The following is a 45393-nucleotide window of genomic DNA, read 5'->3' as shown; positions in this document are numbered from 1 at the left end:
GCGCGCGGCCGATGTTGGTTTGGCGCGCGGCCGCGCCGGCGGGGTGGAACAGGCCAAGAGCGCGATGAAGCTTGACTTCATCGCGCTCGGGCCGGCGTTCGCGTGGCGCGGCCGGGTTCGATCAGTCGGACGTGTCGGTCGGGCTGGACGTGTTCTCGGGGGATGCCGCGGTCGGTTTGGTCGATTTGCGCGGACGCGTGGTTGCGGCTTTTGCCGGGGCGGATGGTTTTTTCGCGGTTGGTTTCGGGGCGATCGGTTTGGCCGCGACGGCGGCTACGCGTGGGGACGGGGTTTTGCGCGCAGTGCTGGTGGCTTTGCCGTTGACCGTTTTGCGCGTTGTCGGCGCGGTTCGTTTGGCGGCAGGTTTTGGCGCCTGGGTTGGAGCGGCGGGTTTGGCTGCGGCTTTTTTTACCGCGGGTTTCGCCATTGGTTTCGCGGCGGCCGAGGGCTTGGCCGCTGACGCTTTGGGCGCGGCGGTTTTAGTTGAGGTTGTTTTGGCTGAGGATGGTTTGGACGCGGGCGCTTTCGCCGCGGGTGTTTTGGCCGCCGATGTCCGGCTTGTGACGGCTTTGCTCGCCGGCGCGGCCTTGGGTACTGATGCCTTGGCCGATGGGGCGGCGGGTTTGGCCGCCGGTTTCGAGGGCGCGGCTTTGGCCGTGGGTTTGGCGGGCGATTTCGCGGCGGCGGGTTTCGGTGTCGTGGCCGCCGATTTTTTTACAATCGCTTTTGGTGTCGTGATTTTCGCGGCGATCGTTTTGCCGGATGAATTCGCTGGCGCTGCCTTCGTCGTCTTTGTTTTGGGTTTTGCGGTTTTACGATTGGTGCGCATGGCCAGAGCCTGTGCGCGTGGTTCGCGGTCTGTGGTCACGAGAATACTCCTTCGCTCGGGGTTATGGGAGGTATGGGCGCTCGGCCCCAATGGCTGATGAATGCGACGCCAATAACAATCGTGCAGAACGGAGCGTTGCTGCGCGATCCCATGGTTTCGATGATCGGGATCATGCCGGCGGCATGAGTTTGCAATCATTGATGGTCATGGCTTCATTTGCCGGCACGATCGATCCTTCCCTTTCACGTGCGATACTCGTTCTGACCAATCTGCGCTTGACATGGTTGCGACGCGAATCGCGAGACGCACGCTAGAATCGCTATTCACTGTCTCTCGATGCGATGTCAACAAAAAGCAGCATGTTTGCAGACTATTCGTATGATTTTTTTTGATGGCGTGTTGTGCGTGACAGTGCAGACACGTGCTTGAGTGGGGTCTGTTAGAGCCGCAACATCGAACGGTCATTGTAAAACTACAAGTGTTAGTCTGTTCTTTTACAATTCTTAAGCAGGATGACGCGCGATTTTGTCACCGGGCGAGAGGATGGTCTGTGCTGCCGTCTTCGCACTTGCAACGGGGCGCGATCGGGCCGAACATGGATCGCAGTTTCGTCATCTCTCGTGAAAGAATCGTCACCGTGTCCGATCCCGCGTCAAACAATTGGCCTCCTGCGCGCCCAATGCGCAAACAACTCGTTGTCATGCCGGGATGGTCGACGGCGTTGCGGCGCGGGTTCGCGATGCGCTGCCCGTCCTGCGGCGAGGCGCCGGCCTTCATTGGCTATTTGACGGTGCAGCCGACCTGCCCGCATTGCGCCGCCCCGCTCGGTCGCGTGCCATGCGACGATGCGCCGCCCTACATCACGCTGCTGATCGCGCTGCATCTCATCATCGTGGCGATGGTTCTCGCGGATTTCGATGGCGGCATGAGCTGGGTCACCTCGATGATCATTTTCGTGCCGCTCAGTATCGTCGTTCTGCTCGGCATGCTGCGGCCGATCAAGGGAGCCACGCTCGCGGTGATGCTCAAGAACAACATGCTGAGGCCGCTTCCGGTGGTTCGCACGTCAGCGCCGATCGGCAATGGCTGAAGGCGGCACGCCAACCGGCGGCAAATTGATCCGTGTGGTGCTGGATGACGACGCGAACGGTCTCACCCCGATGCAGGAGGCTGACCGCAACCAGGCGATCGTTGATCTGGCGGCCGATAACAATTTTGCCCTCGCGAGCGACCCCGGCCGCCAGACCATCCTGCACCTGTCGGTCCAGGATGGTCGGCTGGTGTTCGACATCCGCAGTGAAGCGGATGAGACATTGCAGATTCTTGTGCTCGCACCGGGGCCGTTTCGTTCGATGATCCGCGACTACCAGATGCTGCTCGACAGCTACGCCGCCGCTGTTGCCGAAGGGCGCGAGGCGCGCATCCAGGCGATCGACATGGGGCGGCGCGGCCTGCACAACGAGGGGGCCGACCTTGTGATGGCGCGGCTCGAGGGGAAAATCCTGCTTGATTTCGATACCGCGCGGCGGATCTTCACCTTGGTCTGCGCGTTGCATCGGCGTATGTAGCGTGGATCATTTTTTACGCGGATCAGCATCATGAAAATCGATGGTACGGCTTTTCGCTCGCTCTGGCTCGACGAGACCGACCAGTGGTCGCTCCGCATCATCGATCAGACCAAATTGCCCTGGGCGCTCGAAATGCCGCGTCTTGCCTCGCTCGATGAGGTTGCGCACGCGATCAGCGCGATGCTGGTGCGCGGCGCGCCGCTGATCGGCGCTACTGCGGCCTATGGCGTCGCGATCGCGATGCGCGCGGATTCGTCAGACGCCGCCTTGCAACATGCGATCACCACCCTTGCCGCGACCCGCCCCACGGCGATCAATCTGCGCTGGGCGCTCGTGCGCATGCAGGGCGTGTTGCAGGACCATCCGAAAGCCGAGCGCGCTGAGATTGCCTATGCCGAAGCGGCGGCGATCTGCGATGAGGATGTCGCGACCAATCGGGCAATCGGTGAGCATGGGCTTGGTTTGATCCGGGCGCGGGCGGTCGCGGGGCGGCGGGTCAATATTCTGACGCATTGCAATGCCGGCTGGATCGCGACGGTGGATTGGGGCACGGCGCTTGCGCCGATCTACCGCGCGTATGACGAGGGGATTGATGTGCATGTGTTCGTCGATGAAACCAGGCCGCGCAATCAGGGGGCGTCGCTCACCGCGTGGGAACTCGGCAAGCACGGGGTCAGGCATACGGTGATCGTCGATAACGCCGGCGGGCACCTGATGCAGCGCGGCGAGATCGACATGGTGATCGTCGGTACCGATCGGGTCACACGAACCGGAGATGTGTGCAACAAGATTGGCACCTATCTCAAGGCGCTCGCCGCGCGCGACAATGGTATTCCGTTCTATGTGGCGCTGCCGTCCTCCACGATCGACTGGTCGATTGCCGATGGGCTCGCCGAGATTCCGATCGAGGAACGCGCGGCGACCGAGGTGACCACCATGACCGGGCGGGCGCTCGACGGCACGATCGCGACGATCAGGATCGTGCCCAAGGATAGTGCGGCGGCTAACCCGGCGTTCGATGTCACGCCGGCGCGGCTGGTTTCCGGGTTGATCACCGAGCGGGGCGTGTGCGCGGCGGATGCGGCGTCGCTGGCGGCGATGTTTCCGGAATGCCGCAAGCAGGAGGCCGCGTAAGTCGTTTTTTTTTGAAAAAAAGAACCAGGAAATTTTTGAGGGTCGGCAGCCTGCTCGTGGCGCTGTCGGGGTGCGCGGTGCGGCCCGATGCGCATGCGCCGCCGTTTGCCAATCAGCCTTACGAGGCGTTTTCGCGGAATGCGGCGATCAATATCGCGTTGGGCGAATGGCGTTACTGGGGCAGCCGCATTATCGATACGCCGCCTTCGGCTTATCATCCGGTCGATGCGCAGGCGAAGCAGGAGCGCGATGACGGGGATTGGCAGGAGGTTGGGCTTTACTGGTGGATCGGGATGAATGCGGGGCATTATTACGATCGCTGGACCGGCAAGCATAATGCGGCGGGGTGGAAATTTCCGCCGCAGGATGACGGGCATTTCGCGTGGTCGGCGGCGTTCATTTCCTATGTGATGCGCATGGCCGGGGCGGGGCCGGATTTTCCCTATTCGCCCGATCATGCCGACTACATCGATTATGCCTGGCTTGCGGCACATGGGAAGATTGCCGATCCGCTGCTGCTTGCGGAGAATCCCGCAACCTATGCGCCGGTACCCGGTGATGTGATCTGTGCGGGCCGCGATAGCGCCGGCAGCATGACCTATGCCGCTCTGCCCAGCCATGGTTTCTTTCCCGCGCATTGCGCCATCGTCGTCAAACAGATCCCATCGATGCTGTCGGTGATCGGCGGCAATGTCGATGATACGGTGGCGCTGACGCATGTGCCGACCACCGCGCGTAATACGCTGCAACATCGCGATGGCAGCATCGTCGATCCACGGTATGACTGGTTCGTCGCGTTGAAGGTGCTCTATCGGCGTAATTGACCTATAACGGGTCATGCCTCGTCAATTGCTGCCCGATGATGATCTGTTCGGCGCCGCGCCAGCCCCGGCGGCGCGGCGCGGCGCCACGCCGATGGCCGAGGCGTTGCGGCCGCATGAATTGGCCGCGGTGGTCGGGCAGGATCATCTGGTGGGGCCAGCGGGGAGTTTGACGCGGATGCTTGAGCGGGGCTCGCTCGCGTCGCTGGTTCTGTGGGGACCGCCGGGGGTGGGCAAGACCACGATCGCGCGGTTGCTGGCGGATCGGGCCGGGTTGGTTTTCGTGCAGATTTCGGCGGTGTTTTCGGGTGTGGCCGATCTGAAGCGGGTGTTCGAGGAAGCCGCCCGCCGCCGCCGCACCGGGGACCGGACGTTGTTGTTCGTTGATGAGATCCATCGCTTCAACCGCGCACAGCAGGACGGGTTTCTGCCGGTGGTGGAGGACGGGACGATCACTTTGGTGGGGGCGACGACGGAGAATCCGTCGTTCGAGCTGAACGGGGCGTTGCTGTCGCGCTGCCAGGTGCTGGTACTCAAGCGGCTGGATGACGCGGCGCTGGAGCTGCTGCTGGCGCGGGCCGAGGCTGCGGCCGGGGCGGCGCTGCCGTTGACCCTGCCTGCGCGGGCGGCGCTGCGGGCGATGGCGGATGGCGATGGCCGGGCGATTCTGAACATGGCCGAGCAGGTGTTCGCGGCGCGGGTGACCGGGCCGCTCGATGCGGCGGCGCTGACCGATCTGGTCGCGCGGCGGGCGGCGTTATACGATCGGGACCGCGAAGAGCATTACAATCTCATTTCGGCCCTGCATAAATCGATGCGCGGGTCGGACCCGGATGCGGCGCTGTACTGGCTGGCGCGGATGCTGGTGGGGGGAGAGGATGCGCGGTATATCGCCCGGCGGCTGACGCGGTTCGCGGTGGAGGATATCGGGCTGGCCGATCCGGCGGCGCTGACCCAGTCGATCGCGGCTTGGGAGGCGTATGAGCGGCTCGGCAGTCCGGAGGGCGATCTCGCGATCGCGCAGCTGGTGCTTTATCTGGCGACCGCGCCGAAATCGAATGCGGGGTATCGGGCGTTCGGGGCGGCGAAGCGCGCGGCGCAGGCGACCGGCAGCCTGCCGCCGCCGGCGCATATTCTGAACGCGCCGACGCGGTTGATGAAGGACCTCGGCTATGGCGCGGGGTATGCGTATGATCATGAAGCGCAGGACGCGTTTTCCGGCCAGAACTACTTTCCCGACGGGATTGCGCGCGAGAAATTCTACCGCCCCGATGGCCGTGGCCACGAGCATGAAATCAAGCGCCGGCTGGACCATTGGGCCAAGTTGCGCGAAGAGCGCGCATGATTATTGATTTTTTTCGCGACGAGCGCGCATGAGCGTTCAAACCATCACCGTCGAACCCGATCAGGCCGATATGCGGCTCGACCGGTTTCTCCGCCGCCATCACCCGCATCTGACCCAGGGGGCGATCCAGAAACTGTGCCGCACCGGGCAGATCCGCCTCGATGGCAAGCGGGTCGAAGCCTCGGTGCATGTGGCCGAAGGCCAGTCCGTGCGCATCCCGCCGCTGCCCGACCCCGCCACCGCGCCCAAGCAGCGCCAGATCGTCGCGATGGATGAGTACGACACCAAGGAATTGCTCGCCCGCGTGCTATACCGGGATGAAGACGTGCTGGTGATCGACAAGCCGGCCGGGCTTGCGACCCAGGGCGGCAAGGGTATCGCGCGGCATCTGGATGGCATGCTCGATGCGTTGCGCTTCGGCGCGGAAGACCGGCCGCGCCTGGTGCATCGGCTGGATCGTGACACGTCGGGCGTGCTGATCCTCGCGCGCAACGCCTTCGCTGCCGGCAAGCTCGCCGCCGCCTTCCGGGGGCGGGACATGGAAAAGACCTATTGGGCCATCGTGGTCGGGCTGCCCGTGCCGCTGGAAGGGCAGATCGACCTGCCGCTCGCGCGGATCGGTGGCTCGCAGGGCGCGCGGACCAAGCCGGTCGGGCGCGATGCCGAGGGGGCGGTGAAGGCGGTGACCGAATATCGCACGATCGACAATGCCGGGCGCAAATTCTCCTGGCTCGAACTCCAGCCGCTCACCGGGCGCACCCATCAGCTGCGCGCGCATTGCGCCGCGATCGGTAATCCGATCCTCGGTGATGCGCCGTATGGTGAGGATCGGGCTTTTGCCGAGGGGTTTGCGCGACAGTTGCATTTGCACGCCCGCCGGCTGGTGCTGCCGCATCCGCGCGGCGGCACGCTGAGCGTGGAGGCGGAATTGCCGCCGCATATGAAAGCGGGTTTCGCGACACTCGGCTTCACCGCCGACCCTGCCAAGGGGGCGAATAAACACGGTAAAGCCTGAAGATCACGACATCGTGAGCGGGTTGTTGCGGCTTCGGCGTATGCGGATCGGGATCGCTACCCCATTTCCCGCCGCATGAGGAGAGAAGCGCGGCGCAGGCTGTTTCTGCGGGGTCGGTATTTCGGCATGATCGGCGCCACCGCGCTCCTGGCCCTCTGGCCGATGCCGCCCGCCCGTGCCGCCGATCCGCAGCCCTATCGGGTGAGTTTCAGGCCCAGCGGCGACACGGCGCTCGACGCGGCGATCAAGGCGGCATCCAGCCTTGAAAATCTGCGCAATAAACTGAAAATCGGTCCGTTTGCGCTGATCGGGCGCGCCGCGGCCGACCAGAAGAAATTCGTCACCGTGCTGGAGAGCCAGGGGTATGATTCCGGCACCGACCGGATCACCATCGATGGTCACGCGCTCGATGATCCGGCGCTGCCGCGCCTGTTGCGGCGCGCGCCCGCCGCACCGCCGGCCCTGATCGTTGTGTCGATCGATCCTGGGCCGCTTTATCGCATCAGCAGAATCGACACGCCCGGCCTGACCGATCCGGACGCCGCGACCGCGCTTGGTCTCAAGCCGGGCGATCCGGCACGGGCCGCGCCGGTGATCGATGCCGCCGCCAAGCTCGAAACCAGGCTCCGTAACAGCGGCTATGCGTTTGCCCGGGTCGCCGAGCCGATCGCCATTGCTGATACAAGGCGTCACACGCTTGCGATCAAATACCCCGTTACCATGGGTGAGCGCGTGGTGATCGGCCGCATCACGTTCACCGGCATGCGGCATATGAATGGCGCGTTCATGTCCCGCCATGTCAAACTCCGCCCCGGTCAGCCCTATAGTGAAACGGTTCTGAATCAGGCGCGTGACAGCCTGCTTGGACTCGGCGTGTTTTCCTCGGTGACGAGCCATATCGCCGCCGCGCCGAACCCGCCCGGACAGGTGCCGGTGACGTTTCTGGTCCATGAACAGAAGCGTCACGCTGTCAGCATCGGTGCGGCCTATTCGACCGACCTCGGCGTTGATGGCGATATATCCTGGATGGATCGCGATTTGTTCGGCGAGGCACAGAATCTGACGATTTCGCTCGGCGCCACCGGCATCGGCAGCACCGGCACGACCCAGACCGCGACGTTTGGCAAGCATAATTACGTTATCGAACCAGGCTACAACGCCAAGGCGGTCTATCGGGTGCCGGATTTCATCAGCCGGACCCAATCGATTGCCGCGACGGTCGAGGCGTTGAAGGAGTTTCTGCCCGCCTATAGCCGCACCGCCGAACTTGGCAGCGCCGAAGTGACACGGATTTTATCCGATCATCTGTCGGCCGACTATGGCGCGGGATTCGTGTTCGAGAAGGTCGATCAGGAGGGGGTCAGCCGGACCTATCGGCTGGGCCAGATCCCGTTGATATTGCGTTATGATACCGCCAATTCGCTGCTCAACCCGACCAAGGGGGTCAAGCTCTCACTGCATATCACGCCGACGCTTTCGCTCGGCGCCGGTTCGCATCCGTTCGTGATCGCCGAGGCGATTGGCGACACCTACATCAATCTCGAGGCACCCGGCCGGGGGGTGCTGGCGTTGCGCGGCCTGATCGGGCGGATTTTTGGCGCGACGCAATTTCAGATCCCGCCCGATCAGCGCTTCTACGCCGGGGGTACCGGTACGGTGCGCGGGTTCACCTATCAGACGGTGGGGCCGTTGTTTCCTGACGGGATTCCTGAAGGTGGCATTGCGCTCGATGCGATCGAGACCGAATTCCGCCAGCGCATCGGGCAGCATTTCGGCATCGCGCCGTTCATCGATGCCGGGCAGGTGTCCGCCACCGGCACGCCGTTCACCGGTACGCTGCGCGTCGGCGTCGGGCTCGGGTTTCTTTATTACACCGGCATCGGCCCGATCCGCGTCGATATCGGCGTGCCGGTCAACCGCCCGCCCGGTGGCGCGTCGGTCGCGGTGTATATCGGCCTGGGGCAGGCGTTCTGATGCGCCGCACCCTGAAAATCATCGGCATCGTTGGGGTGATAGTGGTCGTGCTGCCGCTCATCGCGGTGGTGGCGCTCGACATCGCGCTGAACACCGGGGCCGGGCGGTCGTTCGCGGTGCGGGAAATCGACAGAATGACGGGCGGCGAGGTCAAAATCGCTGGTCTTGCCGGGCATTTCCCCAAATATATTGCGGCCCGCAGCATTCGCATCGCCGATGCCAAGGGGAGCTATCTCACCATCGATGGCGTGGTTCTCCGCTGGTCGCCCTTCGCCCTGCTGCGCCGCGCCGTCGATGTGCGGGAATTGACGGCACGGCGGATCGATCTGGCGCGGCTTCCGGGGACTTCGGCAAAAAAACCCAAGACCAAATCGTCCTTCAGCCTGCCGATCCGCTCGGCGATCATTGATCATTTGGAGATCGCGCGCATTGTGATCGGCAAGGACGTGATCGGGCACCCGATCGCGCTCAGCCTTGCCGGCCATGCCGTCGCGACCTCGTTCACGCATGTGGCCGTGGCACTCCGCGCCATCTCGCTCGACCAGCCGGGGCATTATACGATCGATGCCACCGTTGATCCTCGTCGCGTCGCCGCCAAAATCGCCCTGCATGAGCCGGCGGGTGGCTTGATCGAAACGCTCTCCGGCATCGCCGCCGACAAAGCTCTCGCCGGACCGCTCGATGTCACTCTCGATCTCGATGGCCCGCGGCATGACGCGGCGCTGCGACTCGCGGCCGCGCTCGGCGCGCTGCATGCCCATGCCGGCGGCATGGTCGATCTCTCCCGCCGTGCTCCGGGTGCCGATGTCACGCTCACGATCCCGGATATCACGCCCTATGCCGCGATCGGCCATCGCCAGCTCGGCGGTCGTAACATCCTGCATCTGGTCGCAAAAAAGTCGGGCAGCGCCACCAATATTCATTTGAACGACGCGCTCGAGATCACCCGCGGCGCGAAACCCATCCCCACGCTGGTCGGCAGGCGCGCGAGTATCGCGGGGGACATCACGCTCGATGACGGCACCACGACCATCCATAATCTTACGATCCATGCCGCCGCGATCACCGCGCGGCTCGCGGGCGTGGCCGATGCCGAGACCATCGCCCTGCACGGTGATCTCACGCAGCCGGATATCGCGCTGATCGACCCGCAACTCACCGGCCATGTCACCGAACATGTTGATCTCAGAGGCCCGCGCACCGATCTCGCGCTCCGCACGATCATCAGCGGTGTTGTCACCACGACATCGATCCCCTCCGGTCCGTTCAAGGTCGCGATCGCGATGACCGGTCTGCCCAAAGCACCCAGGGGCAGCATCACCGGCAGCGGCTCGCTCGACCACGCGCCGCTTGCCCTAAACGCCGATTTCGCGCTTAGCGCGGCGGGCGCCATCGATGTCGCTCTGCATGAGTTGACCTGGAAATCCCTCAGCGGCCACGGCACCGTGACCCGCGCCCCCGGCGCGAAATGGCCCGATGGGCATCTGCATATCGCGATCACCAAACTGGCGGATTTCGGCGCATTGCTGAATATTGCGCTCGCGGGTTCGATCGATGCCGATTTCGCCCACGCGTCTGGCCAGCCCGCCACGATCAAACTCACGGCGGCCAATATCGCGGAAGGTCGCTCGATCAGTCTGACCCGGGCGCTCATCGATGCGAGTCTCGATCCTATTGAAACCACGCCCGTGATCGATGCGCGCGCCACCATCAGTGGTCTGCGCGCCCCGCAGGTGGCCGGCGGTTTCACGATCACGGCGACGGGCACCGAAGCGGCGCTTGCCGTGGCGGCAAAGGGGCAGTTCACCGACCTTGCCGGTAAGCCCGCCTCTCTCGCACTCGGCGGTGTTGTCGATGGCACGGATCGCATCCTCCATCTGGCGCGGCTCACCGCCGCCGCGCGCGGGGTCACCGCCAATTTGTTGGGTCCAGCCACCATCATCGCCAAACCTGGGCTGGAGGTGCAGCACCTCGCACTCGGCCTCGGCGGGCTGGGCGGCACTGCCCGGATCACCGCCAACGGCAGACTCCGCCCGGCGCTCGACCTTGTGGCCACGATCCGGAATCTCCCGGCATCGCTCGCTCGCGCCGCCGATCCCAAACTCGCGGCCCATGGCGTGATCGACGCGCATGCCCATCTCACCGGCAGTTTGGTTGCACCGACCGGTACTGTCGAACTGACCGGGCGTGATCTCGGCGTCGTCACCGGACCCGGCGCCGGTCTGCCCGCCGCCAATTTCACCGCCAATGAAACCCTGCTCGGCCACGCCATGCGCGGCACCATCGCCGCCACGCTCGGCACTGCCCGACTTACGCTCGATGGTACGGCGCCGCTGTCGATGACCGGCCCGATGGCGCTCACCGCGCGCCTTTCCAACCTGTCCGCCGCGCTGGTTCATGCCATTGACCCGAAACTGTCCGCGCGTGGCATTCTCGATGCGCAGGCCAAGCTCTCCGGCACGCCGAAGACGCCACGCGGCACGATCGATCTCACCGCGCGCGGCATGCGCCTGCTCAACGGCACCGCCGCCGCGCTGCCGGCGGCCGATCTTGCGGCGCACGAAACATTGCTCGGCCGCTCCGCGCGCGGCCGGGTGCGCCTCACCCTCGGTGACCGCGCGGATCTCACCCTTGACGGCACGGTGCCGTTTGACCGAACCGGCGCGATCGACCTCGCCATCACCGGTCATACCGATTTGCGGCTGATCGACCCGATCACCGAGGCGCAAGGTACCCGCGTCACCGGCATGATCACGCCGGATCTGCGTGTTGGCGGCACCCTCGCGACGCCCCGCGCCAGCGGCAGGATCAGCCTCGCGGACGGTAGCGTCGAAAACGTCACCTCCGGCCTTGATCTGACCAAAATCGACGGGTTGGTCACCGCGGCCGGCCAGACCATCACGCTCGATCATCTTTCCGCGCGGGCTGGCCACGGCACCATCAGCGGGCGCGGCACGATCGGGTTGCGGGCGGCGATGCCGGTTGATCTGCGCATGGCGTTCAACAATGCCGGCCCGATTTCGAGCGACATCATCACTGAATCGCTCGGCGGCACGGTTTCGATCACCGGCGCGGTGAGACAATCCATGACGATCGGCGGCACGATCGATATCGATCGTGCCAATATCCAGATCCCCAAGGGTTTGCCGCCATCGGTTGTCAAGCTGCACATCATCCGCCCCGGCGTTGCAGTGCCACCACCGCCGCCGCCACCGCCGCCGATCGGGCTCGATCTGAACGTGGTTGCAAAAAATCAGGTATTCATTCGCGGGGATGGCATTTTCGCCAATCTTGGTGGTTCGCTCCATTTCGCCGGCACCGCCGCGCATCCGATTCCCTCCGGTGGGCTGTCGTTGATCCGGGGCTATTTCACGCTCGGCGGCAAGAATTTGAAATTTACCAAAGGCACGATCGATTTCAACGGCAACGGGTTGATGCCGACGATCGATTTGCAGGCGAGCAACAGCTCGTCGGATGGTACGGTTTCGACCCTGGCGGTAACTGGTACGCCGACGGCGCCGAAAATTACCCTGTCGAGCAACCCGACCCTGCCGTCCGACGAGGTGCTGGCGCATTTGCTCTATGGTACCGGAACGCAGAGCCTGTCGGCGTTCCAGGCGGTATCGCTCGCCGCCTCTTTGGCGCAGCTGGCGGGCGTTGGTGGCGGCGGCGCAGATGGGCCGCTCGGCAGCGTGCGCAAGGCGCTGGGACTCGATGAGCTTTCGCTGGGCGGTGGCTCCAACGGCAGCGGCGCGCCGAGTGTCAACGCCGGGCGCTATGTTGCGCCTGGTGTGTATGTCGGTGCCAGCCAATCCGCGAGCGGGCAGGGGTCGAGCGCCAAAGTCGAGATCAATTTGTACAAGGGGCTGAAGCTCGACACCAAAATCGGCACCGGCGCCGGGACGGATAATAGCCAGAGCATCGGGCTGAAATATCAGTTCAACTACTGAGGGCTCATGCTAATCGTGCCGGGTGAAACACGCATCGCCCGCCACGCTGAACCAACTGGCCGATCTGCTCGGAGAGTTGCGCGTGATCGCAGTACTGGTCGAGCGCAAGCCGGGCGTATTCTATCGGAAATCCCGGGCCTTCCTCCATTTTCATGAAGATCCGGCGGGGCTGTTCGGTGATCTGCGGCGTAGTGCGGCCTGGGAGCGCTTTCCGCTGGATACCCCGGCTGAGCGCGCGCGGTTTATGCAAGCGGTCCGTTCAGCGTCTTGAGCGCGGCGCCGGCGGCCTGAAACCCCGCGGCGATCAGCTTCCGGCGAATCGCGACGGTGATCGAGGTATCGAAGATCGGCACATCGATGCCCTCGACATAGGCCAAAGCCGTGCCGGGTTTTGCCACAGCATCGACCACATGGGCGGAATTGGCGAGAAACAGCGTTTCGATGTCACGCATCAGCAAGCCGATCACGCTCGGCGCGCCGACCATCGGCGTTGGTTTGCCGCCGACCACCACGCCGAGGCGCGAGGGTTGGGTGAGCAGATCGATCGGAATATCATTGAACAGGCCACCATCCTGCAGCCAGGCGTTACCCAGCCGGACCGGCGGAAACACCAGCGGAAAGGCCGATGAGGCCTGCGCCGCCTGCCAGAGCGGCATGGTCGGCGTGGTCGCACTCGTCCAGATTTCCGCGGCTTCGGTGGTCAGATTGGACGCGACGATGGTGCAGGGCAGTTTGGTCTGACCGAGCGTGATGTCACCCAGATTGGTATGCAGCCAGGTTTCGAAGGGTGCGGGGCTGATCAGCCCCTTGGTCAGCAGCAGCCGCACCGCGGCGACGGCGTACCAGTTCAGCGGCAGCAGGGTTTTGAAATCCGCTTCGAGATAGAGTTGCTCCAGTGCGGCGAGCGATAATCCGGCGGCATACGCCGCCGCGATGATCGCGCCACCGCTGGTGCCGGCGATCTCGGTAACGGTCAATCCCGCTTGGCTCACCGCCTGCAGGGCGCCGATATGCGCCCCCAGCAGCAGACCAGATCCTGATAATGCAACGCCGATCGATTGTGTTTTCATGCCCGAAATCTACCATGGAGCGACCGGGGGTGGGCAATCACAAGATGATCCCGAGCGGGGGATCATGAGGTTCCCGGCGCCGACAGCTCGGTAATCAAACGGAAGGAGGCGCTGATGTCGTCGAGCTGATAATGCGGTTGCAGGTGCATGGTGCAGCCAAACGAACCTGGCTTCGCGGCGAGTTCGCGCACTTCGACGCGGGCATCGAGCAGCGGGAAACGGGCGCGCATTTCGGGACCGGCATCCTTGTTGGCGTTGGCGTAGCGGCGCAGCCAGGTGGTCAGTTCACGCTCGATTTCGCTGGCGGTGCGGAAGGCGCCGGTCATGTCGCGCCCCATCACCTTGATGAAATGGGCGAAGCGCGCAACGCAGATCATGGTGTTGAACTGCGCCGATAGCCGGGCGTTGGCGTCGGCCGCTTCACCACGCGGTCCGGTGTGGCGGCGCGGCGTCTGCATGCTGCGGGCGGCGCCCAGAACCGTTTGGCCGCCGAATCCGAGCGATGACAGCGCCATCAGCCCGGCATCGACCAGGGCGCGTTCCTGACCGTCGGTGAGGGCGATTTCGGATTCGAAGCGGTCCTGGCCTTCGGCGGAATCGGTCGAGAACCGGGGGGCGGTGCCGATGGTGATCAGGCCGCTACCCGGCCAATCCTGGATGTAGCCGCGCATATCGGCTGGCCAATCGTAGGTCGCCATGGCGCGGGCGACATTGGCGGCGATGGCGTAGCCGGCGGCGAACCAGACGATATCGTCATCGGTGGCGATGGTTTCGCGATAGCGGAAGCCGCGATTCGCCTCCGGCTGTTCGTCCCAGCCCGGGCGGGCGCGCAGGCGGGGCAGGGCGAGGCCGATGAAGCGCATGTCGTCACGATTACCGAGGTTGCGGAAGCGCTGGTGTTCCGGCCCCGAGAACACCGCGGCCGGATTGGCGACGCCGGCAAGCTCCTCCATGCGATCGACACCGAATAACGCGGCGGCGGCACCGAAGATCATCGGTGAAAATGCGGCGGCGGCGATCGCCGAGAGACCGGCGATGGCGGAGACGTCATCGGTTGGCGCGCCGGGGCCGGGGCGGTGACGAATGTCGTAATCCATCACCAGAAGCCCGAAGGGTTCGCCGCCGGGGCTGCCGAATTCGTCCTCGTAGATGCGGCGGAACAACTGGCTCTGGTCGAATTCGGATGCGCGTTCGAGATCGCGGCAGATTTCGGGCCAGGCGGCCTGGAGGATGCGCAGCTTGACCGGGCCGCCGGTTTCGATGCGGCCGGCGAGCCAGAATAATCCGCGCCAGGCGCCTTCGAGCCGGACAACGCGCGGATGGTGCAAAATCGCATCGGTCGCGGCGGCGAGCATGGTGTCGATCATGGCGATGTCGTGGTCGATCATTGCCATCAGACGCCGTTTGTCGCGCAGGATGCCGACGGTATCGCCGCCGAACCAGAGGGTGAGGGCGATGGCGGCAGAGGCCGTGAGGAAGCGGGCGAGGTCGCCGGCTTCGACCTGATGCCGGTCGCCGAAGTAGCGACCGGCCAGGACATTGTCACGCAGCATGGTGGCCGATGGGATCAGCTCTTTTTCGGAATACTGGCGACCATGCGCATCGAGGTGGTCAGTTCTTCCATTTGCAGCCAGGGGCGCAGATAGGCGATGGCATTATAGGAGCCGGGTTTGCCGGGAATTTCCTTGACCTCGACCTTGGCCTCGCGCAGTGGATATTTGGCCTTCATATCTTGCCCGGCGTCGGGATTGCCGTTGACATAATTGGCGATCCAGCGGTTCAGCCAGGTTTCACAATCCTTGGCTTCCATGAAGGAGCCGATTTTGTCACGGGCCATGACTTTGAGGAAATGGGCAAAACGGCTCGATGCCATGATATAGGGCAGCCGCGCTGAGATGGCGGCGTTGGCGGTGGCTTCCGGCCGGTCGTATTTTTTGGCTTTCTGGGCCGACTGGGCACCGAAGAACACCGCGTAATCGGTATTTTTATAGTGGCAGAGCGGCAGGAACCCGAGGTTGGAGAGTTCGAATTCGCGGCGGTCGGTGATGCCGATCTCGGTCGGGCATTTTGCGTCCATATCGCCATCGTCGGATTGGAAGACGTGGAACGGCAGGTTATCGACCTTGCCTCCCCCTTCGGCACCACGGATTGCGACGCAGAAGCCTGACGCGGCGAAGCTGGCGGTGAGGCGCTCGCCCATCATGTAGGCGGCGTTCATCCAGCAATAGTCGTGATGACCCATCGCTTGTGCGGCGCCGGCGGCATTGAACGGGGCTTCCTCGTAATTGAAACTCTCGACCGGCGCCGTGCTTGCGCCATACGGCACACGGGCGAGGGTTCGGGGCATCACGAGGGAGACGAAGCGGGCATCCTCGGTATCGCGAAAGCCGCGCCATTTGGCATATTCGGCGGTTTCAAAAATTTTGGCGAGGTCGCGCGGTTTGGATAATTCGGTCCAATCCGAAAAGCCGAACATGCCGGCGCCGGCGGCGGAGATGAAGGGCGCGAAGGCGGCTGCGGCGACATTGGAGATCAGGCGCAGGCTTTCGATATCGTCGGGGTGGCTGGTCCATTCATAGTCGCCGATCAGGGCGCCGTAGGGTTCGCCGCCAGGGGTGCCGAATTCGTTTTCGTAGATTTTCTTGAACAATTGGCTCTGGTCGAACTCGACCGCCTTGGTCAGGTCGCGGTTGAGCTCGCGCTTGGTCATGTTGACCACTTTGATTTTGAGCGAAGTGCCGGTTTCCGAGTTCATGATCAGGTGATGCAGGCCGCGCCAGCTGCCTTCGAGTTGCAGAAAGCGCGGGTTGTGCATGATCTCGTTGAGTTGCGTCGAAAGGCGGCGATCGATCGCGGCGATCGCGCGGTCGATTGTGCGGGTGAGGTTTTTATCGAAGGTGACGGTGCCGGAGAGCGCCTCCTGCACCAGTGTTTTCACCAGATCCTGCGCGCGGTCGGGCTCGGTCTGCTTGGTGGCGCCCACTACCTGATCGAGCAGGCTGGTGGTTTCGGTCTCGGTTACGGCCGCGGTGGCGGCAGCGTCTGATTTGATGCCGGACATGTTCAGCCCTCCTTGCCGTCGGACAGGCCGAGTTCGCCGGACAGGGCTTTGAGCTCGCTATCGTTCTGCAGGACCTGTTCGAGCAGGGATTCGAGTTGCTCGGACCGATCGGCCTTGCTCATGAGGTCGCGCAGCTTGTTGCGGGTTTCCAGCAGGGCCTTGAGCGCGGGCACCTGATCGACCACGCGTTCGGGGTCGAAATCCTCGATGCTGTTGAATTTCAGATCGACCGCCATCTGGCTGCCGTCATCGGCGAGTTTGTTGTCGACCTTCAGCTTCAGCCCGGGGGTCATGCGGGCCATCACGTCGTTGAAATTGTCGCGATCGATCTGGATGAATTTGCGCTCTGCCAGCGGTTTCAGCGGCTGGGTCGGATCGCCGGAAAAATCACCCATGACGCCCATGACGAAGGGAAGCTCACGAACGACCTGGGCACCTTCGGTTTCGACCTCGTAGGTGATGTGAACGCGCGGTTTGCGCACGCGATTGAGTTTTTCATGGATGCTGCCGCTCATTGTCCGGATCCCCAAAAAATCGGTGAATTATCGTAAGGTGCAGTCTTGGCCAAGGTCAACCACAACCCGTATTTTGTTCGTGTGGCCCGAATTGAAATGATGTTAGCGGGTCCGACGCCGATCGTAAACAAACTCTTCGGTTGTCGGTTTGAATTGTCATGCGCCATTGCGTGGACTCCCGCGTTTCAATACTATTATGTTAATTAACCGCGTGTCGGGAGAGTGAACGATGTCGAGCGACCAGTCCAATGCCCCGCTCAAAGTCGGTGATGCGTTTCGCGCCGGTCGACTCGACGAGGCGGTGACGGCGGCGACGGCAATGGTCAAGGCCAAACCCACCGATATCGCCGCACGGGTCCTGCTCGTGGAGATGCTGGTGTTTGCGGGCAATTTCGAGCGTGCGGATGTTTTGCTCGATGCCGCCGGCCAGTTGGATCCCGCTGCCGCGCTGGTGGTGGCGGAGTTTCGCCAGTTGCTGCGTGGCGAGATGGCGCGGCGCCAATTGTATCGTGACGGGCGGGTGCCGGAGTTTCTGGGAGAACCGGGGGTGGTCGAACGAGCGCTGCTGGCGGCGCTGGTTGCGCTGCGCGCGGGTGATGACGCGGCCGCGCTGAGGGAAGCCGAAGCGGCCGAGGCGGCGCGCGCCACGCGGGCGGGAGAGGCGGATGGCGTCGCCTTCACGGATTTCCGTGATGCAAGCGATCTCACTGCCGGTGTGCTGGAAATATTGACCACCACCGGGAAATACTTCTGGGTGCCGATTTCGCGTGTGACCGAGATCACGTTCCATCCTCCGACCCGTCCGCGTGATCTGATCTGGCGGCGGGCTAGTCTTGCGGTTGAGGCGGGACCGGATGGCGATGTCTATATCCCGGTGACCTATGCGTCGTCGGATGACGGTCTGGCCGCGGCCTATCGGCTGGGCCGGGCGACCGACTGGCAGGATCGGGGCGGGGTGGTGACGGGGATCGGGCAGAGAGAGTTCCTGGTCGGCGATGCGGCGGTTCCGATCATGGAGCTTGGTCGGCTCGTCTTTGCCCAATGAGCCAAACCCCGTTCAACGACCGCGTGCGCGATGCCGGGGCGCGGGTGCAGCTTTCGCCGTTGGATCGCCTGTTCGATGATGCGCCCGACCGTGATCGGGATCGACCGCTGTCGCCGGGTGAGGCGTTGACCGTGTTGCGCCGCGCGGTGCGGCGGGATTTGGAGGCCTTGCTCAATGCCAAGCGCCGCTGGCGGTCGCTTCCGGCGAAGCTGACCGAATTGCCTGGCTCGGTGGCAGGTTACGGATTACCTGATTACACTTCGGGCGGCATGGCCGATCCGGGGGCGCGGGAAGCGTTCCGGGCCGAGGTGGAGCGGACGATCAAGCAGTTCGAGCCGCGGTTCGCGCGGGTCTCGGTCGTGTTGTTGAAGGCTGAAAACCCGCTCGACCCCACGCTGCATCTCCGGATCGACGGGTTGTTGCACGCCGAGCCGGCACCGGAGCCGATCAGTTTCAACACCATCGTTGATGCGACATCGGCGGAGATCGAAGTGAGGGGCGAGCGGTTTGTCTGACGGCCTGCTGCCCTATTTTAATCGTGAATTGCTGGCGATCCGCAAGCTTGCCGCCGAATTTGCCGATACTCATCCGAAAATCGCCGGGCGGTTGCGTCTCTCGCCCGATGCGGTCGATGACCCGCATGTGGCGCGGTTGCTCGATGGCGTCGCCTTTCTCTCGGCGCGGGTTCACAAGCGGCTCGATGATGAATTTCCCGAACTGACCGATGCGCTGCTGGGCGCGTTGTATCCGGGGTTTCTGGCGCCGATTCCGGCCTGCGCGATCGCGCAATTCGAGAGCAAGCCGGATCTGCAGGCGCATGTGCGGCTCGCGGCGGGGTTTGCGGTGGAGACCGAGCGGGTACGCGGCCAGGCGTGCCGGTTTCAGACCGCGTATCCGGTATCGTTATGGCCGATCCGGATCGAGCAGGTGAGGCTGGCGGGGCAGCCGTTCGTGGCCCCGGTTAATCCCCTGGCGCCGGGCGCGGCATCGGTATTGCGGATCGTACTGGGGACCGTGGCGCCGGAGATGAGTTTTGCGCGCCTCGGCGTTGATCGCGTGCGGTTTTATCTACGCGGTGGTCAGGCGATCGCGCCGCATCTCTATGAGTTGCTGGCGGCGCATACGCTGGGCGTGGCGCTGGCGGTTGGTCCTGGTGACGCCAATCCGGTTCTGCTGCCGCGCGAGGCGGTGATCCCGGTCGGGTTCGGCGAGGATGAGGCGTTGCTGCCCTGGCCATCGCGTGGCTTTACCGGGTTTCGGCTATTGGCCGAATATTTCGCGTTTCCTGAAAAATTCATGTTTCTCGATATTGACGGATTGGATCGCAAGACGTTGGCGCTTGCCGGCAATCATCTTGAAATTTTCATCTATTTTGATCGATCGGCGATCGAGTTGGAAAGGGCCGTGAATGCCGAGCATCTGGCGTTGGGCTGTACGCCGATGGTGAATGTGTTCGCGCAGCATTGCGAACCGATCCGTCTTGATCAGACCGAGACCGACTATCGCGTGGTGCCGGATGCACGGCGCGCGACCGGCATGGAAATCTGGGGCCTTACCGGGGTGCACGAGACCGATCGGGCCGGAACAGTGCGACCATGGCAGCCATTCTATCGGGCTGGCCACGACGGCGGGGAGACCCCGGGCGGATATTTCATCGAGGCCCGACGACCGGCGACGGTGGCGCTCGGCGGCACCGAGATGTTTCTGGCGCCGTTCGCGCCCGATTTCGACCCGCTGGCATCGGCGGATACCGTCCTGTCGGTCGATGCGCTCTGCACCAACCGGGATTTGCCGGCATCTCTGCCGTTTGGCGGCGGCCACCCCTATCTGACGCCGATTTCCCCGCATGACGGCGTCGCGCGCGTGGCGTGCCTGACACCGCCGGGGCCGACGTTGCGGCCACGTCTGGCTGAGCGGGGAGCGTGGCGCTTGATCTCGCATCTGTCGCTTGGACATTTGTCGGTCGTTGGTGGGGCCGAGGGGGCGGCGGCGCTGCGGGACGTGCTGCGACTGTATGATCGCGCCGAGACGGCGGAGACGCGCGCGGCGATCGAGGCGTTGATCGGTGTTTCGGCCAAACCCGGCACGGCGCGGGTTCCCGGCGCACGGTTGGGTAGTTTCTGCCGCGGGCTCGACGTGACGTTGGAATTCGATCCGAAGCCGTATCAGGAAAATGGCTTGTTTCTGCTCGGTGCGGTGCTGGAGCGGTTTCTGGCCCTCCATGGGACGATCAATTCCTTCGTGCGCACGACGCTGCGATTGCGCGGACGGGTTGATCCCGCGATGCGATTTCCGCCACGCGCTGGACATCGCTCGCTGTTATGAACGAAGGGCCGCTGGCACGTCTGATCCGCAGGCCGGCCCGGTTCCGGTTCGGGGCGGCGGTGCGCTTGCTGTGGTTGGCCTCAGGCCAGCGGGACGTGGGGGAGGCGATCGGTTTCAGTGCGCCGAATAGTTTGGCGCATCCGGCGGCGGAGGTCGATCATGTGGTGGCGCCGGCGGTTGCCCCGGTTGCCGAGCGCGCGCGTCTGGCGAGCCGGTTGATCGGGCTGGTTGGTGTGTCGAGCCCGCTGCCCCGCTGGTACACAGAGTTGGTGGCACAGGCGAGTCGGGCGCGGTCACCGGCGATGGCGGATTTTTTCACGATGCTGGCGCAGCGTTTGGTGGCCGGGTTTGCCGAGGCGGGGACGAAATATCACCCGCATCTGGCTGCCGAGATCGCGCGGCGAACCGGTTCCGGGGAGTCAGGGATCGCAACCGATCCGGCGGGACAGATCCTGTTGGCGCTGGCAGGGTTCAACACGCGCCATCTGATCGACCGGTTGGCAGTAGGGGCCGATCCGATCCAGCATTATGCGGGCTTCTTCGCAAGCCGACCCCGTTCGGCGGAGCGGCTGCGGGCGCTGCTGTCCGACTGGCTGGAACGCACGATCGAAATCGAGGAATTCGCCGGGGGCTGGTTGCGTCTGGATGCCGGCAGCCAGAGTCGGATGCCGCGCGGGCGGATGCCCGGCCAGTTCAACCGGCTTGGACTCGATTGCGCGGCCGGGGCACGGGCGTTCGATCAACAGGCACGGTTTTTGATTCGTATCGGGCCGCTGTCGCATGTCGAGTTCGAGGCCTTGTTGCCTGATCGGACCCGGCTGCATCATCTGGTTTCGCTGGTGCGAGCCTATGTTGGGATGGAGGTCGATTTTGCGGTGAACCTGATTCTGGACCCCGAGGATATTCCACCGCTGCGGCTGGGCGGTACGACGGCGCCTCGGCTGTCGTGGACCGGCTGGCTGCCGGTTGCCAATCCAGGTCTCTCAGGCCGGGCGCGGGCGGATCAGGCCCTGTTCAACGCCGGCACGATCGAAGCGTTGCCGATGCCGAGGGCCGCGTGAGCTGGGGTGCGGGATACGTGACCGATATTGCCTACGCGCCCGGTTATTATGCCGAGCAATCACCACGGCTGATGGCGATTACCGCGTTGGTGAATGGTTATGCCGCACACGTGCCGAGCCGGACGCAGGATTTTCATTTTGTTGATATCGGCTGCGGGAAGGGTTTCACCGCCCTGGTGCTGGCAGCCGCGAACCCCGGCTGGGCCGTTACCGGACTTGATTTCAACCCGGCACATATCGCGGTCGCGCGTAACCTCGCGGAATGTGCCGGGTTGACCAACTGCCGCTTCATCGAGGCCGATTTCACCCGGTTCAGCGGCGCTGATCTGGCCGATTTCGATGCCGCCAGTCTGCACGGCCTTTGGACCTGGGTCGGCGAACCAGTGCGCCAGGGGGTTGTCCGGCTGCTCGCTGACAAGCTGAAGCCCGGCGGGTATTGTCATGTCAGCTACAACGTGCTGCCGGCTTGGCGGGGCATGATCGGGTTGCAGCGACTGATGCGCGAGGCCGGCATACGTCTTGCGCATCGCGCCGATCGTCAGGCCGAGCGGGGTTTTGCGGTGATCCGCCGGCTGATGGATGCCGGGGGCGCCGCGATCGACCCGATGGCGCGGCGACTGATTGAACATTGTGCCGAGCAGCCGGCGTCCTACCTGGCGCATGAGTTCATGAACGCGGCCTGGGCACCATGTTTTCATCAGGACGTCGCGACGGCGATGGCGGGCGCTAAACTGCACTACGTCGGTTCACCGCGGTTGCTGGAAAATTTTCCATCGCTCACCCTCGATGACACGGCCCGCGCCATCGCCACCGAGTTCGAAGATCCTGCGATGGTGGAATTGCTGAAGGACGTGACCGGTAACCAGCCCTTACGCCACGATGTGTTCATTCGCGGTGCCGTCAGGCTCGATGCGGCGCGGCGGGATGCCGCCCTCGGTGCGATCAGCCTCGGTCTGTCGGTTCCTTATGCCCGGCGGCAACTTGAATTCGATGCGCCGACCGGGCGCGCGTCGATGAGTGAGGGCTTGTATCAGCCTGCGTTTGAGCGTTTGGCCAACGGACCGGCGACGGTGGCTGATCTGCTGGCACGGGCGCGGCGGACATCATCCGCAGCAGCGGTGGATAACCCGGCCGAACTGCTTGCCATGCTGATCGGCACCGGTCAGGCGTTGCCGATCGCCGATGCGACGGCGATCATGGACCCGGCCTGTGTGCGACTCAACGCGGCGATGTTCGCGGAAAAAATGCACGCCAGTAATGTGATGCAACGAGTGACTCTCGCGGTTCCAGCACTCGGCGGCGGCTACTCGCTGCCGGGGCTGGCGGCCTTCGCGGTGCTGCGCCAACATGATTGGTTGAGCGAGGCGACGAGCGGCCAGGCGTTGCCGCAACCCGATGGAACAAATTTTGCCGCCTGGGCGAATCTCGTGGCGCCGGGCGGGGATGAGGCCACGATCGCGCAGATTGTTTCGGTCTTCAGCACATTTTTTGAGCAGCAGGCGCCGATGCTCAACCGGCTTGGAATCGTCTGCTAACGCGTTATGCGATTAAGTTGACGCGGCAGAGGCAGCATAATCGCATGAAAACGTTCTAAAACACATAGAGTTAGAGCGTTACGCTGAAAGCATAATACTCAAGGATAACGGCCGGGGTATGACCCCGGCCGGTTCGGTTACGCCGCTCGTCGGGTCGTTGCGGCATAGGCGAGGGTGGCGCCGATGGTGACATCAAGTGTGCCGCCCTGCAGCAGACTGGCGGGCACCAGGGCACGGCCGGTTGTCCAACGACCGTCCGGTTCGGCATCGTGCCAACCTATGGTCAGTTCGGGATGATCGAGCGGGATGCTGCGTCCGTCGACGTGAAGCGCCGCGATTTTTATGCCCAGGCGACGGCGGTCCTTCGGATCGGCGGTGATGTAGCCGGGGATTGCGGCCCGACTTTCGATGATCGCGCCGCCTTCAACGGCAATTACCTGCACGGCGGCATCGGTTGTGGTTGAGATGAGGGCACGGGTCAAAATCCGCGCCCGCACAGCCTCGACGATGGGGCCGGTTTCAGCAAATGGCGCACACCCCTCGGTTTCGCGACGATTCTGGGCAAAATCGGGGTGCAGTTGCACAGGGACTCCACCGTTCTCGAATGCGCCGCGATTACCGGTTTCGAGATAGGATTCCGCCGGTGTTCCTTCGGCATAGAGCACGGCGTGGTTTGGAAGCTCGATATGATAATACGTGATCGAGTCGCGAGGTGACAGCCGAACGGTACGACCGTTGATCAGCGCCTTGGCCGGGATCAGATGGCCATCGAGATAGAGCGCGTGATCGGGCGAGACCAGAAGATCGCGGCTCGGCATGCCGGGTGCGAGCGCACCGGCTTCGATCAGCACCGGCTGGACCGTATCGGGACGTTTGTGGGATTTCAGATCAAGGCGGCGCGTGCCGATCCAGATGATCGGCGCGGTACCACCGTCGTGCAGAATGACTTCATCACCTTCGGTCAGGGCTTCAACCTCGACATCGCCCTTCGTGGTAAGAATGCGGGTGCCGGGCGTAAAGCAGGCAATGTCGAACCCGATCGCGTTGAGCAAGGTCAGGTCGGTGGCCGACATGGTCGCGAGGCCGGGGAACAGATAGCCCGACCAGGCATCATGCAGGAACGCGCCGTTCTGCATGTAGTTATTCCAGTCGGTGCGGGTTTGGGTCGCGGCATAGACGATCGGGGTTTTGCCACCATCGGTCGAGAAATAGGGGATTGGGCCGACGCCGTGGGTGGCGCTGTGCTGCAGGGTGCCGGGTGAGGTGAAGGCCGAGAGATCCATCGGGCCGGCCAGCGGATCACCCGCGTAGCGACCGGCGGCCGCGGTGACCTGATCGAACCGGACACGACCGAGCGCGTGCGAGAGCTCATGCAGAGCGAGGCCGACGAAATCGAGCGAATTGGTGTTGGCGGCTTGCAGCACGTTGTTGGTGCTGTAGTTGAACAGGCTCTGATAGGCCGTGTTGATCACGATTGAACCGCCGATTGAGTAGTATCCCTGGGTCGGCAGACCCCAGGCCTGCAATTCGGCTTTCGAGACCACGGCGGCGACACCGCCGGCGGCGGTATTGGTTTTCGGCAAGTAAGGGGCGAGCGACGGGTCGTGCTTGGCAACCTCGCCCTCGGCGATGAAATACGGCACGTAATAGGCTTCCGGTGAACCGTAAGCGAGAATGCCGGTTTGGCTGACACTGTTCAAATTGGCGATGTTGGCCTGGATGGTGACGGCCACCGGATCGGTGATGAGCGCGCCGAGATACTGCGCGGCGTAATTCAAGGCGTTCTGGGCGGCGGCGCTCAGGGTGACTCCCGGTGCGTCCTGAACCACGATGGTCATGTGATGGCCGACATTTGACGCATCGCTTGCCGCCAGGGCAGCGACGGAACCGGCGCTGCCCGTCGCAATCGCGGCGCTGCTGCCGACCGGATCGGTCGATTTGAATTCGCTGAACGGCGTGAAGGCGGAGGATTTGAGTTCATCGGCGACGGTCGCCGACAATTTATGCGCCTCGTGCAGATCTGATGGGTTGCTGATCATGCCGCTACGGCCAACACCCTCGAGAAACATTCCGGGGGTGATCATCCCAGGCTGTGACAATCCAAAGGAGTCGCTTCCCAGCGAGGCTGATGACGCTGATTGATCAAGCGAAATTGTTGAATTTAAGGTATGTTTTAGACTGTTCTGAGATTTTGGTTCGGCCAGGGCGATGAAAGACGTGTGAAGCTGAATGCCATCAGTCAATTCATTGTCCATCAAGGACTCCCGATTTTGAAAATTTATATGAAGTGAACATGTAACAAGAGTAACGAAATGAGACACAAAATGTAAAGAAATAAGAGGATTTGACGCATATCACGCTTACGTGATCGCTTTCGGGATGATGGGGCTAACCACCGGTCCGGCTATGCCGCATGGTCAATCATCACGCATCATCAATCATCAATTGTGTAACCAAGACGTTCGATGATCGGGGCCAGAATCGGCATTACCGGCTTGAGTTGCTCTCGATAATGACGATAGCGATAGCGTGAGCGGTCATAGAGTTTTTCGGTGACCTGAGCATAGCTCGCGGTTCGGGCGTAGCGCTGGTTCTTTTCGAATTGCAGGCAGGCCGGATCGAAATCCTCACCGATGAAGGCAAGAAGATTGCGGATTTCCCGTTCCTGATGGTCGACGACGTCTTCATAGCGGATTGCGCGGTAGTGCAGTGCCGGAATATTTTCGCGGTAGTGGACGATCAGATCGGCGATCAGGGCGTAGTGCTGCGCGGTGGTCTGTAATTCGGCGGCGCAAAACAGGCCGTGGGTGAGGTGGTTGGAATAGACCGATAGCACGACATCGAGCGGGTGACGGAGCAGATGGATGATCGGTGCCTGCGGAAACATCAGATGGATCAGGCCGATGTGGGTTTCGTTCAGCGGCATTTTGTCGGTGAACCAGGCGGCGCCTTCGCGCAGGATGCCGGCCTGGCGGACGCGGGCGAGATAATGGTCGCGCAGGAGGTCGAGGCCTTCGCGCTGATCGCCCATCCAGAGTTCGCAGAGTGCATCCGGGTAGGTCAGCGGGCTGGCAAACAGGCGTTGTACCAGATGCGTGGCATCGTTGATGAAGGGGAGTTCGTCGCCGGCGGCGATGCGCTTGTGGACCGAGAGGGTCTGTTCGATCAGCGTGGTGCCGGAGCGGGGAAAGCCGACGATGAAGATGGGCTGCGGCGTGTCGGCTCGGGTGCTGGCGCGTGGCAGCGTGGCAAGGCGGCGCTCGGTGAAGAATCCTCGCAAACGGGACACCATGTCGCGCGCCGTGTCTTCGAGGTAGCGGCGGGCGCCGAGTTCGAGGGCGCGGGATTTGCCGGCCTCATAGGCAGCGAAGGCTTCGGGATAGCGGCCGAGGCGGTCGAGCAGGCGACCTTGTTCGGAGAGTTCGGCCGGGCCGAGCGCACTGCCTTCGCTGAGGCGGGAGAGACGGGCGAGGGCGGTTTCGGTTTCGCCCTGGCGGGCCAGAACGGTTGCGCGGGTGAGGGCGACCGCGGGGTTGTCAGGCGCGAGGGCTTCGGCTTGTTCGACCAATTCGAGCGCGCGGGGGAATTTACGGTCGGCTTCCTCGGTGCGGGCCCAGCCGAGGACGGATTGCAGGACATTCGGGTTGATCTGGAGCGACTTCGCATAGAGACCGCGCGCTTCCTCGATTCGTCCCTGCGTTTTGAGGTTCCACGCCAGATTGGCCAGTGTGACGGCATCGTCACGGTCGAGCAGGCGCAGGACTTCGCGATAGTGATATTCTCCGATCAGGGCGCGGTTGGCCTCGGTCATCACCAGACCCATCAGATTATGAGCCTGTGCGCTGCGGGGCGCGATGCGGATTGCGTTGCGCGCGTGGGTCTCTGCCTCGGCGAGCGCGCCGCGGGCGAGAAGCATCAGGGTGAGTTCGTTGGTTGCGGCGAAGTTGTTCGGGTTTATCGCCACCATCCGGCGGAGCAGTGCTTCGGCGGCACCGATCTTGCCTTGCTGGCGCAGCAGCCGATGCAGGGCGAAGAGCGCCTCTTCACGCCCCGGCGCGAGTTCGAGAAGCGCGCGTAGGGCAGCTTCGGCGCGGGGAATATCTTTCTCGATCAGCGCGGCTTCCGCCTGTTCGAGCAGCGGTTTCAGCGGTGCCGTGGCTTCGGGCGGGCTGAGGCTGGCCAGATCAAGCGCGCAGCAGCGCAGCCGGCGCAATCCTGATCCGCAAGGGCAGGGCGTTGGATCCACGCGCTCTCAGTCGTTGCTGGGATACAGCGCCATCAGCGCCTTCTGATGCTGCCAGGCCCGATACAGGCGCCAGGCACCGTAGCGCTTCGCGCCGCGCGCACGCATCATCGCACCGATCCGGAATGCCGCGCCGTAGTGGAAAAATTGAGTACGATAGGCTTCGAGGATGTTGGTTTCGGGGTCCCAGATATGAGTCGCTTCCGATCCGGCACCGTTGACCTCGATGATGGTGAAGCCTTCGCCGCGTCGCAGTTCCTGTGTCGAGGCGTAGCGAAGGTCGAATCGACCGAAATGGAACTCCGGAATATCGCGCGCGATCGCATCGATCCGGGCCGAGAGGGCCGGTGTGATCAAGTGACTGCCATTTTTGAACGTCGAGCCACGGCAATGGTTGCCGACAAACACCAGCCGCACCCGCTCTCCCGCAGCCGGCACCCGCGCGGCTCCGACGCCTAGTTTTTCCAGCAGCAGGGTTGACACGGCGTTCAACCGCTCATCGGCCGCGATCAGGTCACGAATACGGGCCCGGCCATCACCCACGACCACGGGGGCATATTTCAGCGTGACCGAGGTGATCGTGCCATGGTTCTGGCCCGGTTCGCGAATGTAGAAAATGCCAGCTTCTCCCTCGTCGGTTGCGAGCATCTGTAATTGCAAGCGGGTGGCGCGAGGGAAGGCGGCGAGATAATCGGCCAATGCCGCGCTGTTCCCGATCAGCCGCACACCGGTGCCGTTGCAGCTCATATCGGGCTTGGCGACCACGGGATAGGAGAGTCCGATTTCAGCCATCGCCGCCTCGGCCATTGCCAGATCACCGGCTGGATGGGCCTGGGTGGTGATCCCAACGTAGGGTGCGATCCATCGGCGCGCCTCGGCTCCGGCAAGGTCGAGGATGTCGTTTTTCGACTCACCGCAGATACCGCCGGCCTCGATGCGCGGATTAGTCAGCGCCGGGAGCGTGAGGCTGCGATAGCGCAGCGCCTGCCAGATCCAGAACAGCACGACCGGTGCGTAGAACACGAAACCGGGCCAGAATTCGAAAAATGACACCGGCCTTGCCTTGGCGCCGCGCGTGGCAACGGCATCGAGCCGCGAGGCAGGCGTGATATTGCTCATCAAAAATCCTTTCCAGCCCGATCTGCCTGCCAATGGGCAGCCACGCGGCCGATCACGAGGAGAATAACAACGAACACGGCAAGCCCGGCCCAGCGATAGGGACCGAGGTATTGCAGCATCAGCGTTCCGAGTTTGAGACTGAAATAGAACAGCAGGCTGGTCCAGGCCAGGGTCGCCAGGATCGCGGCGGCGGCAAAGGTGAAGAATGGAGCCTTGAGAAAGCCGCAGGTTGTATAGGTCGGCAGCCGTAATCCCGGCACAAATCGACTGACCAGAACCAATGGGATCACGCGCTGGCTAACCCAGTCGCGCCCGATGTCCCGCCGGCGCTTCGGCACCAGGGCATGCGCCCATTGCACCGTGCCGGAGAGGCGACCCAACCCATATAAGCCAAGGTCGCCCAATACGATGCCAGCGTATAGCGAGCCGAGAGCCAGCGGCAACGACACCGCCCCGGCGGCCACCTGCATGGCGGCGAGTAAGGTCGCGGCATCTTCCAGAATGAAGGTGCCGAGTACGATGGTCGTGATCTCCAGTGGCGGACTGCCGGCGGCGGAGGCGAGGAGGGTGCTGAAATCGGTTAACCACATACCTTCATCACATAAGCGAACCCGCGTCATTTACCAATCCACTTCCGCACGGTGTCCGAAACCGGTGCGGGAACGCGTCGGCAGGGAGGTGATTTCCACAGCCGGGGAACGATCAGAACTGGCTCCGATGATCGGGACGCCGCGCTGAATGGCAATTTTGCCTGACCAGGGCGAGGTGAGCCGCCAAGGGAGGCAAGGCGTGATTCCGGTGTTGGATATATGGATGGCAAAGACGATAACACGATCAGGATATGGTGCGACCGAGATAGGCTTCCCGCATCTGGCCGGAGGCCAGGAGGGCGGCGGCGCTGTCTTGGTGGATGATGCGGCCGACCTCGAGCACGTAGCCGCGATCAGCCAGTTTGAGCGCGGCGCGGGCGTTCTGTTCGACGATCAGGATGGTGACGCCGGTATCGGCGATGCCGCGCAGGCTCCGAAAAATATTCTGAATGATGATTGGCGCGAGACCAAGACTCGGTTCGTCGAGCAGGAGGAGCTTCGGTTTAGCGACCAGGGCGCGACCGATCGCGAGCATCTGCTGTTCGCCGCCCGATAGCGTGCCGGCGAATTGGCTGCGTCGCTCGGCGAGGCGGGGAAACATGGCGTAGATCGCCTCGATGCTGGCCGGGATTTCGCGCGGCGGGCGGGTGAAGCCGCCGAGTTTCAGGTTCTCCGCGACGGTGAGGGTGCCGAACACGCGGCGACCTTCCGGCGATTGTGCAATCCCCAGCCGCACGATCCGGTCCGCCGAGGTGCGGGTAATATCTGTTCCCTCGAAGGTGATCCGCCCGCCGGACCTTGGCAGCAATCCGGAAATCGCGCGCATTAACGTGGTCTTGCCCGCACCGTTCGCCCCCAGAATCGCGACGACTTCACCCGCCTGAACCGTGAGCGAAACCCCTTTCAGCGCCTCGATCTGCCCATAGGCGACCCGCAGATCCTCGATCACCAGCAGGCTCACGCGGCGTCCTCGTTGTCATCGCACCCGAGATAGGCCTCGATCACTGCCGGATCGCTGCGGATCATCGCGGCATTACCCTCCGCGATCTTGCGACCGAAATTGATCACCACGATGTGGTCGCTCACCTGCATCACCACGTTCATGTCATGCTCGACCAGCAAGATGGTTACGCCCGAATCGCGAATCATGAAGATCGTCTCGTTCAGCGCCGCCGACTCAGCATCGTTCAACCCGGCGGCCGGTTCATCGAGAATGATCAGCTTCGGCTGCCCGGCCAGCGTGCGCGCGAGTTCGACGCGGCGCTGCACCCCGTAGGGCAGGGAGGTCGCCGGCGCGTCGGCCACACGGTCGAGGTCGAGCCGGCGCAGAATCTCATGGGTCCGCGCGGCAAGCTCGGCCTCCTCGCGCCGTTGCGCCGGCAGAGCGAGCAGCCCCTCCCACCAATGCTGCCGGGCGGCCAGATGACACCCCGCCCGCACGTTCTCGAACACGCTCATATCGGCAAACAGCCGGATCGTCTGAAACGTCCGCCGCAGCCCCAAAGCGGCAATCCGCGCCGGCTTGGCCCCGGTAATCTCGCTGCCCTGCCACAGCACCCGGCCCGATTTCGGCCGGTACACCCCGGTGATCATGTTGAACACGGTGGTCTTGCCTGCCCCGTTCGGCCCGATCAGCCCGACGATCTGCCCCTGGTTCACGGTGAAACTCAGATCATCCACCGCGCGCAACCCGCCGAAGCTGATGCCGATGCCCTGGAGTTCGAGCAGCGCGGTCACGTCACCACCCGGCGGCGTGGCAGCAGCCCCTGCGGGCGAAGCACCATCACCGCGACCATCGCGATGCCGAACACGAAATACCGATATTCCGCGAGCCCTCGAAAAATTTGCGGCACCACGAACATCAGCGCGGTACCCAGCAGCACACCCGGGATCGAGCCCTGGCCACCGACGATCACGATCGCGAATAACGTCACCGATTCAGTGAACACGAAGGATGACGGGCTGACCGTCGAAAGCTGCACCGCGAACAGCGTCCCGGCCAGCCCGGCCAGCGCCGCACCGAGCGCGAAGGCCAGTGTTTTCACCTTGCGCGCATCGACCCCAAGTGTCCCGGCGGCCAGCTCGTCCTGCTTGAGATAGCGCAGCGCCCGGCCGAACTCGCAGCGATCGAGGTTGCGCATCACCAGCAGCACCGCCCCCAGCGCCACCCAGTCGAGCCAGAACATCGCGCTCTGGCTTTCCAGTTGCAGCCCGAACAGCGACGGCACCCCGATCCCGGTGATCCCGTCCGACCCGCCGGTGATGCCGCCGGGGTCGTTCTGCATCGCGAGGACGAAAATCGCATTGAACCCGATTGTCGCGACCAGAAGATAATCACCCCGCAGCCGGATCAGCGGCGCCGATAGCAGCGCTCCGGCTGCCGCGGCGAGCAGCATCGCCAGCGGCAGGGTCAGCAGGATCGGCACGTTCAGCGTGGTGTTCAGGATCGCCGTGACATACGCGCCAATCCCGAAATACACGGCATGTCCCATGTCGAACATGCCGGCCCGCCCCAGGATCACATCCTCCGAAAGTGCCGTGATCGCGTAGATCGCGAAAAACGCCGCGATCGACACCCACGAACTGTCGAGCGCCAACGGCAGCGCCAGCCCCGCCGCCCAGATCAAGGCGCCCAGCCCGAACCCGCGCATCAGACTTTTTCCGCCACGCGCTCGCCGAGCAGCCCGGTCGGCCGCACCAGCAGGATCACGATCAGCAGCCCGAAGGTGATCGCGTCCTGCCAGGAGCTCGATACATACCCGGCGGCGAAGGCGTTGAACAAACCAAGCAGCACCCCACCCAGCATCGCTCCCGGAATATTACCGATCCCGCCGAGAATCGCGGCGATGAACGCATATAGCCCATAGGTCCACCCCATGGTGAAATATGCCTCGCGGTAATAGATGCCGATGAACAATCCGCCGATCGCCCCGAGTCCAGGCCCGATGATGAACACGCTGGTGATCACCCGGTTGACATTGATCCCCATCAGCCGCGCCGCATCCTGATCGATCGCCGCAGCCCGGATCGCGGTGCCGAACCGCGTGTGGTTCACAAAGCTATAAAGTGCCGCCATCAGCACCAGCGACGCGAGAATGATCATCACCTGAATGAAGCTGATCGTCGCCCCCGCGAAATGCCAGGTTGTCGCCGGCAGCAGGTTCGAGGGAAACACATGCACCTGTGGTCCCCATACCAGCATGATCCCGTTCTCGATCATCAGCGACGCGCCGAGTGCCGAAACCACGGCGGCCAGCCGATCCGCCTTGCGCAACGGCCGATAGGCGATGCGTTCCAGAACGACGCCGGCCACCGCGATCACGACGATCGAAACCACGAAGGCAAGCAACAGCAGCGCCGCCCCGGGGTGCCCACCACCCGCCGCACCGGTCAGAATGCTCAGCCCGACGAACGCGCCGAGAATACAGAGATCACCATGGGCGAAGTTGATCAGCCGCATCACCCCGTAGACCATGGTGTATCCCAGCGCGATCAACGCATAGATCCCGCCGACCGTCAGGCCGTTGACCATCTGCTGGATGAAAACCCCCATGTCGCGCGCCGCTCAACCCGCGGTCGGCGCCGGGTACAGGATTTTGTAGCTGCCATCCTTCTGGATTTCGAACGCGACGAACGGGCTGCCAGTGCGCTCGCCCTTCGCATTCCAGGCGAACGTTCCGGTCAACCCCTGGAATGATTTTATCCCGTGCAGATAGGCTTCGAGTTTGGCCGGCTTGACCGACTTTGTCGCCGCGATCGCTTGCATGACCGCACGCATACCGTCGGCATTGGTCAGAGTGAACACCGAAGGCGGCAGTGAACCGTATTTTGCCTTGTAGGCAGCGACGAATTCCTTGGCGACCGGATAGGGCAGATCCGCTGGCGCCGGCACATTGATGATCACCGACCCCGCCGCTGCCGCGCCTGCAATCTTGGCGAAGGCAACGTTCTGATTGGCATCCCCACCGACAAACACCGCTTTCATCCCCAGCTGCGCCATTTGCGCGCGGATCAATCCGCCATCGGAATAATAGCCCGAAAAATACAGAACATCCGGCTGCATGGCCTTCAGCTTGGTCAGCACCGGCGAAAAATTCTGCGACCCCGCGTTGATGAAGGATTTGTCGACCACATCGCCATGGTCGGCCTTGACGTCTTTCACCACCGCATCCGCGAGCCCGGTCGCGAAACTCGAATGGTCGGTCAGCACCGCGATCTTCGTGAAATGCCGCACATCCACCAGATAATGCGCGGTGAACTTCGCTTCCGCCGAATTCGGCGCCGCATTGCCGAACCAGGTCTTGTAGCCGTGTTTGAGCAACTCGTTGCTCGTCCCGTCCGAGGTCTGGATTACATCCGCCCGTGCATAGATCGGCTGTGCTGCGAGCGCTGCGCCGCTGGTATATGAGCCGATCACCGCAATCACATGATCGTTCATCAGTTGCCGCGCACAGATCGCCGCCTGCGCCGCCTCTCCCTGATCGTCACAGGCGATCACCTCGATCTTGCGGCCGAGCAGCCCGCCCTTGGCATTCTGCTCCGCGGCGAGCAGCTTCACCGCCCGCTCGATTCCCTGGCCTTCATCGGCATAGGTGCCGGTGATCGGCGCCTGGACACCGATTTTGATCGGCGGGGCAGCCTGAGCGGTTACGCCACCCGCAAGCAGACCCAATGCCACGCCGGCGCCAATTCTCGCTTTTCTGATCATCTGAAGTCTCCCGTTTGAATTCCGTGTCACCTGAGTGACAGGATCACCCTACACCACGCGCTGCGGACGACCACATCATTTCAGAACAATTTGATTGGCGAGTGATGCGACGGCGATGACACCCGACCGCGCCACTTGACCTTACTACCATGGGAACCTTTACCCAGCAGCCTATGGAACTCAATGTGTTGAATGCCTTTTCTCGTAGAAGCCTCATCGCCAGTGCCGGCGCTGCGGCGATGACTCCACCTCTGATCGCCCATGCTGACAGTGCCGGACCGGGCAAGCGGCTCGTTGCCGGCTCCCGCACACTGGATGTTGACGGTCGCTTGGCGACGGTATTCGGTCTGACCGGCCCGGACGGCAAGCCTGGCATTACATTGGCACCGGGGGAGCGCTTCAGGGTTGATCTAGTCAACCAGACCAGTTTCAGAACCATCATCCACTGGCACGGTCAATTGCCGCCCTGGGAACAGGACGGTTTTCCCTGGAAGGAGTCGCCGCCGATCGGCTCCGGGATGACTAAATCCTATGATTATGCGCCGATTCCAGGCACGTTCTGGATGCATTCGCACCAGGGGATGCAGGAACAGTCGCTGATGGCGGCACCGTTGATCGTGCATAGCGCAGCCGATCTACGGGCAGATCATCAGGAAATCGTTCTATTCCTGCATGATTTCAGTTTTCGGAGTCCCGACGTACTGCTGGCCGGCCTCACCGGCCAATCCCCTCACGCGGTTCATATGATGGCTCGCGAGATCGAGAATCTGCCAACCGATTCTGCATGGGAAGGCCGTGCCGCGTCCGCCTCCACAGGTGGCGGCATGGGATCGATGAGCATGGGGTCGATGGGCGGCGGTATGGCGATGGGTTCCGGCATGGACCTCAATGACATCGCCTATGACGCGTTTCTCGCAAATGACCGCACCTTGACCGATCCTGCAACAATCGCGGTGGCTCGGAACGGCCGTGTGCGGTTGCGATTGATCAATGGCTCGTCGTCAAGCCAGTTCTGGGTTGATTTCGGTGGCTTGACTGGTACCGTCATCGCGGCCGACGGTCACGCGGTTCATCCGGTGCGGGCGAGGCATGTGCCGCTCGCGATTGCGCAACGGCTCGATGTGTTGCTCGAGGTGCCGCCCGGCAACGCCGTACCGGTGCTCGCAACGCTGGAGGGGAGCCGGCGCCGCACCGGCATTGTGCTGGTACCGCCGCGTGCGCGAGTCGAACGTATCGCCGAAACGGCGCCAACAATTGCACCGGCCATTGATAATCGCCTTGAACGGCGCCTGAGTGCAACTCAAGGTTTGGCACCCCGCCGCGCCGATTTGTTGCATCGGGTGGTGCTCTCGGGTCGCATGAAGCCCTACGCCTGGTCGCTCAACGGTGAATTTTGGCCGAAGGTGACGCCGCTGATGCTGATCGCCGGCCAGCGCGTCGTGATTGAATTGGTCAACCACTCGATGATGGCGCATCCGATGCATCTGCATGGCCACAAGTTCCAGGTTGTGGCGATCAACGCCAGGCCGCTCAAGGGTGCCGTGCGCGATACGATTCTGGTTCCCCCGATGGGCAGCGTCCGATTGGCGCTCGACGCCGACAACCCCGGTCGCTGGCCGTTTCATTGCCACAACCTTTATCATATGATGACCGGCATGATGACCGAGTTCCGCTATCAGGGGGTCACCGTGTGACCGCGCTAAAGTCATTCTGCGAGACCCTGCATCGTTGATCGGGCGGTTGGTTTTTCCGGCACCAGGCATTATGTGCACTGCATCAATGAATTTATGGAGTTCCTGCATATGTCACTTCGCCTTGGCGACGCCGCCCCCGATTTCGAACAGGACAGTTCGGCCGGCCGCATCAAATTCTATGATTATCTCGGCGATTCCTGGGGTATCCTATTTAGCCACCCGGCCGACTACACGCCGGTCTGCACTACCGAGCTTGGTGTTGTCGCCCGGCTGATGCCGGAGTGGACCAAACGTAATGTGAAGCCGGTCGGCCTGTCGGTCGATACCGGAGAGAATCATACTGGCTGGGCCAAGGACATCGAGGAAACGCAGGGTCAGAAGGTCGATTTCCCGATCATCGCCGATCATGATCACAAAGTCAGTAAACTCTATGACATGATCCACCCGAACGCGAGTGACACGGCGACGGTGCGTTCGGTGTTCATCATAGACCCGGCCAAGAAAATCCGATTGATTCTGACCTACCCGATGGCGACCGGTCGCAATTTCGACGAAATTCTGCGCGTCATCGATTCGTTGCAACTAACCGATTCCGATAAAGTCGCCACCCCGGCGAACTGGAAAGACGGTCAGGACGTTATTATTGTCACATCGGTTTCTGATGATGAGGCGCGCAAGCGCTACCCGGACGGGTTCAAGACGCTGAAGCCCTACTTGCGCATGGTCAAACAGCCGAAACTGCCCAGCGCCGGCTGATCGATCCCTCTATCTGTCATAAAAGCTTCATCGGACTGTCATAACCATGGCATGATAGGAGGCTAAGGAGCGTGTCTATGAGTAAAGAGACGCTCCTTTTCCCCTGTTTCCGCAAGACGGAGCGTTATCATGCCTGAAGCCGTGGCTCGCCTTGAGCCGATCTCCTTTGCCCCGAGCGCCGCGCCACGGATTTCGATTCGTGGACTTGATTTTTACTACGGCGCAACCCAGGCGCTGAAATCAGTGTCGATCGACCTTCCTGATCGCCAGACCACGGCGATGATCGGCCCTTCAGGCTGTGGTAAGTCTACCCTTCTGCGCGTGCTCAACCGGATGTATGATCTTTATCCCGGTCAACGTGCTGAAGGCGAAGCATTTCTCGATGGTGAAAACATCATCGCTCCTGGCACCGACATCAACCGTCTGCGCCGCCGGATTGGGATGGTATTTCAGAAGCCAACACCGTTCCCGAAGTCGATCTATGAAAACGTTGCATTTGGTGTGCGTCTGCATGAGCGTTTGTCGCGCCAGGCGATGGATGAGCGGGTGGAAACCTCGCTGATCCGAGCGGCTCTTTGGAATGAGGTCAAGGACAAGTTGAATGGCTCTGCCCTGTCACTCTCGGGTGGTCAGCAACAACGTTTATGCATCGCGCGCACCATTGCGGTGCGGCCTCAGGTTATTCTGCTCGATGAACCGACCAGTGCACTCGATCCGATCTCAACCCTCAAGATTGAGGAATTGATCGAGGAGCTCAAACGTGATTTCACCATCATCATTGTCACGCACAACATGCAACAGGCGGCCCGCTGTGCCGATCGGGTGGCGTTTTTCTATCTCGGTGAAATGATCGAGGTCGCTGATGCGACGCAGATGTTCACATCGCCAAGCGAACGCCGCACCCAAGAATACATCACCGGCCGGTTCGGTTGAGGAGCGTCAGTATGCCAGATGAATCGCGCCATATCCTGAGTAGTTTTGAAACCGATCTGGGTCGTCTGCGCGACATGGTCGCCGTGATGGGAGGACTCGTCGAAACCGAATTGGCTGACGCGACCGCCGCCCTGCTCTCACGCGACGCCGTGCTGGCGTCGCGTGTTGTGGATTTCGACGCCAGGGTCGATGCCGAAGAGCGCGCGATTGAACAGGCGGCCATTCGTGTGCTCGCGCTGCGTCAGCCGGTCGCCGATGACCTGCGGCACGTCGTCGCTGCTTTGAAAGTTACGACCGACCTGGAACGAATTGGCGATTACGCCGCCAATGTCGCCAAACGGACTCTGATCCTCAACCAGTCCACACCCGCCTATCCGCTGACCAGCCTCGCACAGATGTCACGATTGGTGCAGGAAAATCTGAAGACCACGATCGATGCGTTCGGGGAAGCCGACCCCCAGAAAGCCATGGCGGTCTGGCGTGCGGATCAGATGATCGATGACCTTTATACCACGATCTTTCGCGAGTTGATCACCTACATGATGGAAGATCCGCGCAATATAACGGCATGTACGCATCTGCTGTTCATTGCGAAAAACCTCGAGCGGATCGGCGATCACGCCACCAACGTCGCCGAACTCACCTACTACGCCGCCACAGGCGAAACCCTACCCGATACGCGCCCGAAGGGTGATCTCTCGGCCACCTATATGCCGCATCACGACACTTGATGGAGGTGCCCCCCATGCTGGAGCTTTCGATGAACGACTCCAACAAGCCGCTTGTCCTTGTCGTCGAGGACGAAGCGCCACTCGTTACCCTGTTGCGCTACAACCTTGAAAAAAGCGGTTTTCGCGTGGATGAGGCCGGTGATGGGAACGAGGCGCTCACCAAGATTACCGAAACCCCACCTGATCTAATCCTTCTCGACTGGATGCTGCCCACACTTTCCGGCATCGAGCTGTGCCGTCAGTTACGCCGCCGCCCTGCCACGCGCGGCCTTCCGGTGATCATGCTCACTGCCCGCGCCGAAGATCAGGATATGGTTCGCGGCTTGGAAACGGGTGCCGATGACTATATCACCAAGCCGTTCTCCCCCGAGGCGCTGATCGCCCGAATCCGCGCCCTGCTTCGCCGCACCGGCGCCGCCCCGGCAAAGACGCCGCTTCTGTTTCATGACATGGAACTCGACCCCACCACCCATAAAGTAACCCGCGCTGGCAAGGTGCTGCACCTCGGTCCGACCGAATTCCGGTTGCTCGAGTTCTTTATGCGCCATCCGCGTCGCGTGTTCTCGCGCGAAGATGTGCTCAACGCTGTGTGGGGTCGGGATATTCATGTCGAACCCCGCACCGTGGATGTCCACATCCGCCGCTTGCGCAAAGCGATCAATGGTGAAGGCGACCTCGACTTGGTCCGCACGGTGCGTGCCGCCGGATACGCTCTCGACACCGATCTGGTTGCGGCATAGGACACCGGCCCGATTGGTTGTCAGGATCGGGACGGAATCCTGACAACCGGTCTTGGGTTCCACTCACGGGCAACTCAGGCCAAGCGAGCCGTTACAAATCCTCGATCGAGCGAGCGGCTTGATCGATCGTGTCAGCGATCCGGCGCGCCACATCCGGGGTCGTCAATCCAGCGGCAAGCTTTAGGCGCAACGTGGTTTTCAAATTCTCCAATGCCCGCAGTACCGGAAGCGCTGGCTCCTGCGCCTGAGCTTGTGCGATCCGCGCGAGGATCGCATCGACCGCGACTTGGTTTTCCGCCAGAGCTGTCGCACCGATCGGGGTGATGGTGAACCGTTTGCGTGCACCTTCGGTTTCGCCGATGATCTGTCCGATTTCCTCGAGCATTGTCAACGTCGGATACACGACGCCGGGACTCGGCGCATAGGCACCTCCGGCAAGATCCTCGATCGCCTTGATAATTTCATATCCATGGCGTGGCTTTTCAGCGATCAAGTGTAAAACCAGCATGCGCAGGTCGCCGTGCTCCAATAGACGTCGCAACCGCCCATCGCGCCCGAACCGGCCACCGCCGCCACCGAACTGGCCATGCCCGCCGGCGCGTCCACCTCGGCCTGATCCGCCTCGACCCGACCCGCCACCATAACCCGACCCTGCTCCGTCGCCTGGTCCGACGGTAAAGCGGCGCATGCCGCATGCTTCACCATAACGCCCGGGCCCGGCAGTCCCAATCCATCTGAACATCGACATGACATTGACCTCCTGAATAATCGATAGTTTTTAGTTATATCTAAATACAATCTATGTCAACGGCCGCGACGTGTCTGGAGAGAAAAAATCTACTCGACCAACCACAGGCGATCGCCGGATCCTCATTCAGTCTGCTATAATGGAAGGACGTCCAACCAAGGAACACGATCCAGATGTTCAATCGCCATTCTGTAACGGCCATTTTGACGGCGGCATTGTTCAGCGTCGCTAACGCGTCTGCCGCAACGACGTCCGCCGCCAAAGCGTCTACGGCAAAAACCGCTACCGCCAACATTAGTGCGATGCGCGCTGCCGTTGCCAGAGGGGCGAAGCTGTTCAAAACCGAACGCTTCGGCAGCACCCGTATTTGGGTGCCGGACATGGCGTTCCACAACAAGCCCGTCACCTGCGAGACATGCCATACCAACGGCGGTACGACGATTGGCATTACGCCAGCTGGTGAGCATTTGCCGAGCCTGATTGGCAGTGCCGCGGATTTTCCCCGCTATAATCCCAAGAAACACACGATTTTCACCCTACAACGCCAACTGGTTCATTGCATCCGCGCTGGACTTGGCGGCACTGCCCCCGCTTATGACAGCCCCGCTATGATCGATCTTGAAGTCTATCTGATCTCCTTGTCGAAACGCACCCCGATCGGAAAGAACGTTCCATCAGCCGATTAGCTTCTGGTGACGATCGAGTGCGCCCCGCAGGGGGGCGGTTTTAGAGCGATATGCGATTAAGTTGACGCGGCAGCGGCAACATAATCGCATGAAATCGCTCGAAAAAACATAGAGCTAGAGCGTTAAGCTGAAAGCATAACGCTCTAGTCGCGTATCGCTTCCGCCACCCGTAGCACACGCAGGAAATTGCCCCCCCAGATTTTCGATAGAGCCGCTTCGTCATAGCCGCGCCGGATCAATTCATCCGTCAGACCCGGTGTCTGACCGGCATGCATATAGCCGGCGACGCCGCCGCCACCGTCAAAATCGGTGCCGATGCCGACATGGTCGATCCCGATCCGTCTGGTGACATAGTCGACATGATCGGCGATCGCGCTCACTCCGATATCCGACGGTTTGGCTCCACGCTTGAGAAATGCGGAAACCATGGTGATTTGCACGACACCCCCGGTGTCTCGCAGAGCGTCGAGTTGCTCGTCATCGAGATTGCGGGGATGATCGCATAGGGCGCGGGCGCAGGAATGGGTTGCCACCACCGGAGCGCGCGACAGGGCGACCGCCTGCATCATGCTGGATTTCGCGGCGTGGCTCACATCGACCAAAATACCGAGCTGGTTCATCCGCACTACCGCCTTTCGTCCCAGTGGCGAGAGCCCGCCGTGTTCGGCTGGCCCATCCCCCAGATCAGCACGGGGAATCGCGGCATCGGCAAGGGCATTGTGCCCATTATGGGTCAGCGTCATATAACGTACGCCGCGGGTGGCAAAATCATCGAGCACGGCAAGACCGCCGCCAAGCGCCGTGCCGTTTTCCACCGCTGGAATGACTGCAAATTTCCGATCACGATAGGCGGCCTCGATGGCATCGGCGGTATGCGCCAGCATCGCGCCCTCGGCCCGGCCCATTGCGGCGATCGCATCGAGCATTCCGAGCGCGCGGGCACGCGCCTCCTCATTACCGGCAGAGTCGCGCCGGCCTTGGGGGACGTAGGCGGCGAAGCACACCGCTCCCACGCCGCCGCGCCGTACCTTGGGCAGGTCGACGCAGCGCGGCCCTTCGATCGTGAATTCAGGGCCGTTGGGCCACGGGATATCGACATGGGTATCAATAATGAGGAGACGCTCGTGGAGTTCATGTGCCATGCGCAACCCTCGCTGCACAAAGGGCTCGCGGTCAAGCCCTGATGTTGGACGTTGATCAATCGAAATGCGTGTTTAAATATTCGATATCTGCTACATATGATTCATAGGGGATAGATCGAACCACCCCATTAACCAGGAGACACAGTATGACCCGCAATGAAGGTACCATTGATCGCGCGATCCGCGTCACGGTCGGTGCATTATTGATCATCGGGGCCGCGACCGGCACGATCGGGATTTGGGGCTACATTGGCATCGTACCCGTGATAACCGGCGCTCTCGGCTATTGCCCGGCCTATTCGCTGATCGGTCTCAATACCTGCCCAATGAACAAAAGGGGATAATTCGATATCAACCCAGCCCGAGCGCCTGATATAGGCGCAGGCTGGGTGGCCAGGCACTTGCGATCGCGCCATGAAATACGAGAAACAACACGATCAGCCCGGTTACAGCCGCAACCGAACCGCCCCACAGGACGCGATCCCGATGCTGTGCAGCCGACACCCTGCCTTTGACGGCTAAAGGGGACGAGTCTGATGCTGTGATCCGAGGTGTGACGTGGATCGGCAGGGTCGGCACGTCAGGTTCAGGTTCCCGATCGGTATCCGCGGGCGTGGATGCCGCTTCGGTCTTGGGCTCAGATCTGGCCCCGGGTTGCGTTTCAGTTGGGGACGGTTCGAACGGCTCTGAGGTCGATACCGTATCGTCGGACGTTGGGAGCATTTCGACGGGATCGATTGCCTCTGTCGCCGTTGCTTCCCATTCCGCACCGCATTGCGCGCAATGAACGCGAGCCGGCAATTTTATGGCCACGTTCGGCGGCAATTCATAGCGCGTAGCGCAGGCCGGGCAGGTGATTTGCATGATCGATCGAATGACATTTTCGCTGCCTCCATGCAACCGAGGCTGACGGGCGCTTGCCCTAGCGCCTCGGATCGCGGCATTGAAGCGGAACATGATCCGTTTTTCCCATGTCAGTCTGAACTATCACCGCGCCACCGCTGGCGGATCTGATGCCGTGGCGCTCGATGGAATTGATTTTGACATTCCGGATGGCGGATTTCGCTGGCTTACCGGACCTTCCGGCGCCGGGAAGACTAGTCTGCTTCGGCTGATGTATCTGGCAACCAAGCCTACAACCGGCCGAATCGAGTTGCTCGATACCGATACCGCGACGCTCGATCGGCGTGCCACCGCCCTTCTGCGACGACGAATCGGGGTTGTCTATCAGGATTTCCGGCTGCTGCGCCATCTCACTGCCTATGATAACGTCGCTTTGCCACTGCGTCTGGCCCGTCGGAAGGAAGTACAGGTACGCGCCGATGTTACCGAACTACTGCGGTGGGTTGGTCTCGCTGGACGGCTGGACCACCGTCCCGATGAACTCTCTGGTGGAGAGCAGCAACGCGTCGCGATCGCTCGTGCCGTGATCACGCGACCGGCGTTGCTGCTGGCCGACGAACCAACCGGTAACCTCGATGATGATCAGGCCGAACGATTGATGCATCTGATCCGCTCGCTCAACCGAATGGGTACCACCATTATCGTGGCCACCCATAACACCGGTCTGGTCGCGCGCCACCCGGCGCCATCGCTAGAGCTGCTCGATGGCCGGCTGGTGCGACATGGCTAAGCGCCACGCCTCGCGCGCCGATCGGATCGGGTTACGCGCTGCGATGGCGGACCGGCTGCTGCCGTTCATGGTCGCGGCGATGAGCTTCCTTGCAGCCCTTTCCCTGGCTGGCAGCATCGCCGCCGGTGCTCTGGCATCCCACTGGCTGAGCGGCGCGCAGGGATTGATGACGATTGAAGTACCGAATCCGATTACGCCCGTTGCTGCCAACGGCCCACTCCGCCAGGATGCGGTGCTGACCCTGCTCCAGGCAACGAATGGATTAAGTGATGCCCATCTGCTCTCTCACTCTGATCTCGCGACCCTGCTGAAACCCTGGCTCGGTACCACCGCGGCCGATGGCACCCTGCCGATCGCATTGCCTGCGGTGATCGTGGTGCATGCATCATCACCGGCTATGGACGCTACCACGCTCGGTATCCGACTTGCCAGAGTCGTTCCGGGAACCATCGTCGATTCCGGCGCTCGCTGGGCCGATCGACTTGCGGCGTTGACCACAAGCCTGCGTGCCTCGGCCGCCGCTGTGCTGCTGATCGTAGCTCTGGTCGCTGCCTCGGTAGTCGCTGTTGCAGTGCGTGCCGGGCTGTCGCAACGGCGTGAGGCGATCGAGATCATCCACGGTCTAGGCGCTCTTGATGCAGACATCGCCAACCAGTTCGCCCTGCGCGCCATGCGTCTCGCCGCGAGCGGCGGCTTGATGGGCGGTATCGTGGCGCTACCTGTGCTGGCGTGGCTGGGTCTGCTGTCATCCAGTTTCATCGCGAGCGCGCCGGCAGTCCTTCCGAGTTTGATCACCGCCCTGCCACCGGTCCTTTGGGCGTCACCAGTGATGTTCACCATCGCCACTGCCGCGATCGGCTGGCTCGCCGCACAAATCACGGTGCGGGGCTGGCTCAAGCGGTTGACATGAAGCGAGGATGACGGGCTCGATGGGCCTCGGATGGGGCCTCAAGCCACGCCGGCGGCGCCAGCGGGGCGCATGGCTGCGGCGTTTGCTCAGCTTGACGGTGGTCTGCTGTTTGCTCTGGCTGGTTGGATTCGGTTGGTTCCTCGCCATCGTCGCCGGTGAACGACCAATCACGCCGATGCCCCGTGCCGATGGTATTGTGGTGCTGACCGGCGGGGCCGACCGGGTCAAAGCCGGGTTGGAATTGCTGGTTGCCGGTGCTGCACCCCGGTTGCTGATCTCGGGTGCCGGGGTTGGCACCTATCTGGGTGATTTCACCCCGCGCGACGGCATCAACGCCACAGCTGAGGCCGCATCGATCAGTCTGGGCCACCGGGCCACAACCACGCGAGGCAATGCGCGCGAGACTGCGCGATGGGTGGTCCGTCACGCCATGACCTCGTTGATCGTGGTCACTGCTGATTATCATATGCCGCGCGCTCTGCTGGAGCTACATCGCCAGATGCCGGGGGTCACCTTGCTGGCTGAGCCAGTGCGCCCACCCGCGATGGCGCATCTGGATCGCTGGCGCTCGCTGCGGCTGCTCGCTGCGGAGTTTGGCAAATACGTGCTGGTCCGCTTCCGGCTCGGTGGCTTCGCGGCGCATCATATCGAGGCGCATCTGTGATGTTTATGTTTGGATCGCTCCTGTTTCACCTGTTCATCATAGTTTCTGCCGTTAGCGCTGGAGTTGTCGCACTAGCACTCAACCGCTTCGCCCCGGCCCGACTGCTACCGTTCGGCCAAGCCTGGGCGCGACTAGCACTGACCATGCTGCGCGTACTCTGCGGCATCAATATCGTGGTCGAAGGATTAGAAAACCTGCCGCCAGGCGGGGTGATACTGGCCGCACAACACCAATCGGCGTTCGATACATTGGTCTGGTTCACCCTTCTCGGGCGCCCCAGCTATGTGATGAAACAGGAACTCCGTCGTCTTCCTGTTATCGGAGGCCTTCTAGAGCCGGCCGGGCAGATCGCGATCGACCGTACCGGCGGGGCGCGGGCTCTGCGTTTGCTCATCGAACAGGTGCGTGCGGCAGGAGCCAATGGCCGGCAGATCATTATTTTCCCTGAAGGAACCCGCGTCGCACCGGGTCAGGTTGCGCAGCTGCAGCCTGGTATCGTTGCAATCGCCCGGGCAACCGGACTGCCGGTGCTGCCGGTCGCGACCGATTCCGGGCGTTACTGGCCGCGTGATGCGATCCGCAAGCGGCCCGGTACCATCCGGATCAAAATCTACCCGCCGCTCGCTCACGGACTTGATCGCATTGAAATGCTGGCGGCATTGCACGAAGCGTTTTATGAGCGCGGCGTCGGTGGATAAGTTTGTGGACAAGTGTTGGAACTGGCTGAGTCCGAAAATAACTAACGTCGCCGACTGTTTTGATTTTTTATCAATTGGCCTCGAGATTACCCTTTGACCCAACTTCGGCACTTTTCCCTTCATAGGCATCAAAAAACCGCAGAATTCTGA

44 protein-coding genes are annotated in these 45393 nt (G+C 62.4%); 27 read left to right on the top strand and 17 right to left on the bottom strand.

Going from position 1 to position 45393, the window contains the following annotated elements:
- Positions 1 to 131: 131 nt before the first annotated feature.
- The 11 genes from ACP5E6_RS02810 to ACP5E6_RS02760 all read left to right on the top strand — a co-directional run bounded on the left by ACP5E6_RS02810 (position 132) and on the right by ACP5E6_RS02760 (position 12907).
- Positions 132 to 926: a hypothetical protein gene (locus ACP5E6_RS02810; protein WP_427951381.1), complete on the top strand. Its 795-nt coding sequence runs from the start codon at positions 132 to 134 to the stop codon at positions 924 to 926.
- The gene (locus ACP5E6_RS02805) at positions 919 to 1143 is read left to right on the top strand and encodes a hypothetical protein (protein WP_427951379.1); all 225 of its coding nucleotides are present in this window, start codon (positions 919 to 921) and stop codon (positions 1141 to 1143) included. Before ACP5E6_RS02810 ends, ACP5E6_RS02805 begins: the two co-directional genes overlap by 8 nt.
- 365 nt (positions 1144 to 1508) lie before the next feature.
- Complete coding sequence (locus ACP5E6_RS02800) at positions 1509 to 1919, top strand: DUF983 domain-containing protein (protein WP_427951376.1); 411 nt, start codon at positions 1509 to 1511, stop codon at positions 1917 to 1919.
- On the top strand, positions 1912 to 2397 hold the full coding sequence (locus ACP5E6_RS02795; protein WP_427951373.1) for a UPF0262 family protein: 486 nt from the start codon (positions 1912 to 1914) through the stop codon (positions 2395 to 2397). The genes ACP5E6_RS02800 and ACP5E6_RS02795 overlap by 8 nt, the downstream gene beginning before the upstream one ends.
- 30 nt (positions 2398 to 2427) lie before the next feature.
- Positions 2428 to 3531 (top strand): S-methyl-5-thioribose-1-phosphate isomerase, encoded by a 1104-nt coding sequence (gene mtnA, locus ACP5E6_RS02790; RefSeq protein WP_427951370.1) that lies wholly within the window; start codon positions 2428 to 2430, stop codon positions 3529 to 3531.
- A gap of 35 nt (positions 3532 to 3566) precedes the next feature.
- Entirely contained in the window at positions 3567 to 4355 is a 789-nt protein-coding gene (locus tag ACP5E6_RS02785) for a DUF2272 domain-containing protein (RefSeq protein WP_427951367.1), read from the top strand.
- Positions 4356 to 4368: 13 nt separating this feature from the next.
- Complete coding sequence (locus tag ACP5E6_RS02780; RefSeq protein WP_427951364.1) at positions 4369 to 5697, top strand: replication-associated recombination protein A; 1329 nt, start codon at positions 4369 to 4371, stop codon at positions 5695 to 5697.
- A gap of 28 nt (positions 5698 to 5725) precedes the next feature.
- Positions 5726 to 6712, top strand: coding sequence for an RluA family pseudouridine synthase (locus tag ACP5E6_RS02775; RefSeq protein WP_427951361.1), 987 nt, complete (start codon positions 5726 to 5728; stop codon positions 6710 to 6712).
- A gap of 126 nt (positions 6713 to 6838) precedes the next feature.
- Positions 6839 to 8686, top strand: coding sequence for an autotransporter assembly complex protein TamA (locus ACP5E6_RS02770; RefSeq protein ID WP_427951358.1), 1848 nt, complete (start codon positions 6839 to 6841; stop codon positions 8684 to 8686).
- Positions 8686 to 12636, top strand: a complete 3951-nt coding sequence (locus ACP5E6_RS02765; protein WP_427951355.1) for a translocation/assembly module TamB domain-containing protein — start codon at positions 8686 to 8688, stop codon at positions 12634 to 12636. The genes ACP5E6_RS02770 and ACP5E6_RS02765 overlap by 1 nt, the downstream gene beginning before the upstream one ends.
- Before the next feature lie 22 nt (positions 12637 to 12658).
- Positions 12659 to 12907 (top strand): hypothetical protein, encoded by a 249-nt coding sequence (locus ACP5E6_RS02760; protein WP_427951352.1) that lies wholly within the window; start codon positions 12659 to 12661, stop codon positions 12905 to 12907.
- Here ACP5E6_RS02760 and ACP5E6_RS02755 read toward each other — a convergent pair.
- The 4 genes from ACP5E6_RS02755 to tssB all read right to left on the bottom strand — a co-directional run bounded on the left by ACP5E6_RS02755 (position 12879) and on the right by tssB (position 17282).
- Positions 12879 to 13706 carry a patatin-like phospholipase family protein gene (locus tag ACP5E6_RS02755; protein ID WP_427951349.1) on the bottom strand — a complete coding sequence of 276 codons (828 nt, stop codon included), beginning with the start codon at positions 13704 to 13706 and terminating at the stop codon, positions 12879 to 12881. The genes ACP5E6_RS02760 and ACP5E6_RS02755 overlap by 29 nt on opposite strands.
- A gap of 62 nt (positions 13707 to 13768) precedes the next feature.
- The gene (gene tssC / locus ACP5E6_RS02750; RefSeq protein WP_427951346.1) at positions 13769 to 15259 is read right to left on the bottom strand and encodes a type VI secretion system contractile sheath large subunit; all 1491 of its coding nucleotides are present in this window, start codon (positions 15257 to 15259) and stop codon (positions 13769 to 13771) included.
- Between the two features lie 14 nt (positions 15260 to 15273).
- On the bottom strand, positions 15274 to 16767 hold the full coding sequence (gene tssC / locus ACP5E6_RS02745) for a type VI secretion system contractile sheath large subunit (protein ID WP_427951343.1): 1494 nt from the start codon (positions 16765 to 16767) through the stop codon (positions 15274 to 15276).
- 2 nt (positions 16768 to 16769) lie between these two features.
- Entirely contained in the window at positions 16770 to 17282 is a 513-nt protein-coding gene (tssB, locus tag ACP5E6_RS02740) for a type VI secretion system contractile sheath small subunit (RefSeq protein ID WP_427951340.1), read from the bottom strand.
- A 229-nt stretch (positions 17283 to 17511) separates the two neighbouring features.
- Here tssB and ACP5E6_RS02735 point away from each other — a divergent pair, with 229 nt between their 5' ends.
- Genes ACP5E6_RS02735 through ACP5E6_RS02715 form a run of 5 tightly spaced genes read left to right on the top strand, consistent with a single transcriptional unit; the run spans position 17512 to position 23248 of the window.
- Positions 17512 to 18327, top strand: coding sequence for a type VI secretion system accessory protein TagJ (locus tag ACP5E6_RS02735; protein WP_427951337.1), 816 nt, complete (start codon positions 17512 to 17514; stop codon positions 18325 to 18327).
- Positions 18324 to 18842: a type VI secretion system baseplate subunit TssE gene (gene tssE, locus ACP5E6_RS02730; protein WP_427951334.1), complete on the top strand. Its 519-nt coding sequence runs from the start codon at positions 18324 to 18326 to the stop codon at positions 18840 to 18842. Before ACP5E6_RS02735 ends, tssE begins: the two co-directional genes overlap by 4 nt.
- Positions 18835 to 20652: a type VI secretion system baseplate subunit TssF gene (tssF, locus tag ACP5E6_RS02725; RefSeq protein WP_427951331.1), complete on the top strand. Its 1818-nt coding sequence runs from the start codon at positions 18835 to 18837 to the stop codon at positions 20650 to 20652. Before tssE ends, tssF begins: the two co-directional genes overlap by 8 nt.
- Positions 20649 to 21713, top strand: a complete 1065-nt coding sequence (tssG, locus tag ACP5E6_RS02720; RefSeq protein WP_427951329.1) for a type VI secretion system baseplate subunit TssG — start codon at positions 20649 to 20651, stop codon at positions 21711 to 21713. The genes tssF and tssG overlap by 4 nt, the downstream gene beginning before the upstream one ends.
- Positions 21710 to 23248 carry a class I SAM-dependent methyltransferase gene (locus ACP5E6_RS02715; protein WP_427951326.1) on the top strand — a complete coding sequence of 513 codons (1539 nt, stop codon included), beginning with the start codon at positions 21710 to 21712 and terminating at the stop codon, positions 23246 to 23248. The genes tssG and ACP5E6_RS02715 overlap by 4 nt, the downstream gene beginning before the upstream one ends.
- Before the next feature lie 137 nt (positions 23249 to 23385).
- Here ACP5E6_RS02715 and ACP5E6_RS02710 read toward each other — a convergent pair whose 3' ends face one another.
- The 9 genes from ACP5E6_RS02710 to ACP5E6_RS02670 all read right to left on the bottom strand — a co-directional run bounded on the left by ACP5E6_RS02710 (position 23386) and on the right by ACP5E6_RS02670 (position 33908).
- Positions 23386 to 25332: an NF038122 family metalloprotease gene (locus ACP5E6_RS02710; protein WP_427951324.1), complete on the bottom strand. Its 1947-nt coding sequence runs from the start codon at positions 25330 to 25332 to the stop codon at positions 23386 to 23388.
- A gap of 350 nt (positions 25333 to 25682) precedes the next feature.
- Complete coding sequence (locus ACP5E6_RS02705; protein WP_427951322.1) at positions 25683 to 27494, bottom strand: sulfotransferase; 1812 nt, start codon at positions 27492 to 27494, stop codon at positions 25683 to 25685.
- A 6-nt stretch (positions 27495 to 27500) separates the two neighbouring features.
- Positions 27501 to 28610, bottom strand: coding sequence for a D-alanine--D-alanine ligase (locus ACP5E6_RS02700; protein WP_427951319.1), 1110 nt, complete (start codon positions 28608 to 28610; stop codon positions 27501 to 27503).
- Entirely contained in the window at positions 28610 to 29200 is a 591-nt protein-coding gene (locus ACP5E6_RS02695) for a DedA family protein (RefSeq protein ID WP_427951316.1), read from the bottom strand. The genes ACP5E6_RS02700 and ACP5E6_RS02695 overlap by 1 nt, the downstream gene beginning before the upstream one ends.
- Positions 29201 to 29444: 244 nt before the next feature.
- Positions 29445 to 30161 carry an ABC transporter ATP-binding protein gene (locus ACP5E6_RS02690; protein ID WP_427951313.1) on the bottom strand — a complete coding sequence of 239 codons (717 nt, stop codon included), beginning with the start codon at positions 30159 to 30161 and terminating at the stop codon, positions 29445 to 29447.
- Complete coding sequence (locus ACP5E6_RS02685; RefSeq protein ID WP_427951310.1) at positions 30158 to 30937, bottom strand: ABC transporter ATP-binding protein; 780 nt, start codon at positions 30935 to 30937, stop codon at positions 30158 to 30160. The genes ACP5E6_RS02690 and ACP5E6_RS02685 overlap by 4 nt, the downstream gene beginning before the upstream one ends.
- Positions 30934 to 31851, bottom strand: a complete 918-nt coding sequence (locus ACP5E6_RS02680) for a branched-chain amino acid ABC transporter permease (protein WP_427951307.1) — start codon at positions 31849 to 31851, stop codon at positions 30934 to 30936. Before ACP5E6_RS02680 ends, ACP5E6_RS02685 begins: the two co-directional genes overlap by 4 nt.
- Positions 31851 to 32753: a branched-chain amino acid ABC transporter permease gene (locus tag ACP5E6_RS02675; protein WP_427951304.1), complete on the bottom strand. Its 903-nt coding sequence runs from the start codon at positions 32751 to 32753 to the stop codon at positions 31851 to 31853. The genes ACP5E6_RS02680 and ACP5E6_RS02675 overlap by 1 nt, the downstream gene beginning before the upstream one ends.
- A 12-nt stretch (positions 32754 to 32765) precedes the next feature.
- Positions 32766 to 33908: a branched-chain amino acid ABC transporter substrate-binding protein gene (locus tag ACP5E6_RS02670; RefSeq protein WP_427951302.1), complete on the bottom strand. Its 1143-nt coding sequence runs from the start codon at positions 33906 to 33908 to the stop codon at positions 32766 to 32768.
- 239 nt (positions 33909 to 34147) lie between these two features.
- Between ACP5E6_RS02670 and ACP5E6_RS02665 the strand changes: the two genes are divergently transcribed.
- The 5 genes from ACP5E6_RS02665 to phoB all read left to right on the top strand — a co-directional run bounded on the left by ACP5E6_RS02665 (position 34148) and on the right by phoB (position 38762).
- Positions 34148 to 35602, top strand: coding sequence for a multicopper oxidase family protein (locus ACP5E6_RS02665; RefSeq protein ID WP_427951299.1), 1455 nt, complete (start codon positions 34148 to 34150; stop codon positions 35600 to 35602).
- 108 nt (positions 35603 to 35710) lie between these two features.
- Positions 35711 to 36358: a peroxiredoxin gene (locus ACP5E6_RS02660; RefSeq protein WP_427951296.1), complete on the top strand. Its 648-nt coding sequence runs from the start codon at positions 35711 to 35713 to the stop codon at positions 36356 to 36358.
- Positions 36359 to 36487: 129 nt separating this feature from the next.
- Positions 36488 to 37291, top strand: coding sequence for a phosphate ABC transporter ATP-binding protein PstB (gene pstB, locus ACP5E6_RS02655; RefSeq protein ID WP_427951294.1), 804 nt, complete (start codon positions 36488 to 36490; stop codon positions 37289 to 37291).
- Between the two features lie 11 nt (positions 37292 to 37302).
- Positions 37303 to 38022: a phosphate signaling complex protein PhoU gene (gene phoU, locus ACP5E6_RS02650; protein ID WP_427951292.1), complete on the top strand. Its 720-nt coding sequence runs from the start codon at positions 37303 to 37305 to the stop codon at positions 38020 to 38022.
- A gap of 29 nt (positions 38023 to 38051) precedes the next feature.
- Positions 38052 to 38762 (top strand): phosphate regulon transcriptional regulator PhoB, encoded by a 711-nt coding sequence (phoB, locus tag ACP5E6_RS02645; RefSeq protein WP_427951413.1) that lies wholly within the window; start codon positions 38052 to 38054, stop codon positions 38760 to 38762.
- 91 nt (positions 38763 to 38853) lie between these two features.
- Here the strand turns inward: phoB and ACP5E6_RS02640 are convergent, their stop codons facing one another.
- Positions 38854 to 39270 carry a PadR family transcriptional regulator gene (locus ACP5E6_RS02640; protein WP_427951289.1) on the bottom strand — a complete coding sequence of 139 codons (417 nt, stop codon included), beginning with the start codon at positions 39268 to 39270 and terminating at the stop codon, positions 38854 to 38856.
- The gene (locus tag ACP5E6_RS02635; protein ID WP_427951286.1) at positions 39252 to 39404 is read right to left on the bottom strand and encodes a hypothetical protein; all 153 of its coding nucleotides are present in this window, start codon (positions 39402 to 39404) and stop codon (positions 39252 to 39254) included. The genes ACP5E6_RS02640 and ACP5E6_RS02635 overlap by 19 nt, the downstream gene beginning before the upstream one ends.
- A 279-nt stretch (positions 39405 to 39683) precedes the next feature.
- Here ACP5E6_RS02635 and ACP5E6_RS02630 point away from each other — a divergent pair, with 279 nt between their 5' ends.
- Positions 39684 to 40196 carry a cytochrome C gene (locus ACP5E6_RS02630; protein ID WP_427951283.1) on the top strand — a complete coding sequence of 171 codons (513 nt, stop codon included), beginning with the start codon at positions 39684 to 39686 and terminating at the stop codon, positions 40194 to 40196.
- Between the two features lie 143 nt (positions 40197 to 40339).
- Here ACP5E6_RS02630 and ACP5E6_RS02625 read toward each other — a convergent pair whose 3' ends face one another.
- Positions 40340 to 41338, bottom strand: coding sequence for a dipeptidase (locus ACP5E6_RS02625; protein ID WP_427951281.1), 999 nt, complete (start codon positions 41336 to 41338; stop codon positions 40340 to 40342).
- Positions 41339 to 41484: 146 nt separating this feature from the next.
- Here ACP5E6_RS02625 and ACP5E6_RS02620 point away from each other — a divergent pair, with 146 nt between their 5' ends.
- Positions 41485 to 41682 (top strand): YgaP family membrane protein, encoded by a 198-nt coding sequence (locus ACP5E6_RS02620; protein ID WP_427951278.1) that lies wholly within the window; start codon positions 41485 to 41487, stop codon positions 41680 to 41682.
- A gap of 7 nt (positions 41683 to 41689) precedes the next feature.
- On the opposite strand, the gene ACP5E6_RS02615 is transcribed toward ACP5E6_RS02620, so the two are convergent.
- Entirely contained in the window at positions 41690 to 42295 is a 606-nt protein-coding gene (locus tag ACP5E6_RS02615; RefSeq protein ID WP_427951276.1) for a zinc-ribbon domain-containing protein, read from the bottom strand.
- Between ACP5E6_RS02615 and ACP5E6_RS02610 the strand changes: the two genes are divergently transcribed.
- From ACP5E6_RS02610 to ACP5E6_RS02595, 4 genes are read left to right on the top strand one after another with little or no spacing between them, the layout of a single operon-like run.
- Positions 42294 to 42971 carry a cell division ATP-binding protein FtsE gene (locus ACP5E6_RS02610; protein ID WP_427951273.1) on the top strand — a complete coding sequence of 226 codons (678 nt, stop codon included), beginning with the start codon at positions 42294 to 42296 and terminating at the stop codon, positions 42969 to 42971. The genes ACP5E6_RS02615 and ACP5E6_RS02610 overlap by 2 nt on opposite strands.
- On the top strand, positions 42964 to 43881 hold the full coding sequence (locus tag ACP5E6_RS02605) for a cell division protein FtsX (RefSeq protein ID WP_427951270.1): 918 nt from the start codon (positions 42964 to 42966) through the stop codon (positions 43879 to 43881). Before ACP5E6_RS02610 ends, ACP5E6_RS02605 begins: the two co-directional genes overlap by 8 nt.
- Before the next feature lie 7 nt (positions 43882 to 43888).
- A complete protein-coding gene (locus tag ACP5E6_RS02600; protein WP_427951267.1) occupies positions 43889 to 44545 on the top strand; it encodes a YdcF family protein in 657 nt (218 codons plus the stop codon).
- Positions 44545 to 45243: a lysophospholipid acyltransferase family protein gene (locus ACP5E6_RS02595; RefSeq protein WP_427951264.1), complete on the top strand. Its 699-nt coding sequence runs from the start codon at positions 44545 to 44547 to the stop codon at positions 45241 to 45243. Before ACP5E6_RS02600 ends, ACP5E6_RS02595 begins: the two co-directional genes overlap by 1 nt.
- The last annotated feature ends 150 nt before the right edge of the window (positions 45244 to 45393 follow it).

The organism is Acidiphilium sp., from assembly GCF_049977125.1.
GTDB lineage: Bacteria > Pseudomonadota > Alphaproteobacteria > Acetobacterales > Acetobacteraceae > Acidiphilium.
Note: the sequence above shows the minus strand (reverse complement) of the source record. Positions and strands in the feature narration are given on the sequence as shown.

Excerpts from the sequence above, each read along its gene's own strand:
- ACP5E6_RS02805 (WP_427951379.1), top strand. The coding sequence starts at position 919 with ATGGCTGATGAATGCGACGCCAATAACAATCGTGCAGAACGGAGCGTT.
- ACP5E6_RS02800 (WP_427951376.1), top strand. The coding sequence starts at position 1,509 with ATGCGCAAACAACTCGTTGTCATGCCGGGATGGTCGACGGCGTTGCGG.
- ACP5E6_RS02795 (WP_427951373.1), top strand. The coding sequence starts at position 1,912 with ATGGCTGAAGGCGGCACGCCAACCGGCGGCAAATTGATCCGTGTGGTG.
- mtnA (WP_427951370.1), top strand. The coding sequence starts at position 2,428 with ATGAAAATCGATGGTACGGCTTTTCGCTCGCTCTGGCTCGACGAGACC.
- ACP5E6_RS02780 (WP_427951364.1), top strand. The coding sequence starts at position 4,369 with ATGCCTCGTCAATTGCTGCCCGATGATGATCTGTTCGGCGCCGCGCCA.
- ACP5E6_RS02775 (WP_427951361.1), top strand. The coding sequence starts at position 5,726 with ATGAGCGTTCAAACCATCACCGTCGAACCCGATCAGGCCGATATGCGG.
- ACP5E6_RS02770 (WP_427951358.1), top strand. The coding sequence starts at position 6,839 with ATGATCGGCGCCACCGCGCTCCTGGCCCTCTGGCCGATGCCGCCCGCC.
- ACP5E6_RS02765 (WP_427951355.1), top strand. The coding sequence starts at position 8,686 with ATGCGCCGCACCCTGAAAATCATCGGCATCGTTGGGGTGATAGTGGTC.
- ACP5E6_RS02755 (WP_427951349.1), bottom strand. The coding sequence starts at position 13,706 with ATGAAAACACAATCGATCGGCGTTGCATTATCAGGATCTGGTCTGCTG.
- tssC (WP_427951346.1), bottom strand. The coding sequence starts at position 15,259 with ATGCTGCGTGACAATGTCCTGGCCGGTCGCTACTTCGGCGACCGGCAT.
- tssC (WP_427951343.1), bottom strand. The coding sequence starts at position 16,767 with ATGTCCGGCATCAAATCAGACGCTGCCGCCACCGCGGCCGTAACCGAG.
- tssB (WP_427951340.1), bottom strand. The coding sequence starts at position 17,282 with ATGAGCGGCAGCATCCATGAAAAACTCAATCGCGTGCGCAAACCGCGC.
- ACP5E6_RS02735 (WP_427951337.1), top strand. The coding sequence starts at position 17,512 with ATGTCGAGCGACCAGTCCAATGCCCCGCTCAAAGTCGGTGATGCGTTT.
- tssE (WP_427951334.1), top strand. The coding sequence starts at position 18,324 with ATGAGCCAAACCCCGTTCAACGACCGCGTGCGCGATGCCGGGGCGCGG.
- tssG (WP_427951329.1), top strand. The coding sequence starts at position 20,649 with ATGAACGAAGGGCCGCTGGCACGTCTGATCCGCAGGCCGGCCCGGTTC.
- ACP5E6_RS02710 (WP_427951324.1), bottom strand. The coding sequence starts at position 25,332 with ATGATCACCCCCGGAATGTTTCTCGAGGGTGTTGGCCGTAGCGGCATG.
- ACP5E6_RS02700 (WP_427951319.1), bottom strand. The coding sequence starts at position 28,610 with ATGAGCAATATCACGCCTGCCTCGCGGCTCGATGCCGTTGCCACGCGC.
- ACP5E6_RS02695 (WP_427951316.1), bottom strand. The coding sequence starts at position 29,200 with ATGTGGTTAACCGATTTCAGCACCCTCCTCGCCTCCGCCGCCGGCAGT.
- ACP5E6_RS02680 (WP_427951307.1), bottom strand. The coding sequence starts at position 31,851 with ATGCGCGGGTTCGGGCTGGGCGCCTTGATCTGGGCGGCGGGGCTGGCG.
- ACP5E6_RS02675 (WP_427951304.1), bottom strand. The coding sequence starts at position 32,753 with ATGGGGGTTTTCATCCAGCAGATGGTCAACGGCCTGACGGTCGGCGGG.
- ACP5E6_RS02670 (WP_427951302.1), bottom strand. The coding sequence starts at position 33,908 with ATGATCAGAAAAGCGAGAATTGGCGCCGGCGTGGCATTGGGTCTGCTT.
- ACP5E6_RS02665 (WP_427951299.1), top strand. The coding sequence starts at position 34,148 with ATGACTCCACCTCTGATCGCCCATGCTGACAGTGCCGGACCGGGCAAG.
- ACP5E6_RS02660 (WP_427951296.1), top strand. The coding sequence starts at position 35,711 with ATGTCACTTCGCCTTGGCGACGCCGCCCCCGATTTCGAACAGGACAGT.
- pstB (WP_427951294.1), top strand. The coding sequence starts at position 36,488 with ATGCCTGAAGCCGTGGCTCGCCTTGAGCCGATCTCCTTTGCCCCGAGC.
- phoU (WP_427951292.1), top strand. The coding sequence starts at position 37,303 with ATGCCAGATGAATCGCGCCATATCCTGAGTAGTTTTGAAACCGATCTG.
- phoB (WP_427951413.1), top strand. The coding sequence starts at position 38,052 with ATGAACGACTCCAACAAGCCGCTTGTCCTTGTCGTCGAGGACGAAGCG.
- ACP5E6_RS02640 (WP_427951289.1), bottom strand. The coding sequence starts at position 39,270 with ATGCTGGTTTTACACTTGATCGCTGAAAAGCCACGCCATGGATATGAA.
- ACP5E6_RS02635 (WP_427951286.1), bottom strand. The coding sequence starts at position 39,404 with ATGGTGGCGGGTCGGGTCGAGGCGGATCAGGCCGAGGTGGACGCGCCG.
- ACP5E6_RS02630 (WP_427951283.1), top strand. The coding sequence starts at position 39,684 with ATGTTCAATCGCCATTCTGTAACGGCCATTTTGACGGCGGCATTGTTC.
- ACP5E6_RS02625 (WP_427951281.1), bottom strand. The coding sequence starts at position 41,338 with ATGGCACATGAACTCCACGAGCGTCTCCTCATTATTGATACCCATGTC.
- ACP5E6_RS02620 (WP_427951278.1), top strand. The coding sequence starts at position 41,485 with ATGACCCGCAATGAAGGTACCATTGATCGCGCGATCCGCGTCACGGTC.
- ACP5E6_RS02610 (WP_427951273.1), top strand. The coding sequence starts at position 42,294 with ATGATCCGTTTTTCCCATGTCAGTCTGAACTATCACCGCGCCACCGCT.
- ACP5E6_RS02615 (WP_427951276.1), bottom strand. The coding sequence starts at position 42,295 with ATGTTCCGCTTCAATGCCGCGATCCGAGGCGCTAGGGCAAGCGCCCGT.
- ACP5E6_RS02605 (WP_427951270.1), top strand. The coding sequence starts at position 42,964 with ATGGCTAAGCGCCACGCCTCGCGCGCCGATCGGATCGGGTTACGCGCT.
- ACP5E6_RS02600 (WP_427951267.1), top strand. The coding sequence starts at position 43,889 with ATGACGGGCTCGATGGGCCTCGGATGGGGCCTCAAGCCACGCCGGCGG.
- ACP5E6_RS02595 (WP_427951264.1), top strand. The coding sequence starts at position 44,545 with ATGTTTATGTTTGGATCGCTCCTGTTTCACCTGTTCATCATAGTTTCT.